Genomic DNA, 55206 nt, shown 5'->3' on the forward strand with positions numbered 1-55206 from the left:
TCAGCATGACGAAGGTGTCGGCCACGTTGGGCGGCATGGGGTCGCTGGCGATCTCGGCCGTGCCGAGTTTGGAGAACACGCGCGCCACCTCGGGCGCCTGCAGCAGCGTGCGCTCCAGCTCCTGCTGCATGTCGACCGACTGGCTCAGCGACGTGCCCGGGATGCGCAGCGCATGCACGGCGATGTCGCCTTCGTCCAGGCTGGGGATGAACTCGCTGCCCATGCGCGTGGCCATCAAGGCGCTCAGGGCTACGGCCACACCGGCCACGGTCAGCACCAGCGCGGGGCTGGCGAAGGCGCGCTCGAGCAGCGGCGCGTAGCCGCGCCTGGCCCAGCCCATCAGCCGGTTGTCCTTCTCGTCGACCTTGCCCGTCATCCACAGCGCCACGGCCGCGGGGATGAAGGTGACCGACAGCAGCATCGCGCCCAGCAGCGCCGCGACGACCGTGAAGGCCATCGGGTGGAACATCTTTCCCTCGACGCCGCCCAGCGCAAAGATGGGCAGGTAGACCACCATGATGATGAGCTGGCCGAACAGCAGCGGCCTGCGTGCCTCGCGGGCGGCGGCGAACACGGCGTCAAAACGCTCGGCGCGCGTCAACAGCCGGCCGGCAGCGGCCTGCTCGTGCGACAGGCGCCGCACGCAGTTCTCGACGATGACGACGGCACCGTCCACGATGATCCCGAAGTCCAGCGCGCCCAGGCTCATCAGGTTGGCGCTGACCTTGTTGGCCACCATGCCGCTGAAGGTGAACAGCATGGCCAGCGGGATCACCGCCGCCGTGATGACGGCCGCGCGCAGATTGCCCAGGAAGGCGAACAGCACGGCGACGACGAGCAGCGCGCCTTCGAGCAGGTTGGCGCGGACGGTCGCGATGGCTTTGTCGATCAGGGTCGTGCGGTCGTACACCGTCTGCGCGATGACGCCGGCGGGCAGGCTGCGGTTGATGGCTTCCAGCTGCCGGTCCACGGCCAGCGACACCTGGCGGCTGTTCTCGCCCATCAGCATGAAGACGGCGCCCAGCACCACCTCGCGGCCGTTCTCGGTCGCGGCGCCGCTGCGCAGCTCATGGCCGATGCCCACCTCGGCCACGTCGCGCACGCGCGCCGATCCGCGGACGACGATGTCGGCGATGTCGTCCACGCCCGCCACCTGGCCCGGCACGCGGATCAGCACCTGCTCGCCACGCCGCTCGATGTAGCCGGCGCCGACATTGGCGTTGTTGCGCTCCAGCGCCTGCACCAGTTCCGGCAGCGTGATGCCATGCGCCACCAGCTTGTCTGGCCATGGCGCCACTTGGTAGGCCTTGGCATCGCCGCCGATGGTATTGATCTCGGTCACGCCCGGTACGGTGCGCAGCTGCGGCTTGACGATCCAGTCCTGGATCTCGCGCAGGTCGGCGGGCGTGTAGGGCGTGCCGTCGGCCTTCAGCGCGCCGGGCTTGGCCTCGACGGTCCACATGTAGATCTCGCCTAGCCCCGTGGCAATGGGGCCGAGCGCCGGTGACAGGCCCGCGGGCAGGGCGGCACGCGCCTGCTGCATGCGCTCGCCGACGAGCTGGCGAGCGAAGTAGATGTCGGTGCCGTCCTTGAAAACGACGGTGACTTGCGACAGGCCGTAGCGCGACAGCGAGCGCGTCTGCTCCAGCCTCGGCAGGCCCGCCATCGCCGTCTCGATGGCGAAGCTGACGCGCTGCTCGGCCTCCAGCGGCGAATAGCCCGGCGCCTCGGTGTTGATCTGCACCTGCACATTGGTGATGTCGGGCACGGCGTCGATGGGCAAGCGCTGGTAGCTGAACACGCCTAACGCGGCCATGCCCAGCACGGCAAGCAGCACCAGCCAGCGCTGCTCGATGGCGAATCGGATGAGTTTTTCAAACATGATCAGTGTTGGTGTTCTGCGGCTGCCTTGCCGATGTCGGCCTTGACGAGGAAGCTGTTCCTCGCCGCGTAGCGTTCGCTGGCGTTCAGCCCCTTCACGACCTCCACATGGCGGCCATCGCTACGGCCGGTCTCCACACGACGCGCTTCGAACTGCTGGCCGTTGCGGACGAAGACGACGAGGCCTTCGTCCAGCGACTGGATGGCATCCGCGGCGACAGCCACGGCCACCTCGACCTCGCTCGCCTTCAGTGCCACCGTGACCGGCAACCCCGGCCGCCACAGGCCCTGGGGATTGGCCAGCACGAGGCGCGCGGTGGAGCTGCGGCTTTGCTCGCCGACCAGTGCGCCGATGTAGCTGAGCTTTGCCTCTCCTTTCGCGTCGAAGGCCGTCGCCTGGATCTGGGCCGTCATGCCCTCCGTCAGCTGGTTCAGGTCCTTCGCCGGCACGGTCAGCTCGACCCAGACGCTGGACAGGTCGGCCACCTGGAACACGGCAGCGTCCTCCTTCAGCGCCTCGCCGACGCTGAGCTTCTTGTCGACGACCACGCCGTCGATGGGCGAGCGGATCTCATGCCGCGCGAGCCCTTGCGCATTGCCCGCCGACGCGCCCAGTGCCGCCAGCCGCTGCCGCGCGTTCTCGACGGTGATCTCCGCCTCCTGCATGGCCTGGCGGGCGGCCAGGTAGTCCTGCTCGGCGGAGATCTTGTCCTCCCACAGCTTCTTCTCGCGGTCGTGCGTCGTGCGGGCCAGGGCGAAGCGCTTCTGCGCGGCCAGCAGCTCGCTGCGCTGGTCGGCCAGCGCCGGGCTTGAGATGACGGCCAGCACCTGGCCGCGCTTCACGCGGTCGCCGGCGTTGGCGCGCACGGCCTCGACGAGGCCGGCCAGGCGCGGCGTCACGATGACCGCACGGTCCTGGTTGAGCTTGACCTCACCGAGCAACTGCAGCGAGATGGCCAGCCGCGCGGGGCCGGCGGCGGCGAGGGTGATGCCGTTGTGCCGCAGCTGCTCGTCGCTGAAACGCGCACGCGGCGCGGCGGCTGGCGCCGCTTTCTCCTCGGTGTGGCCGTGCTCATGCTCGTCAGCACCATGCTTGCCGCTGCGCAGGATGAGCACGCCGAGCAGCAGGCCAACGGCGAGCACGGCGGCGATGGCGATTGCCTTCTTGTTCATGGATCAGTCCTCGCTGAGGTGGTGGGTGGGCCGGCCCAGCAGGCGGTCCAGGTCGGCGGCGGCGCGGTGGGTCTCGGCGCTGTGCTGCAGCAGCTGGCGGCGCAGCTGGAACAGCGTGCGCTGGGCGTCCAGCACGTCCAGGAAGGCGAACTTGCCCAGCTCGTAGCCCTTGAGGGCCGCGTCGTGCGCAGTCTGCGCGGTGGGCAGCGCGTCGTCGCGCAGCAGTGCCACCTGCTCACGGCCCAGGCGCAGCCGGGCGGTGGCTTCGGCCACGTCGGTGTGCAGCTTCAGCGTCGCGCTGGTGAGCGCTTCGCGTGCCTGGTCTTCGCGGCGCAGGGCTTCCAGCAGGCCGCCCTGGTTGCGGTCGTTGAAGGGCAGCGGCACCGAGAAGCCGAACACGGCCTGCGTGCGGCCCAGTTCGGCGTCGCGCTTGGCGCCCACCGTTACGGTCACGTCCGGCACGCGGCGCGCGCGTTCCACCTCCAGCAGTGCCTGCCGGCGGGTGATGTCCAGCCGCGCCAGTCGCAACGCCGGGGCGTCGGCCATCCATTCGCCCAGGCGCCGGTCGTCGGGCAGTGGGGGCAGGGCGGCGGAGTCGCCGTCGGCCTGGGTCACGGTCTGCAGCCCCTGGCCACACAACGCCGCCAGGCGGCCTCGGGCCAGCCGCCGCTCGCTCTGCGCCTGCGCAACGTCGGCTCGCGCGCCAGCCTCAGCGACGCGGGCCTTGGCCAGTTCCAGCGGTGGCACTTTGCCGGCCTGCAGCCGCTTGTCGGCCGCCGTCACTGCACTGCGGGCCAGGTCCAGGGACGACTCGGCCAGCCGCTGCTGCTCTTGCGCACCCAGCAGGTCGAAGAAGGCCGCGGCGACGGCTGCGCGCAGCTCGGCCTGCCTGGCCGCCAGCGCCACGGCGGCCTGCTCGCGTGATTGCGCCGCTGCAGCCTGGCGCGCGGCGCGCTTGCCGCCCAGCTCGATGGCTTGGCTCAGCTGCACCGTGCTCGTTCGCGTGGCGCTGCGCGTGTCTTCGAGCAGCACGCTGAGCTCGGGGTTGGGCCGTGCGCCGGCCTGCAGTTCAGCGCCTTGCTGCGCCTGCAGTTCCAGGCGTGCGTGGGCCAGATCGGGGTTGTGGGTGAGGGCCAGGCGTTGCGCCTCGGCCAGCGTCAGGGCATGGGATGCGCCGGGAATCAGCGCCATCCACAGAAGAAAGCCAACAGGGCTTCGCATCGAACTCTCCAGGGTTGTGGGAACAACGACGGACGGTTCGGCGCGGCCGGCACCCGCAGGTGCCGCGCTTCAGATCAACAGGGGGAAGCGGCGCGCCGAATCAGGCGCGCAGCCAATTGGGGCGTTCGAGCCCGGCAGGGATGTGGGATTTCAGCAGCGCAGCTTCGGCCAGCTCGGGCGCGAGTGCTTGCGCAGACGCCAGCCTGCTCGCCTCGGCCAGCGGCGTGGCGCAGCCGGCGTGGTGGCAGTGGCAATGGCCGGTCTCGCAGACCGGGTGGGCCTCGGCGGCCGGCACCGAGTGCGCCAGCTCGCCGCTCAACAGCGAGGTTTGCTGCCCGGGCTCGCCGGCCAGTTCATCCACGCAGCACAGCGCCGCGCCGGCCCAGGACAACTGGGCGGCAACAAGCAAGGTCAGCAGGGCGATGAACCAGCGGCGCATGGCGGCCATTCTAGAAGTGCCACCCGCGCGGCTTCAGCCCGTAGGGCCTTCCAGCAGCGCGTCGCGCAGTGCCGTGTCGGCCGGCGATTCGCCGAACCAGATGCGCAGCACCAGCGTGAAGAACTCGTCGTCGCCCACCGGCTCGCCCTGGGCCTGGCCCTGGATGTAGAACTGTGTGCCTTTGCCGGGTACGAAGTCCATCGCGAAGGTGTCGCCGGGCACCAGCTTGGGCTTGCCCGAGAAGATCTCGATGAGGCGCGTGGTGGCCAGCGTGTGGCGGGTCATCTGCTGGCTGGGCGTGTTGTCGCTGATGCCGCGCAGGAAGAGCCGGCCCAGGTCAGTGCCGGGCAGTTCACGCAAGGCGGTGAACTGCAGGCGCTTGGGCCCGGGCAGTGCGAACAGATCCGCCGCCGTGCTGACGCGCTTGGCCGTGTACAGGCCCATGTCGTAGGCCTTGAACACCAGGCGCACACGCGTGCCCTTGCCGTTGAGCTGCAGCGTGCTGCCACCCAGCTGGGTCGTCGGCTCGAACTTGTTCACCGTGGGCGCCGCCGTGGCCTGCAGGCACAGGGCGGTGCCCGCCAGCAGCGTTGCCATGCGGGCGCGCGAGGCCAGCAACTGAAATGGGGTCATGTCTCCTCCAAACGGAATGTCTTCTCGCAGCGGCGACAGCCGATGCGGCGCCGGCATTCTGCGTTTGGAACCGGCTGTACCTGTCACCGGTTGAGGTGTCAGGCGCCGGATTTCAGGCGTGAATCCTCACGACGCCCGCACGACGCGGATGGGCCGGCCCACGGCCTCGCGGGCGCGCAGCTGGCCACAGCCGCCTTCCACGTCCTGGCCGGCGGAGTCGCGCAGCTTGGTCAGCACGCCGCGGCTGCACAGCTCGGCGGCGATGGCGCGCGCGCGCTCCCAGCTCGGCCGCGTGAAGGGCAGGCCGGGCGCACTGTTGAAGGGGATCATGTTCAAGAGGCCATAGCGACCCTTGAGCAGGCGGGCAATGCCGTCCAGCTCCTCCGGCCCGTCGTTGACGCCGTCCAGCAGCGTCCACTGGTACTGGGTGGGGTAGCCGCTGGCGCGGGAGTAGGCGTCCGCCGCCTCCACCAGTTCCTCGGGCGTCAGCCGCGGTGCGCGTGGCAGCAGGCGCTCGCGCTTGGCGGCGTCGGTCGTGTGCAGGGACAGCGCCAGCGCCGGCTTCACGTCGGCCGCATGCAGGGCCTCGAAGGCGCGCGCGTCGCCCACCGTCGAGAACACCAGCTGCTTGTGCGCAAAGCCGCCCTCCTGGCCCAGCAGCGTGATCGCGTCCAGCACATTGGCCAGGTTGTGCGCGGGCTCGCCCATGCCCATGAAGACGACCTTCTTCAGCTTGGGGTTCTTGCGGCGTGCCATGACGACCTGGGCCACGATCTCGGCGCTGCCGACCTGGCGTATCAGCCCCTCGGTGCCTGTCATGCAGAACTGGCAGCCCACCGCGCAGCCCACCTGGCTGGACACGCAGACGCCGTCGCGCGGCAGCAGCACGGTCTCCACCGTCTGGCCGTCGTTCAAGCCCAGCAGCAACCGGGCCGACTGGCCGTCGCCGCCGGCGTGTTCGCTCCGCAGCGTGAGCAGCCCTTCCAACTCGGCCATCAGCCCCGGCAGCGCCTGCATGACGGCCTTGGGCAGAAAGCCTTGCAGCGGTCGCTTGCCGCCGTCCAGCGGCAGCGCACACACCCAATGCCGCAGCACGCGGCTTTCATGGGCAGGGTTGGCGCCCAGCGCGCGCAGGCGCTGGCGGAGGTCGGGGATCAGCATGGGAAACCGGATTGTCCCCGACCCGGTTGGCTAGGGCTTCTGCAGGAACCAGGCGAGATCGCCCTTGCCGTTCCTCATCTCCTGCAACGTTGCATCGCAACCGCCCTTTTTGGCTGTGCTGGTTGCGAGGTTGTTGCGGATGGTGTCGTCGTTGACGCGTCGGATTTGGGCCCAGACGTCGTCGCGCTCTTGCGCGTTCGGCGCCTTGGATTCAAGCTCGGCGCGGCATTGGCCTTCCAGCGTGGCGGCGTTACGGGCATTCCTTGCCGTCCAGTCGGCCACCAGGGTGGCATACCGGGTGCGCAGCGCGGGTTCGGCGGCAAGGCAGCCCTCCATGACGCCGCGAGCGACGCGGACGGGCTCGCACGTCAGCGCGGCCATCGCGATCAGGCCCTCGGACGCCTGCGCTGCACCGATGGCCAGTGTGGCACCCAGGCTGGCAAGAAGGGCTGCGGGCTTGAAGAGCATGACTCGGGTAGATGGGCGCAACGAAGGCGACATTCTGGGTGACCCGCGAGGACTATCCTGACACGCTCTCATGGCAAGGAGACAACATGGCCAAACCCGCACACATCAGCCCCGACGAATGGCAAGTCCGCTGCGACCTCGCCGCCCTCTACCGCCTTGCGGCGCTGCACGGCTGGGACGACCTGATATTCACCCACATCTCGGCGCGCGTGCCGGGGCCGGAGCACCATTTCCTCATCAACCCCTACGGGATGATGTTCGAGGAGATCACGGCCAGCAGCCTCGTCAAGGTGGACCAGGCGGGCGAGAAGGTGGCGCCCAGCGACTACAACGTCAACCCGGCCGGCTTCATCATCCACAGCGCCGTGCACGAGGCCCGCGAGGACGCGAAGTTCGTCATGCACCTGCACACGGTGGCCGGCGTGGCGGTCAGCACGCAGCGCGAGGGCTTGCTGCCGATCTCGCAGCACAGCCTGTTCCCGCTGGCTTCCCTCAGCTATCACGACTACGAAGGCGTGGCGCTGAATCCCGAGGAGAAGGTGCGGCTCGTCGCCGACCTCGGCCGCACCTCGCTGATGATGCTGCGCAACCATGGCCTGCTGACGCTGGGCCACAGTGCCGCCGACACCTTCCTGAAGATGTTCATGCTGCAGCGCGCCTGCGAGATCCAGATCGCCGCACAGGCCGGCGGCGGTGAATTGATCCGTATCCCCACGCAGATCCTCGCCGGCATTCGGGCGCAGAGCGACAAGGTCATGCGCGGCTCGGGCGCCGAGCTGGCCTGGCCCGGGCTGCTGCGGCGCCTCGCGCGCCAGAACCCCGGGCACGACGCCTGAGAAGATGCGGGGAATGACGACTCGCCGCTTCTTCGCCCTGGTTCCCGCCGCCGGTATCGGCGAACGCTCCGGCGCCGGCATGCCCAAGCAATACGTGCCCATCGCCGGCCAACCCATGCTGGGCCACACGCTCGCCGCCCTCGCGGCCGTGCCGCGCCTCGTGCAGACGCTGGTGGTGCTGTCACCCGCCGATGACCGTTTCGAGGCCGCGCTGCCGGGCTATGCCGGCTGGGTTGCCCGCGTCGGCGGCGCCAGCCGGGCCGAGAGCGTGCTTGGTGGCCTGGCCGAACTGCGCCAGCGCGGCGCACAGGACGAAGACTGGGTGCTGGTGCATGACGCTGCCCGCTGCCTGCTGCAGCCCGGGTGGGTCGACGCGCTGATCGACGCCTGCGAGCATGACGCCGTGGGCGGCTTGCTGGCCCAGCCCATCGCCGACACGCTGAAGGCCGGTGACGCCGATGCCCGCGTGACGGCCACCGTCGACCGCCGCGACAAGTGGGCGGCGCAGACGCCGCAGATGTTCCGGCTGGGCCTGGTCGAGCAGGCGCTGACGGCGATGGGCGCCGCGGCCACCGACGAGGCCAGCGCCGTCGAGGCGCTGGGGCTGGCGCCACTTCTCGTGCGGGCTTCGATGGCCAACTTCAAGGTGACGTGGCCAGAAGACTTCGAGCTTGCGGAACGGTGCCTGCGCTCATGAGCGAAACGAAGGACCCCAGCCGTTACTTCAGACGAATGATCCGTGAATGGGCGCAGCGACAGAAATCTAGGGTCAGGAAATTGGTAGGCCATCTGAGGAGTCCTCTGGTGGCTTTGCTGCTGTTGGGCTTGGCGCTTTACTTGCCAGCGCCAGCTTCGTGGGGATGGGGCCAGCGCGCTCCGTTGCTTCTGGCGACCGCTTGGGTGATCAGGCGCTTTCTGCAGTACGACAGCGACTACTTCTTTGGACTTTGGTTTGTTGGCATCCTGAAGCTAAGGAATTCGTTGTTCATGACCAGCACCACAGTGCTCCGGTTGATGGAACCGCGCCCACTCGACGCTTTGAGTGCCACTATCGACCTCACGCGCATCGAGGCGTCGATAGTGCGGATCGCCATCGGCAATCATTCGCCTTGGCCAGTCCAGCATCTGAGTGTGCTGAGTACGTCACTCGCGGATCTTCTTGCGCCGCAGTGCCTGGAGGCCGTGCGTGCCGGCCGGTTGGATCGGCAAGCCGTCGAAGCACGATTTCCTGATTTGCAGCGGCGCTGGCTATGGCCCTTCCGGTCAGTGACTTGGACTGTGGCTGTGGAGCCCCAGGAATTACCACATTCGTTTCAAGCGCAACTCGATGTGCTGCTGTGCATCTCTCGCTTCGCTTCCGGTGATCGACGGTCAGTGCGAAATACTTACCTGATTCCAATCCGGGTTCTCAAGCGATAGCCGGCCACGGGGTGCGCAGGTCAGCCAGCATGCTGCGTAGCCCTTTCACCACGTCGGCCCCAGCAGCAGATACGCCGATGTCTCCCCACCCCGCGTCGTCCCCAGTGCCAGGAAGAACGGCCCGAAGCGCGTGTCCACGCTCAGGAAGCCGCTGGCAGCCTGCTTCCAGCCGCTGCGAGGGACATTGGAGAACTTCAGCCCCTCGCCGGCGCCGACCGCGCCTGCCTCCAGCGAGAAGCCCACGCGCACCGCGCCGCCCAGGCCCACGGGCATCTGGCCGATGCGCCGCGCCATGACGATGCGGGTCAGCACCATGTTCTCTCCCAGCAGCGAGCCGTCCGGCGTGCCGGACAGGCGCAGATAGCCGCCGAGCGACCGCGCCTGGCCGCGTTCGGCGTGGGCGAACTCGCCGTAGAGCTGGCCGGCCCATTCGCCGAGGCGGAAGGCCGCCAGGCCCAGCAGCGACGCGTTGATGACGCTGGACTCGCCGCGCGGATGCAGCCATTCGATGCGCGCCGTCGTCCACTGGCCGCGGCTGGGGAAGGCCAGCGAGTCCAGCGAATCCGTGTGCAGTTCCAGGTATTGCTGGGCATAGCTCTGCGAGCGCCGGCCACCCTCGGGCACGACGGGCAGCACAACCTCGTCGCTGGCGCGCAGCCGGCCGATGCCGAGCCGCAGGTCGCCCAGGCCGGCGACGCGGTGGCCGAGTTCGAGCTGGGCGCTGGTCAGGCTGCTGGACAGGCGCAGTGCGCGCTGGCCCTGGTCGAAGACGTCGTTGCTGCCAGCCGTGTAAGCGAGCTTGGCGCTGGCGAACCAGCGTGAGCCCGGGCCCAGCGGCTGGTAGAACTCGGTGTTGAGGCCGCGCGTGGAGCCGATGCGGGCCACCGAGCGCAGCTCGGCGCCCCACGGGTTGAGCCAGTTGGCCACGTGCATGGCCACCAGCGAGTAGCTGCTGGCGTCGGCGAAGTTGCTGTAGAGCTCCAGGCCAAGGCGCAGGCGGCTGGCCGCCCAGTCCGCTTCGGTGAGCTTGAACTCGACGCTGCGTTTGCCGTCGCGATCGTCGACGTCGGTCTCGATGCGTTCGAAGTCGCCCAAGCCGTCGAGGCGCTCGACGGCGCGGTTCAGTTCAGCGCGGCCGATGGGGGCGCCAGGCTGCAGTGCCAGCTCGGCGCGCAGTGCCTCTGCGTTGATACGGCGGGGTCCGCTGAACTTCAGTTCAACCAGTGGCAGGGCGCCCTGTGCGGCTTCGGGCACGCCCAGCCGGCGTGCTTGCAGTGCGGCCGCGTCGCTGGGCGACGCCAGGGCGGCCAGGCGCTCGCCAGCGGCCAGTGCGGCACGCCGGCCGGTGGCCATGGCTTCGTCTGCACGGTAGAAGTCCATGAAGCCCATGCCGCCGAGGTCGGGGTCGATGACGACGTCCTGGGCCTTGAGCTCGCGCAGCGAGCGCTGCACGTTCTGCTCGGTCAGGATCTGCAGCATCTGGTTGGCCACCATGACCGCGCTGGTGATCTCGCGCTCTTCCAGCAGCGGCGTGCCGACGTTGACGGCGATGACGATGTCCGCACCGAGCTGGCGCGCGAGGTCGATGGGCAGGTTGCGCACCAGACCGCCGTCCACCCTTGGGCGGCCGTTGACGCGCAGCGGCGCGAACACGCCGGGCACGGCCATGGAGGCGCGCAGGGCCTCGAAGAGCGGCGTGTCGGCCTGGTCCAGCATGGCGCCTGACAGCAGGTCGGTTGCCACGGCGCGGAATGGGATGGGCAGCTTGCGCAGCGGGTCGTCGGTGCGGGTGGCGGGCAGCAGGGAGGACAGCGTCGCTTCCAACTGGCCATTGCCGGCGGCGCCGCCAGGCAGCATGGCGCCGCGCTCCAGCGTGAAGCCGAACTCGATGCGCGAAGGCAGGCGCTCGTCGTCCTCGCGGCGGCGGATGGCCAGGCGGTCGCGCGCCGGTCGGTCGGCCAGGATGGCGTTCCAGTTGGCACTCCTCACCAGCGTCTCCAGCTCATCGAGGCTGCGCCCGGAGGCGTAGGCCCCGCCAACGACGGCGCCCATGCTGGTGCCGACGATGAGGTCCACCGGCACCTGCATCTCCTCCAGCACGCGCAGCACGCCGATGTGCGCGAGGCCCCGGGCGCCGCCGCCAGAGAGGACAAGGCCGATCTTGGGGCGGGGCGCCTGGGCGACGGCGACTTGGGCGATGGCCAGCAGGCAGAGGAGGGCAAGGCGTTTCATGGCGGGCCGCACCATAGCAGGCGGCGACAATGTCGGCATGACTCTTCCCGCTCTCACCGCACTGAGGATTGGCGAAGGCTGGGACACCCACCAGCTCGTCACCGGCCGCCCGCTCATCCTTGGTGGCATCACCATCCCGCACACGCATGGGCTGCTCGGCCATTCGGACGCCGACGCGCTGGCGCACGCCATTACCGATGCGCTGCTCGGCGCCGCGGCCCTGGGCGACATCGGCAAGCTCTTTCCCGACACCGCCACCGAATTCAAGGGTGCGGACTCGATGGTGCTGCTGGCCGAGGCCTACCGGCGCGTGCGCGAGGCGGGCTGGCAGCTCGTCAACCTGGACACGACCATCGTGGCCCAGGCGCCCAAGATGGCGCCCCACATCCTGGCCATGCGCGCGCGCCTGGCCGAGGTGCTGGGCGTGGACGTGGGCCAGGTCAACGTGAAGGCCAAGACGGCCGAGAAGATGGGCCCGGTGGGTGAGGGCCGCGCCATCGAGGCGAGGGCGGTTTGCCTGCTGGCCGGAGCGGCCTGAGTCAGCGCACGCCGAACTCCGCCAGCTCGCCGTTGCGGCGCAACTGCTCGATGCCCTCATGCAGGCGTTCGACGACCGCCGCTGGCGTTGCCGCATGGCAGGCGATATGGAGGTCGAGCCGGCCGAAGCTGTAGAGCAGGCGCGGCACGGGCCCGTTGCTGGCCTTGATGATGAAACGGGTCGGCAGGTCGCTGCCCAGCCAGAAGTCGACGCGCCCGGCATGCAGGATGCGCAGGCCGGTGGTCACGTCGTTGACCTCGTAGCCCGCCAGCTCGTGTTCCTTGAGCCAAGTGGCCGGGATCGACTCGCGCAGCACGGCGGTGCTCGTGCCCCGCATGTCTTGCGGGCCGTCGACGCGGCGCGTCTCGTTGGCGCGCCCGTAAACCGCGAAGGTGCTGGTGGCCCAAGGCCCGGCCCAGCGGAACTGAGCCTCGCGCTCCGGTGTGCGCGGCATGGCGACGAGGCAGGTGCCGGGCTTTTGCGGCATGGTCTGCAGCGCTCGCGCGATCGGCATGACCTGCACGTTCAGCTGCACGCCGCTGGTTGCCCGCAGCCGTGTCAGCAAGACCGCACCGGCGCCACCGACACGGCCGTCGGTAATCTCGAAGATGCCGGAATTCGGGTAGATCAGCATGTCCACCGCTGGAGCCTGGGCCTGCGCTGCGGCGGCGAAGCTCAGCAGCAGTGGAAGCAGCTCGATGCGTGGCATGGCGGTAGATTAGGGCTTGTCGTGCCCCCGGGATAGGAACTTCTCGCCGGGTCAGGCTGCCTGCGGCCTTCGCACGCCATTCAGCCCACCGCCCCGGGGCCACGTATTGACGGGCCTTAGCGCACGCCGAAGGGCACCAGTTCGCCATCGCGGCGCATCTGCTCCGTCGCGGCACGCAGTTTGTCCAGCGTCGCGGGTGCGGTCTGGTGGTTGCAGGCGAGGTAGGCCTCGACTCGGCCGAAGTTCTGCAGCGCCCGCGCGGGCTCTTCGCCCAGGCCGCGGAAGGTGTGCTGAGCCAGCAATTCGTTGGCCAGCCAGTAGTCCACCCGCTTGGCCTGCAGCATGCGCAGGCCGGTGACCGAGTCGCGCACCTCCTGCACCTTCAGTTCGCGCGCGTGCAACCAGGCAGCGGGCAGTGACTCGCGCTGTGCGGCGATGACGGCGTCTTGCAGATCGGCGACGCCGGTGACGATGCGGGTCTCGTCGCGCCGGCCATAAAGCATCAGCGAGCTGCTGGCCAGCAGGCCGGCCCAGCGCGTCGTGGCCTCGCGTTCGGGTGAGCGTGGCACGCCGGCAGCGCAGCTGTCGGGCTGCTGTGACAGGGTTTGCAAGACGCGGACGACGGGCATCACGCGCACCCGCAACTCCACCCCGCTGACCTCGCCGATGCGTGCCACGAGCTTGCCGCCCGGGCCCGACACCTTGCCGTCTGGGCCGACCTCGAACAGGCCGGGATTGGGGAACACCAGCATGTCCACCGCCTGGGCCTGCACGGTGGTGCTGAGCACCAGCAGTAGCGAAAGCAGGGCGGCCCTGGACATGGCCGGCAGATTAGCTCAGGCCGCCTGCAGCTTCAGCACGGTGATGAGGCCGCCACCCTCGGCATTGCTGATGGACAGCGTGCCGCCCAGGCGCTGCACCGATTTCTCGACGATGGCCAGGCCCAGGCCGGCGCCGCTGGCTGCGGTGCGCGCGGCGTCGCCGCGGTAGAACGGCACGGTGAGGCGCTGCAGGCGGTCAGGCGGCACGCCGGGGCCGTGGTCGCGCACGCGCAGTTCCACCCAGGAGCCCTGGCGCCCGGCGCTCACGTCCACACGCGCTGGCTCGCCTTCCACGTGGCCGTAACGACGCGCGTTCTCGAACAGGTTGAGCAGCACGCGGCCCAACTCGGTGTCGTCGACGAAGACCTTGAGCGCCGAACTGACCTGCACGCGGAAGCGGATCTGGTCGGGGTCGCGGAAGCCCTGCACCTCGCGCTCGACGATGTCCACCAGCTTGGTCTCGCGCAGTTGGGTCTCGTTGGGCCGCGCGTAGTCCATGAACTTGCTGATGATGGCGTCGAGCTGGTCGATGTCCTGCGCCATGAAGTGACGTGCCTGTTCGTCATTGACGCTCATCTCGGTTTCCAGCCGCAACCGCGCCAGCGGTGTGCGCAGGTCGTGCGAGATGCCGGCGAGCATGACGGCGCGGTCCTCTTCCAGCTTGGCCAGTTCGCGTGCCATGCGGTTGAACCCCATGTTGACCTCGCGGATCTCGCTGGTCATCGTGTTCTCGTCCAGGCGCGAGTCGTACTCGCCATCGCGGATGCGGCCGGCCGCTTCGGCCAGCTCACGCAGCGGCTGGTTGATGAGGCTGGCGATGAGCGCCGAGCCCACGACGGTGGCCAGCAACGCGATCACCACCCACCACCAATTGCTGGCCAGCGAGATGGAGACCGGTGTTGCGCTGGTGCGCAGCCAGAAGGCGTCCTCGCCGACGATGTAGCGCACCCACAGGCCGGAAACGTCATTGACGCTACGCGCGATGACGGTGTCCGGCCCCAGCGTCTGGCTCAGTTCGGCAGCCAGCTTCTTGGCGAAGGGGTTGGTGTCGTAGGGCAGCCAGCGGTCGCTGGTTTCGGCCACGCGCACCTGCACCGTGTCGCCGCGTGACATCGAGCTGATGACGGCAACGCGGTTGATCGGATCGGTGTGCTCCAGCGCGATGCGGCTGAGCTTGACGAGGCCCGCCAACTGCTCGGCCGACTCCAATGCGCGCGGCTCGGCTTCCAGCAGCTTGAAGGTGTATTGCCAGGCCAGCACTGCGCCGGCCAGCAGCAGGGCCAGCCAGGCGAAGGTGCGCCAGAAGAGGTTGAGCGCGAGGTGAGGACGGGCCATGCCTGCCTAGTCAGTTGGGTACAGAACGCGTGCCGCGCTCGGGTGGTCTGCCCCGCAAAGTTATCAGCTTTTCCTAGGCGTTCTCATCGGGCACGAACACATAGCCCACGCCCCACACCGTCTGGATATACCGCGGCTGGGCCGGGTCGGCTTCCAGCATCTTGCGCAGGCGCGAGATCTGTACGTCCAGGCTGCGGTCGAAGGGCTCGAACTCGCGGCCGCGGGCCAGCTGGGCCAGCTTGTCTCGGCTGAGAGGCTGGCGCGGGTGGCGCACCAGGGTCTTGAGCATGGAGAACTCGCCGGTCGTCAGCGGCAGCTGCTCGCCGTTCTTGGTCAGGCGTCGCAGCGCCAGGTCGAACTCGAAGGGGCCGAAGGTCACCGTCATCGGCTCCTTGCTCGGCGCGCCCGGGGCTTCCGGCGGCGGGCGGCGGCGCAGCACGGCGTTGATGCGGGCCAGCAGTTCACGCGGGTTGAAGGGCTTGGCCAGATAGTCGTCCGCGCCCACCTCCAGGCCGACGATGCGGTCCACGTCCTCGACCTTGGCCGTCAGCATGATGATCGGCGTGCTGTCGTTGGCGGCGCGCAGGCGGCGGCAGATGGTCAGGCCGTCTTCGCCGGGCAGCATCAAGTCCAGCACGATCAGGTCGACCGTCTCGCGGGTCAGCTGCTTGTTCAGCGCGCGGCTGTCTTCTGCCAGCAGCACTTCAAAGCCTTCCTGGGTGAGGTAGCGCCGGAGCAGGTCTCGGATGCGGGCGTCGTCGTCGACAACGAGGATTCGGTTCTGGCGGGGTGTCGCGCTGCTGTTCATCGCGGTTCCTGAATTTGTAACAGCGCCATTGTGAGCAGGTTTGAAACCCGACTTTGTAGGACGAGACGCAGCAGTTACAGCTCGTTGCCAACTCCCCCGGGTAAGCTGGGCTTTCCCTCCTTGCAACGAGAGTTTCTTATGCGTGAAGTCCTTGTCCTGTCTGCTCTCGCCCTGGCGCTGTCTGCCCATGCCGCCGCCGACGTGCCGCGCGAACGCCTCAGCCTGTCGGCCAGCGCGAGCGCCGAGGTCGTGCGCGATGTGCTTGGCGTCAGCTTCTCGACGACGCGGGAGGGCCCGGAGGCGGCCGCCGTGCAAACGGCCCTGAAGCAGGCCCTGGATGCGGCGCTGGCCGAGGCGCGCAAGGTGGCCAAGCCGGGCCAGGTCGATGTGCAGACGGGCGGCTTCTCGCTCTACCCGCGTAATGACCCCAAGACCGGCAAGATCAATGGCTGGCAGGGTAGTGCGGAACTGCTGGTGGAAGGACGCGACGCTGCGGCCATCGCCCAGCTGACCGGGCGCATCAGCACGCTGACCATCGCCCGCGTGGGCTACAGCCTGTCGCGCGAGGCGCGCGAGAAGGCCGAGGCCGACATCACCGCCCAGGCCATCGCCCGCTACCGCGCCAAGGCGGCCGACTATGCGCGCCAGTTCGGCTACGGCAGCTATGTCGTCGGCGAGGTTGGCATCAACAGCGACGAGGCGGCACCGCGGCCGATGATGATGAAGGCGATGCGCATGGGCGTCGCCGGGGCGGACGAGTCCCTGCCGACCGAGGCCGGCAAGGCCACGGTGACGGTGAACGTCAGCGGCTCGGTTCAGCTCACGAAGTAGGGCCGTTCAAACCGCGGTCCAGCCGCCATCCATCGCCCAGGCCTGCCCGCGCACGTTGATGGCTGCGTCGGAGCACAGGAAGACGGTCAGTTCGCCGAGTTCGTCCGGCGTCGTGAACTGCAGCGAGGGTTGCTTCTCGGCCAGCAGGCGGCGTTTGGCTTCGTCGTTGCTGACGCCATCTTTCGCGGCCAGCGCGTCGACCTGCTTCTGCACCAGCGGCGTCAGCACCCAGCCTGGGCAGATGGCGTTGACGGTGACCGGCACCGTCGCCGTCTCGAGCGCAATGCTTTTCGTGAAGCCGACCAGGCCGTGCTTGGCGGCCACGTAGGCCGACTTCTGCGCCGACGCGACGAGGCCATGCGCCGATGCGACGTTGACAATGCGGCCCCAGTTCTTCTTGAGCATGCCGGGCAGGGCGAGGCGGGTCGTGTGGAAAGCCGAGCTGAGGTTGATGGCGATGATGGCGTCCCACTTCTCGACGGGGAAGTCCTGCACCGGCGCCACATGCTGGATGCCGGCGTTGTTGACCAGGATGTCGATGCCGCCGAACTCGGCCTCGGCATAGGCCACCATGGCCGCAATCTCGGCCGGCTTGCTCATGTCGGCACCGTGGTAGCCGACCTTCACGCCGAGGGCCGCGACCTCTGCCTTGGGTCCGTCGACGTCGCCGAAGCCGTTGAGGATGAGGTTGGCGCCCTGGCGTGCCAGCGCCAGCGCCACGCCCAGGCCGATGCCACTGGTGGAGCCGGTGACGAGGGCGGTCTTGCCTTTCAACATGGTGGGTCCTTCTTGGTTGCTAGGATGACTCAAAGGATTGCATCATGACCCAGCCCCGACTGAGCTTCGTCAATTGCCTGGACACGACCGGCCTGCACCGCATGGCTTACTGGGAGTGGGCCGGGCCGAGCGCGGACGCGCCGGTGCTGGTCTGCGTGCACGGCCTGTCGCGCCAGGGGCGGGACTTCGATGCGCTGGCCCGCGTGATGACCGAGCGATACCGGGTCATCTGCCCCGACGTCGTCGGCCGCGGCCGCTCCGACTGGCTGCGCCAGCCGGCCGGCTACCAGATCCCCGGCTATGTGTCCGACATGGTGGCGCTGCTGGCGCGGCTGGACGTGGAGCAGGTGGACTGGGTCGGCACGTCCATGGGCGGGCTCATCGGCCTGGGCCTGGCCTCGCTGCCGCGGCCCGACGGCGTGGCCAGCCCGATTCGCCGCCTCGTGCTGAACGACGTGGGCCCGGCGATCCGCTTCGAGGCCCTGCAGCGCATCGGCAGCTATCTCGGCAAGGCGCCGCGCTTTGCGTCGCCGGGGGAGGGCGCGGCGTATCTGCGCAGCATCTCCGAGGGCTTCGGCCCGCATACCGACGCGGAATGGCTGGCGTTGTCCGAGCCCTTGTTCCGCCAGGAAGGCGGCGAGTGGAAGTTGCACTACGACCCCGCCATCGCGCTGCCCTTTACGGCCGTGACGCCCGAGCTCGTCGCCGCCGGCGAGGCCGCGCTGTGGGCCGCCTATGACCAGCTGCGCTGCCCGACGCTGCTGATCCGCGGCGCGGAGTCCGACCTGCTGAGCGCCGAGACTGCACGCACCATGACCCAGCGAGGCCCGAATGCCCGCCTTGTCGAGCTGCCCGGCATTGGCCATGCGCCAACCTTGATCCACGACGACCAGATCTCCATCGTGAGGGACTTTCTCAGTTCATGAAGACCGGCTTGATGGCCGAGGGCGCGGCCACCGCGCCCATCGTCGCGCTGCTGGACGCCGGCGCGGGGCATTCCAACGTCGAGGTGGTTCGTGCCCGCGCCTTTGCCGAGCCCTTGTTGGGCGGCGAGTTGCTCGACACCGGCGAGAACGCGCTCGCCCATGCCGATGGCGTGGCCACCATCCTGCAGAGCGTTGGCGCCGCCCAGGAATTGCAGGCCGCGGCGTATCTCGTCTACGCGGCTGACTTCCTCAACAAGCCCGAGGAGGTGGTGGCCAAGGCCTTTGGTGACAGCTACGCCAGCCTCGTCACGCACACGCGCCGCCTCGTGCAGCTGCAGCGCGCTGCACGCGACGCCAAGGTCCAGACCGACCGGCGGGCAGACGTGCGTGCCGAGCAAGCCGAGCGCGTGCGCAAGATGCTGCTGGCCTTCTCGCGCGACCTGCGCGTTGTGCTGCTGCGCCTGGCTTCGCGGTTGCAGACGCTGCGCTGGTACGCCGCCAGCAAGCTGGCCTGCCCGGGCGAGCTGGCGGACGAATCCCAGACCGTGTTCGCGCCGCTGGCCAACCGGCTGGGCATCTGGCAGATCAAGTGGGAGCTGGAGGACCTGGCCTTTCGCTTCCGCGAACCCGAGACCTACAAGACGCTGGCCAAGGGCCTGCTGGAGACCCGCGTTGAGCGCGAGCAGCGCGTCGAGGCCGCACGCGCCGCGCTGCAGGCCGACCTCTATGGCCAGGGCCTCGCCGCCGAGGTGCAGGGCCGGCCCAAGCATCTCTACAGTATCCACAAGAAGATGCAGGGCAAGGACCTGTCGCTGGACCGCGTCTTCGACCTGCGCGCGCTGCGCGTCATCGTCGCCAGCGTGTCCGACTGCTATGCGGCGCTGGCGCGCCTGCACGAGATCTACACCCCGGTGCCGGGCGAGTTCGACGACTACATCGCCAAGCCCAAGCCCAACGGCTACCAGTCGTTGCACACCGTCGTGCTCGGGGCTGACGGCCGGGCGATGGAGGTGCAGATCCGCACCCGCGAAATGCACGAGCATGCCGAGCACGGCGTGGCTGCACACTGGGCCTACAAGGAGGCCGGCGCGCGCGGCTATGCCGGTGTCAGCGCGGCCGGGGAGTTCGAGGAGCAGGTGGCCCGCGCGCGCAAGGCCGTGCTCAACCAGCTGCTGGCCTGGGAGCGCGATACGACGCAAACGGCCGAAGGCGCCCCGGCTTTCGACGACCGCATCTACGTCTTCACGCCCCAGGCCACCATCGTCGAGCTGGCTGCCGGTGCAACGCCGGTGGACTTCGCCTACGCGGTGCACACCGACCTCGGCCACCGCTGCCGCGGCGCCCGCATCGACGGGCAGATGCTGCCGCTGAACACGCAGCTGCAAAGCGGCCAGACGGTGGAGATCATTGCGGCCAAGGAGGGTGGGCCGTCGCTCGATTGGCTCAACGCCGAACTTGGCTACCTGCAGAGCCAGCGTTCGCGCGCCAAGGTGCGTGCCTGGTTCAACGCGCTGCAGCAGGCGCAGACGATCGCCAAGGGTCGCGAACTGGTCGAGAAGCTGCTGCAGCGTGAAGGCCGGACTGCTCTCAAGCTCGACGAACTCGCCGCGCGTCTGGGCTTCAAGGGGGCTGACGCGCTGTTCGAGGTGGTGGGCAAGGACGAGTACTCGCTGCGCAATATCGAGCTGCTGCTGCGCCCGCCCGAGCCCGTTGCCGACGAGAACGAGTTGCTGGCGCAGCGACACACACGCAGCGCCAGCAGCGGCGCGCGCAGCGGCGTGCTGGTCGTGGGCATCGACTCGCTGCTGACGACGCTATCGCGCTGCTGCCGGCCCGCACCGCCGGACGCCATCTCGGGCTTCGTCACGCGCGGCAAGGGCGTGGCCATCCATCGCGTCGACTGCAGCAACCTTGGGGAGATGAAGCGCCGCTCTCCGGAGCGCGTCATCGCGGTCGAATGGGGCGGTGGCGACGCTGTCGGCAAGGGTGCGCCGGTCTATCCGGTCGACGTGCTCGTCGAGGCCGGCGACCGCCAGGGTCTGCTGCGCGATGTGCTGGAGGTGTTCGCCAAGGAGAAGATGAACGTCGTCGCGGTCAACACGCAGTCGATGAAGCCTGGCGCCGTGAAGCCCAGGGCAGGTGGCGGCGACACGGCCTGGATGAGCTTCACGCTGGAGCTGTCCGACGCGTCCAAGCTGGCCAAGGTGCTGCGCGACTTGTGCGCCATCTCCGGCGTGCGTTCGGCACGTCGCAAGTGAACTCTAGCCAGCGCCATAAAAACCATGCTATAGTGCGCAGCTCTTCAGGCGCGTAGCTCAGTTGGTTAGAGCACCACCTTGACATGGTGGGGGTCGTTGGTTCGAATCCAATCGCGCCTACCAAATTTCTGAAGATTGGAAGCCCCCGAATCGCGAGATTCGGGGGCTTTTTCTTTGGTGCTCGCGTGGGCCTAGCCGCGCTTGGCGGTACGCCAGCGCCACAGACGCGGCAACACCAGCACGGCGCCCAGCAGCACGAGCAGGCCCAGCGACAGCGGTCGCTCGACGAACACGCCCCAGTGGCCGCTACCGATGGACAGGGCATTGCGCCCCTGCGCCTCGGCCAGGGGGCCCAGGATCATGCCGACGACGACGGGTGCGGTCGGGAAGTCGAAGCGGCGCATGACGACGCCCATCAGGCCCAGGCCCAGCATCAGGAACAGGTCGAAGGCGCTCTGGCGCATGCCGTAGACGCCGACCGTCGCGAAGATCAAGATGCCGGCGTACAGCTGCGGCTTGGGAATCTTCAGCAGCTTCACCCACAGGCCCACCAGCGGCAGGTTCAGCACCAGCAGCATCACGTTGCCGATGTAGAGCGAGGCGATCAGCGCCCAGACCAGCGTCGACGAAGTCGTGAACAGTTGCGGGCCGGCCTGGATGCCGTAGTTCTGCAAGGCGCTGAGCAGGATGGCCGCGGTGACCGATGTCGGGATGCCCAGGGTCAGCAGGGGCACCAAGGTGGCTGTCACCGCGGCGTTGTTGGCGGCCTCGGGGCCGGCCACGCCCTCGATGGCACCCGTGGTGCCGAACTCTTCCGGGTGCTTGCTCAGCTTGCGTTCGGTGGCGTAGCTGAGGAAGGTCGGGATCTCGGAGCCGCCCGCAGGAATGGTGCCGAAGGGGAAGCCGATGAAGGTGCCGCGCAGCCAGGCGGGCCAGGAGCGTTTCCACTCGGTGCCCGTCATGTGCACGCTGCCGAGCTTGTTCAGATCCTGCGTGCTGCGGCCTTCGTAGAGCGCCATGTAGAGCGTCTCGCCCACGGCGAACAAGCCGACCGCGACGAGCACGGTCTCGATGCCGTCCATGAACTCTGGCACGCCGGCCGTGTAGCGCACCTGGCCGGTGATCTGGTCCAGCCCGATCAGACCGAGCGCCAGGCCGATGAAGAGCGATGTCATGCCGCGCAGCGTGCTCTTGCCCAGCACGGCGCTGACCGTCGTGAAGGCCAGCAGCATCAGCAGGAAGTACTCGGGGGGGCCGAGCGTGATGGCGAAGTCAGCGACGACCGGCGCGAACAGCGTGACCAGCACGGTCGCGATGGTGCCGGCCACGAACGAGCCGATGGCCGACGTGGCCAGCGCCGCACCGGCGCGCCCGTTCTTGGCCATCTTGAAGCCCTCCAGCGCGGTCACCATCGTGCCGGTTTCGCCCGGGGTGTTGAGCAGGATGGAGGTCGTCGAGCCGCCGTACATCGCACCGTAGTAGATGCCGGCGAAGAAGATCATCGACGCGGTGGGCTCCACCTGCGACGTGATGGGCAGCAGCATGGCCACCGTCACCGCGGGGCCCAGGCCCGGCAGCACGCCGATGCCCGTGCCGATCACGCAGCCCAGGAAGGCCCACATCAGGTTGATGGGCGTGCCGGCCGTGGCAAAGCCGCCCAGCAGTTGGTTCCAGAGATCCATCATGTTGAGCAGTCCTCTACAGCCAGCCGCTGGCTGTCAGCCCGGGCAGATTGATGGCCAGCAGCTTGGTGAACATCCAGAACACCGGGGCCGAGATGGCAACGCCCGTGGCGAGGTCGACCAGGCTGCGGTGCAGGCCACCGCCGGGCTTGCCTTCGGCAACGCGGAGCCCACGTACCGCCAGCGCGAAGCACAACCCGCAGGACAGGATGAAGCCGATTGTCATGATCAGGCTCGCGTTGGCGACGATGCCGGCGATAACCCAGGCGACCGCATGCCAGTCACCGCGCGCGGCGCCCGAGGGCTCGTCCATCTCGCGGTAGCCGCCACTGCGTGCCTCCCAGACCAGCCAGCCGCCGCAGACCACCAGCACCACCGACACCAGCCAGGGCAGGGCGTTGGGCCCCACGCCGGCATAGCCTGCCTCTGCCGAGATGAAGGTTGCGCCGTAGGCCATCACGGCGCCGACCAGCAGGACGCCGACGCCCGCCAGGGACTGGCCAGTCAAAGGAGAGTTGTCGCTCATGGAGACATACCTCATATCAGGTGTTCAAACGCACGGGCCGAGCGCCGGGCCGCTCCCAAGCCGGCCGGTGGGCGATGTGTTCGCGGCTCAATGCAGCGGACATCGCCGTCCCCTCGGGGGACCGGCCGGCCTCGCCCGCGTTCAGCGCGGCGAGGCCGGACGAGGGGCTCAAATCATTCCGGACTTCACCATGATGGCGCGCAGCGCCGCGAACTCGCGGTCGACGAATTCGTCGAACTCGGGGCCGGCCAGCAGTGCCGGCGTCCAGCCGTTCTTCTCGATGGACTCCGCCCAGCTCTTGCTCTTGGTGGCCTGCACGACCATGTCGGTCAGGGCCTTGCGCTGCTCGGCGCTGATGCCGGGCGGCGCGTAGACGCCGCGCCAATTGCCGATCTCGACATTGATGCCCAGCTCCTTCAGCGTGGGTGCGTTCAGGCCCTTGATGCGTGTGGGCGACGTGACGGCGATGGCGCGCATCTTGCCGCTCTCCAGATAAGGCTGGAATTCGCTGAAGCCGCTTCCACCGACGGTCACGTTGCCGCCCAGGATGGCCGCCGTGGCCTCGCCGCCGCCGCGGAAGGGCACGTAGTTGATCTTGGCTGCATCCACGCCCACGTCGCGGGCGATCATGGCTGCGGCGATGTGCTCGGTGGCGCCGCGCGAGCCGCCGCCCCACTTGACGCTGCCGGCGTCCTTCTTCAGCTGATCGACGACATCCTTCATCGTCTTCAGTGGCGAGGCCGCATGCACGACGAAGACGTTGTACTCGCTGATCAGTCGCGCGATCGGCGTGGCCTGCGACAGGCTCACCGGCGGCTTGCCGGTGATGATGCCGCCCAGCATGACGGCGCCCATGACCAGCAGCGCATGCGGGTCGCCCTTGCTCGCGTTGACGAACTGGGCCAGGCCCAGGGCACCAGCCGCGCCGCCCTTGTTCTCGTATTGCACGGAGGATGCGAGGCCCGCGTCCTGCAGCGCCTTGCCGAAGGCGCGGCCCGTTGTGTCCCAGCCGCCGCCGGGGTTGGCGGGGATCATCATCTTGATGGGAACACCCGCCGCATCGGCGGCCAGCGGCCATGCGCCGGTGGCGGCCAAAGCCGCCAGGGACTTGAGGAAGGTATCGCGACGCATGCTTGTCTCCGTTGTCTTTTTGAAGATCAGAACGAGTGGTAGATGCCGGCTTCGACGCCGCTCGAATCCTGCCCCGGCGTGATGGCCGAGCCGCCGGGGATCAGGAAGCGGCTTGTCTTGCTATTGTTGACCTGCGACGCCGTCGCGTAGAGCGATGTGCGTTTGGACAGGTTGTGCACATAGCCTACGGCAAACAGTTTGCCCGTGTAGTCCTCGCCATTGGCGCTGTTGCGTGAATGGGCATTGACGTAGCTGGCACGGATGACACCCGAGCCGATTGCGTAGTGGGCGCCGATGACGTAGTTCTTCTGCTCGCGTGTTGTCTGCTTGCTGTTGTGGATCAGGCCCAGCAGCTTGAGCGCGCCGATGCTGTAGCTGCCGCCCAGGTTGACGACCTTGAACTTGTCGCGGGCCACGGTGTTGGTCGTGTCCGAGATGCCCAGCGCCACGTCCAGCCCATTGCCGGCGTAGCCGATGCGCACGCCTGAGTAACGGCCCGTCGTGCCCTCGCCGGCGGCCACCATGGCCTGGCCATAGACGCCGCCCAGGCCATCGGGCAGGAAGTAGCCTACCGAGTTGTCCGAGCGGATCACCGTCTTGGAGGTGCCCGACACGCCGTCGAAGCCGTAGACCAGGTTGCTGGCTGCGCCCACGCCGTTGGTGCCGAAGGCGTTGAACTTGCTGATGTTCCAGAAGGTGGGCGTGTAGTCGCGGCCCAGGCGCAGTTCGCCGGCGGCTTTGCTCGCGAGGCTGACCGTCGCACGCCGCCGCCAGTCGCCGCCGGCGCCGACGTCGGGGCCGATGGCGCCTTCGAGGTGGAAGCTGGCGTTCAGGCCACTGCCGAGGTCTTCCTGGCCGCGAAAGCCGATGCGGCTGGTCTGCAGGCCGTCGATGCTCTCCATGTTGAGCGTCTTGCTGCCGTTCTTCAGGCGCTGCACGCCGACGTCGAGCACGCCGAAGATGGTCACGCTGGAGGATTGAGCGGCGGCCAGCGTCGATGCGCCCGCCAGTGCGGCTGCGGCAAGCAGCTTCACTTGGAAGTTCATGGTTGTCTCCTGTCTTATTGGGAGCCCCATGCTCAGCAGCGAGGCTGTCAATCTGCTGTCCATCGTGTCGGGGTAAACCTCAGCCCCTGCGAGGGCCCACCCCGGTGCTAGCCTGCCGGCCCATGAAGCTGCTGGTCATCGAAGACAACGCCGCGATGCAGACCACGCTGCAGCGCTCCTTCGAGCGCCGCGGCTTTCGTGTCGGCATCTGCGACGACGGCGCCAAGGCGCTGAACCGCTGGCGCGCCAGCGTGCCGGACGTCGTGCTGCTGGATCTGTCCATGCCGGGGCTCGACGGCCTCGACGTGCTGGCCCAGGCGCGCGCCGAAGGCCTGACGACGCCGGTCATCATCATCACGGCGCGCGGCACGCTGGGCGATCGCATCCTGGGCCTGAACACCGGCGCTGACGACTACCTGCCCAAGCCCTTCGACCTCGACGAGCTGGAAGCCCGCATCCGCGCGCTGGTGCGCCGCCAGGGGCAGGCCAGCGACGGCTTGCGGGTGGCGGAGGCGCCGAGCTTCTGTGGCCTGCGCGCCGATGCCGAAAGCGGCGCCGTCTACCACCAGGGCCAGCCGCTGGACCTGCCGCCGCGCGAGGCCGCGCTGCTGCGTGCGCTGCTGGTGCGGCCAGGCCAAGCCGTGGCCAAGGACAAGCTGTTCGAGCTGGTGTTTGCGGACGCTGCCGATGCCCAGCCCGACGCCATCGAGGTGGTGGCCTACCGCTTGCGCAAGCGCCTCTCGGCCACCGACGCAAAGCTGGTGACGCTGCGCGGCCTCGGTTACCTGCTGCAGGCCAATGACTGAGTTCGCCAAGCGTCTGGCCGGGCTGTCCATGCGCGCCCGGCTGCTCTGGGGCATCCTGCTGCCGGTGGGCTTGGTCGTGGCCATCAACACGGTGAGTCTGTACCGCGACTCGCTGCAGGCAGCGGACACGGCCTATGACCGCACGCTGCTGGCCTCTGCCAAGGCCATCGGCGAGCTGCTGGGCGTGGATGGCGCGGGCGAGCAGGCCCGGCTGGTGGCGGCGGTACCCTATGCGGCGCTGGAGGCCTTCGAGACCGACAGCCGCAGCCGGCTTTACTTCAAGGTCAGGGGCTTCAAGGGCGAGATGGTCTCGGGCTACGACGATCTGCCCGACTGGCAGGGCAAGCTGCCTGACCAGAGCGCTTACGCGGCGCTGGTGGACTTTTACGACGACAGCTTCCGTGGCGAACCGGTGCGCATGGCGGTGCTGCTGCAGCCGGTGTCCGGCCAGACGGGCATGGGCCTGGCCACCATCCAGGTGGCCGAGACGCTGGACCTGCGCCGCAGCCTGGCGCGCCAGGTGCTGCTGCACACGCTGTGGCGGCAGGCGGCGCTTCTGGGGGTCATCGCCATCGTCGTCTGGGCCGTGGTGCAGCGCGCGACCAAGCCGGTGCGGGAGCTCAGCGCCGCGCTGCAGGCCCGCGACGCCGACGATCTCAGCCCCTTGCAGGCCCCCGGCATGCCGGCCGAGCTGGCGCCGCTGATCGTTGCCACCAACGACGCGCTGGCCCGCCAGGCTCGGCTGCTGGAGCACCAGAAGCGCTTTGTGCGCGACGCCTCCCACCAGCTGCGCACACCACTGGCCGTGCTGAAGGTGCAGGTGCAGTCGGCCCGCCAGGGCGACGTGGAGCCGCAGCAGGCCCTGGCCGAGATCGACACCACGGTGGCCCGAGCCACCCAGCTGGCCACCCAGATGCTGGCCCTGGCCCGCGCCGAGCAGATGCGCCAGCAGGGCGAGGCCATGCCCACGCAGGACTGGGCCGAGCTGACGCGGGCCGTGGCGCTCGACCTGGCGCCGTTGATCGCCAAGCAGGAGCTGGATTTCGACATCCGTACCCAGCCCGCGGCCGTCGACAGCCATGAGTGGGCGCTGCGCGAGCTGACGCGCAACCTGCTGCACAACGCCATCCAGCACACGCCGGCTGGCGGCCGGTTGAGCATCGATCTCACGGTTGACGCAGGCTGGGCGCGCCTCGTCATCGCCGACGGCGGGCCCGGGCTCACGCCGCAGCAGCAGGACAGGCTCTTCCTGCCGTTCGCGGTCGGAGAATCCGGCAAGGGATCGGGCCTGGGTCTGGCCATCTGCCAGGCGCTGGTGCACTCGCTGGGCGGCCAGATCGAGCTGGGCAACCGCATGGACGGCACCCGTGTGGCCGGCCTGGACGCGTGCGTGCGGTTGCCGCTGTCGGGCACGGCCAGGGCACCCTCCGCAGGCCCCAGGTAAACCCGTCCGAAGAGACCGTCAGGGTCTGCCTAGAATTTGCTGCACTGCACAGGAGATTTCCGCATGGCGACTGCCCGCAAAAAAGCGGCACCGACGAACGAGCAAACCGGCGATGCCAAGCCGCCCGGCCTGCGCATTCTGAAGAAATACCCCAACCGCCGCCTCTACGACACGCAGACCAGCAGCTACATCACGCTGGCCGACGTCAAGCGCATGGTGCTGGAAGGCATCGCCTTCGAGGTGCACGATGCCAAGACGCAAGAAGATCTGACGCGCTCCATCCTGCTGCAGATCATTCTGGAGGAAGAGACCGGCGGCGTGCCGATGTTCTCGACCAACTCGCTGGCCCAGATCATCCGTTTCTACGGCCATGCGATGCAGGGCGTGATGGGTGGGCTGCTGGAGCGCCAGATGCAGGCTTTCACCGACCTGCAGTCGCGCTTCACCGAGCAGACGCCGGGCGGCATCCCCTTCACGCCCGACGCCTGGACCGGCCTGATGGGCGGCTATGCCGAGCAGTCCAAGTCGCTGATGAACCAGTGGCAGGAGCAGCTCAAGACGGCCGGGGCGTTGTTCCCGTTCACGCCCAAAAAGTAGGTCGGTCGCCACATCGCCGAAAATACGGCGATGAACGAACAGATCACCCCCGCCGCCATCCCGAAGATTGGCTTCGTTTCGCTGGGCTGCCCGAAGGCGCTCACCGATAGCGAGCTGATCCTCACCCAGCTCCGCGCCGAGGGCTACGAGACCTCCAAGACCTTTGCCGGGGCCGACCTGGTCATCGTCAACACCTGCGGTTTCATCGACGACGCCGTCAAGGAGAGCCTGGACACGATCGGCGAAGCCCTGGCCAAGAACGGCAAGGTCATCGTGACCGGTTGCCTGGGCGCCAAGGCCGGCGCCGGCAGCAGCGATGCCGGTAGCCTGGTGCGCGAGATCCACCCCAGCGTGCTGGCCGTCACCGGCCCGCACGCCACGCAGGAGGTCATGGACGCCGTGCACACCCATGTGCCCAAGCCGCATGACCCCTTCGTCGACCTGGTGCCCAGCTACGGCGTCAAGCTGACGCCCAAGCACTACGCCTACCTGAAGATCAGCGAGGGTTGCAACCACCGCTGCTCGTTCTGCATCATCCCGAGCATGCGCGGCGACCTGGTGTCCCGCCCCATCGGCGACGTGCTGAACGAGGCCCGCGCGCTGTTCGAGAGCGGCGTGAAGGAGCTGCTGGTCATCAGCCAGGACACCTCGGCCTACGGCGTGGACGTGAAGTACCGCATGGGTTTCTGGGACGGCAAGCCGGTCAAGACGCGCATGCTGGACCTGGTGGCCCAGCTCGGCGAGATCGCCAAGCCGTTTGGTGCCTGGGTGCGCCTGCACTACGTCTACCCGTACCCGCACGTCGACGCGGTGCTGCCGATGATGGCCGAGGGGCTGGTGCTGCCTTACCTGGACGTGCCCTTCCAGCATTCCCACCCCGACGTGCTCAAGCGCATGAAGCGCCCGGCCAACGGCGAGAAGAACATGGAGCGCATCCTGCGCTGGCGCGAGAGCTGCCCGGAGCTGGTGATCCGCTCGACCTTCATCGCCGGCTTCCCCGGCGAGACCGAAGCCGAGTTCCAGCATCTGCTGGACTTCATGCAGGAAGCCCGCATCGACCGTGCCGGCTGCTTCGCCTACTCGCCGGTCGATGGCGCTAGCGCCAACGACATCGAGGGCGCATTGCCCCAAGAGGTGCGCGAGGAGCGCCGCGCACGCTTCATGGCAGTGGCCGAACAGGTCTCGGCCGCCAAGCTGCAAAGCCGCGTCGGCCAGACGCTGCAAGTCCTCGTCGATTCCGCACCGGCCCTGGGCCGCAAGGGTGGGGTGGGGCGCTCGTACGCTGATGCGCCGGAGATCGACGGCACCGTGAAGATCCTGCCGCCCGAGAAGGCCAGCAAGACGATGAAGGTGGGCGATTTCGTGCGCGCCCGCGTCGTTGCGGCGGATGGCCATGACCTGGTGGCGAGCCTGGTTTGATGAGCAAGAAGGCGCCCAGCACCCAGCTTATCCACCATCCCTACCGCGCGCCGGAAGGCTGGGACGCGGTGCCCGTGCCGGTGGCCAAGGCATCGACCGTGCTGTTCAAGGACACGGCCGACCTGCACAAGCCCCGCCCGCGCGACGGCCTGTGCTACCGCTACGGGCTGCACGGCACGCCGACGAGCTACACGCTGGCCGCGCGCATCGCGACGCTGGAGCATGCCGAACATTGCCTGCTCGTGCCCAGCGGCCTGGCGGCCGTGACGCTGCCATCGCTGGCGGTGCTGAGGCCGGGTGACGAGGTGCTGGTGCCGGACAACGTCTACGGCCAAAACCGCTACCTGACCGAGTCCTGGCTGCCGCAGTGGGGCGTCACGCATCGCTTCTATGACCCGATGACGGTGCCCGAGCTGCGCGACAACACCAAGCTGGTCTGGCTTGAGGCTGCAGGGTCGATCACGCTGGAGTTCCCGGACCTGCTCGGCACGTTGGCCGTCTGCCGCGCGCGCGGCATCACCACCGCGCTGGACAACACCTGGGGTGCGGGCCTGGCCTTCAACGGCTTCGAGCCGGCACCGGCCACCCACCCGGGCCTGGGCGCCGACATCGTCATGCAGGCGTTGACCAAATACGCCAGCGGCGGCGCCGATGTGCTGATGGGCTCGGTCTGCACTCGTGACCGCAAGCTGCACGACCGGCTCAACCATGCGCACGAGCATCTGGGCTACGGCCTGGGCCAGAACGATGTCGAGCTGGTGCTGCGCGGCCTGCCGACGATGCCGCTGCGCTACGCGGCGCAGGACCGAGTGACGCGCCAGCTGGCAAGCTGGGTGGCCGGACGGCCCGAGGTTGCGCAGGTTTTCCATCCGGCGCTGCCGGGCTCGCCGGGGCATGAAAACTGGCTTGCGGTCGGCGGCGCGGGCGCGGCCTGCCTGTTCTCGGCCGTCTTCAAGCCCGAGTACAGCGCGCGCCGGGTGGATGCCTTCGTCGACGCGCTGCAGCTCTTCGGTATCGGCTACTCCTGGGCCGGCCCGATGAGCCTGGCCGTGCCCTACGACATGAGCCGCAGCCGCGACCTGCCGTTGCCGTTCGACGGCGGCACGCTGGTGCGATTTGCGGTTGGTCTGGAGGATGGTGCCGACCTCAGGGCCGACATCGAACAAGCGCTGTCAGCTCTTGTTTGAGACCTTGTGCCGCATCAACTGACCGCGCTCCCGTTCCCAGTCCCGCTGCTTCTCGGTGTTGCGCTTGTCATGCTCGGCCTTGCCCTTGGCCAGCGCGATGTCGGCCTTCACGCGGCCACCCTTGTAGTGCAGGTTCAGCGGCACGAGGGTGAAGCCGCGCTGCTCGACCTTGCCGACCAGGCGCTTGATCTCGGCCTTGTGCATCAGCAGCTTCTTCGTGCGGTCAGCCTCGGGCGTGACGTGGGTGGAAGCGCTGCGCAGCGCGTTGATGCGGCAGCCGATCAGGAACAGCTCGCCGTTCTTGATCAACACGTAGCCATCGGTCAACTGGACCTGGCCCGCACGGATGGCCTTGATCTCCCAGCCGGACAGCACGACGCCGGCCTCGAACTGCTCTTCGATGTGGTAGTCGTAACGGGCGCGGCGGTTCTCGGCGATGGACATGGGCTGGGATGTGGGGCTTGTGGCCCTTCTTACAATCCCGGCATTCTATGAAGCAGGTCAAAAAGTCCGTTCTGCTCTGGCACACGCCACGCGAGATGTATGAGCTGGTGACGCAGGTTGAGCGCTATCCCGAGTTCCTGCCCTGGTGCCACAAGGTCGAGGTGCTGGCGGTGGATACCGACACGGTCACCGCGCGCCTGCACCTGGCCTATGCCGGCGTGCGCCACGCCTTCACGACGCGCAATCGCAACGAGGATGGCCGCAGCGTGCGCATGGAGCTCGTCGACGGGCCCTTCTCGCGCCTGGATGGCCTGTGGCAGTTCTTGCCGCTGAACAAGCCCGGCGCCGACGGCGAGCCCACGGCCTGCAAGATTGCCTTCGAACTGAACTACGCGTTCAGCAGCGGCGCGCTGGAGGCCGTCGTCAGCCCGGTCTTCGACCGCATTGCCAACACTTTCGTCGACAGCTTCGTGCAGCGCGCGGAAAGCATCCATGGTGCGCGTTGAACTGGTCTGGAGCCCGAGCAGTGGCGATGTGCAGCACCGCTGGCTGGATGCAGAGGAGGGCGCGACGGTCGGGGCTGCGCTGCGCGCCTGTGCCGATTTCATGGCGGCGTACAGCCAGCCGCTGGAAACGCTGCGCATCGGGATTTGGGGCCGCGTGCGACCGCTGGAAACACCGCTGCGTGAGCGCGACCGCATCGAGGTCTACCGCCCTCTGACCGTCGACCCCAAGGAGGCGCGGCGGCTGCGCTACGCCAAGCGCGGCGAGCGCATCGTTTCGCGGCATCGACCGCAGGCCGGCGTCACCAACAAGCGCTGATCACGCCCGCCGGCTTGCAGGCCTCGTCTCAGCGGCACTCGCTGGTGATGACGTCGCGGGCGCGGTTGACCTCGGAGGCGAGCTGGGCCTGATCCATGAAGACGCGCTCGCCCTTGTCGTTGGTGCGGGTGATGCGTTGGCCGCTCTGCAGTTCGCGCAGATTGGCCTGGGCCCGCGAGCAGTTCTCGCGGCGCTGCTCGGCCAGCTTGCGCTCTTCTTCCTTCTGCTTGGCGGCTTCGCTCTCCTGCTCCTTCTTCTGGCGCGCTGCGGCGTCCAGCTCGGCCTTGGTCGGCCCGCTGGCGGCCCCCCGGGGCGCGGATGCCGCGCTGGCCTGAGAGCCCTGCGGCGCGACGAGGATGGTTGGCCGTACCGGGGCCGGCGGGCGCTGCAGGATGTCCTTGTCCGGCGTGCCGGACGGGGGCGGCAGGTCGCTGTACTGCACGTTGCCCTTGGCGTCGCGCCACTTCCACTGGGCCTGGGCCGCACCCGCCACAACGAGGCAGAGCAGGGCGACGAGATGAGCTTTGCGAAGGGCTTTGCGAGGCATGCGGTCAGTGTAGCGTTGCGACCCTCCGTATAATGCCGCTTTGCGTCTGGAGCTTTCCTCATGCGCCTTCTCGGCAAAGCGCTCACCTTCGACGATGTTCTGTTGGTGCCAGCGTTCTCCCAGGTGTTGCCCCGCGACACCAGCCTTGCGACCCGTCTGTCGCGCAATATCCCCCTGAACCTGCCTTTGGTGTCCGCCGCGATGGACACCGTGACCGAGGCCCGCCTGGCGATCGCGATCGCGCAGGAAGGTGGCATCGGCATCGTGCACAAGAACCTCAGTGCCGAGGCTCAGGCGCGCGAAGTGGCTCGCGTCAAGCGCTACGAAAGCGGCGTCGTCCGCGAACCGCTGACCGTCGGCCCGAACACCACCGTGCGCGAGGCGGTGGAGCTGACCCGCCAGCACGGCTTCTCGGGCTTCCCGGTCGTCGAAGGCAAGCGCGTCATCGGCATCGTCACCGGGCGCGACCTGCGCTTCGAGACCCGCATGGACGCCCGCGTCAGCGAGATCATGACGCCGGCCGAGAAGCTCATCACCGTCAAGGACGGCGCGTCTACCGACGAGGCCAAGGCGCTGATGCACAAGCACAAGCTGGAGCGTGTCGTCGTCGTCAACGACGCGTTCGAGCTGCGCGGCCTGATGACCACCAAGGACATCACCAAGCAGACCAGCTTCCCGAACGCCGCGCGTGACAGCCACGGCAAGCTGCGCGTCGGTGCGGCGGTCGGCTTCGGCGACGACACCGAGCAGCGCGTTGAACTGCTGGTGCGTGCCGGCGTCGATGCTCTCATCGTCGACACGGCCCACGGCCACAGTGCTGGCGTGCTGGAGCGCGTGCGCTGGGTCAAGAGCAACTATCCGAACGTCGACGTCATCGGCGGCAACATCGCCACGGGCGCTGCGGCGCTGGCGCTGGTGGAAGCCGGCGCTGACGGCGTCAAGGTCGGCATCGGCCCCGGCTCCATCTGCACCACCCGCATCGTCGCGGGTGTCGGCGTGCCGCAGATCACCGCCATCGACAACGTCGTGACGGCGCTCAAGGGCACCGGCGTGCCGGTCATTGCCGACGGCGGCGTGCGTTACTCGGGCGACCTGGCCAAGGCCATCGCCGCGGGCGCCGACTGCGTGATGATGGGCGGCGCCTTCGCCGGCACCGAGGAAGCCCCGGGCGAGGTCATCCTCTACCAGGGCCGCACCTTCAAGAGCTACCGCGGCATGGGTTCCATGGGCGCGATGGCCAAGGGCAGTGCAGACCGCTACTTCCAGGACACGTCGGCCAACAACCCGAACACGTCCAAGCTGGTGCCGGAAGGCATCGAGGGCCAGGTGCCTTACAAGGGCTCGGTCGTGCAGGTCATCTTCCAGATGGCCGGTGGCCTGAAGGCGTCGATGCACTACTGCGGCTGCGGCTCGATTGCCGACATGCAAGACAAGGCCGAGTTCGTCGAGATCACGACAGCGGGCATGCGCGAGAGCCATGTCCACGATGTGCAGATCACGAAGGAAGCTCCGAACTACCGCAGCGAGTGAGCTGCTGACAGTGACAACGGGGCGACTGCAGTTCGCCCCGTTTCGCTTTTCAGGAACACGATGAGCCAATCCCCGCAACGCGCTCCAGCCATGGGTTTCATCATGGCGGCGGTGCTGATCGACATGATCTCCATCGGCCTCATCGTGCCGGTGCTGCCCCACATCGTGGGCGTGTTCACGCACAGCAACGACGAGCAGACGCTGGGCTTCCTGATGCTGACGCTGGCCTTCGGTGTCGCCAACTTTTTCGGCTCGCCCATCCTCGGCGCGCTGTCTGACCGCTATGGCCGCCGGCCGGTGCTGCTGATCGGCTTTGCCGGCCTGGGCCTGAGCTTCTTCGTGACCGCAACTGCCCCGGCGTTGTGGGTGCTGGTCGTCGTGCGACTGTTCTCGGGCGCGATGCAGGCCAACATCGCCATTGCCAACGCCTACGTCGCCGACATCACCGCTGGCGAAGACCGTGCCAGGCGTTTCGGCCAGCTCGGTGCGATGTTCGGCCTGGGCTTCATGCTCGGCCCGGTCATCGGCGGCATCCTGGGCGACATCAACGTGCGCCTGCCGTTCTACGCGGCCGGCACGCTGGCGGTCGTCAACTGGTGCTACGGCTTCTTCGTGCTGCCGGAGTCGCTGCCGCTGGAAAAACGCCGTGCGCTGGACTGGCGCAAGATGAACCCGATCGCATCGCTGCAAGGCCTGTCCAGCCTCAAGGGCGTCGGGCCACTGGTGCTGGTGTTGGCGTTGTCGTCACTCGCGCAGTTCATGCTGCACACCAGCTGGGTGCTGTACACCAAGTTCAAGTTCGGCTGGGGGCCGGGGCAGGTCGGCTGGTCACTGCTGGCGGTCGGCATCGTGTCGGTGCTGAGCCAGGGCGTGCTGCTCAAACCCATGCTCAAGCGCTTCTCGCCGCAGAGGCTCGCGGTCATCGGCATGACGTCGGCCTCGCTGGCCTATCTCGGCTTCGGCCTGGCGAGCGAGGGCTGGATGATGTACGTCGTCATCGCGCTGAACCTGTTCGGCGGCGTGGCCGCAGCCTCGATGCAGAGCATCATTTCCAACGCCGCCGACTCAACACAGCAGGGCCGCACGATGGGTGCCGTGTCATCGCTGAACAGCCTGATGGCCGTCTGCGCGCCAGTGGTGGCGCTGGAGCTGTTGCGCTGGGTGTCGTCGCGCCCGCCCGGCGATGTCGTCATCGGCCTGCCCTTCTTCACCTGCGCCGCGCTGCAAGCCACGGCCATGTTGGTCACCCTCCGTTTCTTCCGAAGCCACCCGCCGGTTCAACCCGTCCAGCCGGCCTGAAAGCCCCGCCATGCAACACGACAAGGTCCTCATCCTCGACTTCGGCTCCCAGGTCACCCAACTGATTGCGCGCCGCGTGCGCGAGGCGGCGGTGTACTGCGAGATCCATCCGAACGACGTGTCGGACGAATTCATCAAGAGCTTCGCGCCCAAGGCCATCATCCTCAGCGGCAGCCACGCCTCCACCTACGAAGACCACGAGCTGCGCGCGCCGCAGGCCGTGTGGGACGCCGGCGTGCCGGTGCTGGGCATCTGCTACGGCATGTTCACGATGACCGTGCAGTTGGGCGGCCAGGTCGAGGCCGCCGATCACCGCGAGTTCGGCTACGCCGAGGTGCGCGCGCACGGCCACACCAAGCTGCTGGAGGGCATCCAGGACTTCGCCGCGCCCGAGGGCCACGGCATGCTCAAGGTCTGGATGAGCCATGGCGACAAGGTCACCGCGATGCCACCGGGCTTCAAGCTGATGGCGTCCACGCCCAGCTGCCCCATCGCCGGCATGGCCAACGAAGAGAAACGCTACTACGCCGTGCAGTTCCACCCCGAGGTGACGCACACGGTGCAGGGCGAAGCGCTGCTGCGCCGCTTCGTGCGCGACATCGCCGGCTGCAAGGGCGACTGGCAGATGGGCAGCTACATCGACGAGGCCATCGCGAAGATCCGCGAGCAGGTCGGCGACGAGGAGGTCATCCTCGGCCTGTCCGGTGGCGTCGATTCATCGGTGGCTGCGGCCCTCATCCATCGCGCCATCGGCGACCAGCTCACCTGCGTCTTCGTCGACCACGGCCTGCTGCGCCTGAACGAGGGCGACATGGTCATGGACATGTTCGCCGGCAAGCTGCACGCCAAGGTCATCCGCGTCGATGCGAGCGAGCTCTTCCTCGGCGAACTGGCGGGCGTCAGCGACCCCGAGCAGAAGCGCAAGGTCATCGGCCGCCTGTTCGTGGATGTGTTCAAGGCTGAGGCCGCCAAGCTCAAGGCCGGCGACGGCGGCCACAAGGGAGCGAGCTTCCTAGCCCAGGGCACCATCTATCCCGACGTGGTGGAGAGCGGCGGCACCAAGACCAAGAAGGCCACGACGATCAAGAGCCACCACAACGTGGGCGGCCTGCCGGAGCAACTCGGCCTGAAGCTGCTGGAGCCGCTGCGCGAACTTTTCAAGGACGAGGTCCGCGCACTCGGCGTTGCGCTGGGCCTGCCGGCGGACATGGTCTACCGCCATCCCTTCCCCGGCCCGGGCCTGGGCGTGCGCATCCTCGGCGAGGTGAAGAAGGACTTCGCCGACCTGCTGCGCCGTGCCGATGCGATCTTCATCGAGGAGCTGCGCAACACCATCGACCCGGCCACGGGCAAGAGCTGGTACGCGCTGACCTCGCAGGCCTTCGCCGTGTTCCTGCCGGTCAAGAGCGTCGGTGTCATGGGTGACGGCCGCACCTACGACTACGTCGTGGCCCTGCGTGCCGTGCAGACCAGCGACTTCATGACGGCCGACTGGGCCGAGCTGCCGTACTCGCTGCTCAAGCGCACGAGCGGCCGCATCATCAACGAAGTGCGCGGCATCAACCGCGTGACCTACGACGTGAGCAGCAAGCCGCCTGCGACCATCGAGTGGGAATGATTCAAAGTTATGCCGGGTCGTCCAAGGCGATCCGGCGACTCTGAATAAGCCTAACGGCGACAGGGACTTAGATGTCCCCCAAGGCCCCAGCGCTTCCGCTAAGAGCTGGACGAGCTTGACGGCACTGAAGACTTCATCAGAACGCTGGTTCCTGGCGATCCGAGTTGATACCGTCAGGTCTTCTGACGGTATCAAACAGGGGCCAGGATGCTCACTGACATGGAATTGAGAGCGCTCAAGCCCGCTGGGAAGATCTACAAAGTCGCAGATGGGTAGGGGCTGCACGCCGCGGTCGAGGTCTGGCGCCAGGCCAACCGCGAAGGGGTTACGGTGGCCCGCTGCACTGCCGAGCCGTTCGAAGACGTATCCGACCTGATCGGTTCTAACGTGGTCGACCTCAGTGAGTTGCTGCGGCAAAGCCTGGGCGCCAAGGCCGGCAAAGCGGCCAAACCGGCGCCCGCTGCCAAGAAGGCCAGTGCCGACGCTGCGGTGAAAAAGGCGGCCGCCAGTGCGAAAACGGAGGAGGCCGCGTAGCAGCGTCACTTGGAACAGCGCGGGGTTGGCATGGCCGCTGCCTGAAGATTTGCGACCCACAAGCCAGCCGCGCTGTCGAGCTAACCGGAGGGTTCGGGTTTGTTTCTTGCTTGCAGCTAGCCCATGAGCAAGACCTCCACAAAGCCTGTCGCCAAGCTGGGTCTCGACGCTATTGAAGTCCGAGCGAGCGACGTTCACGGGCTGGGCGTCTTTGCGCGCTCAACGCTGAGAAGCGGTCAGCTCGTCGGCGACTACGACGGGCGGCGCTACAGCGGTGATCACGTCGAGATGCATCGCGAGGATGGCGTGACGTATCTGTTTTGCCTCTCGGAGGGCGGCTTCATCGACGGCAGCGAAGGGGGCAATGCCACGCGCCACATCAATCATTCCTGCGAGCCCAACTGTCGTGCCGAGGAGTACTGGCGCGCCGGCAGGAAACTGCACGTACGGATCAAGACGCTGCGTGCCATTGCAGAGGGGGAAGAGCTCTTCCTTGACTACTCGCTGGTCGTGGATGCAACGGATAGCCCGTCAACCTACCCCTGCTATTGCGGCGCGTCGTCGTGTCGTCAGACCTTGGTCGGCCCGGACGCTGGTTGAATCGGACTGCATGTCTGCGGCTGATGCTCGAGTGTCCCGGTGGCGCGCACCGCGCCTTGGACTCAGACCAGCTTGGCTGTGAGCGCGTCGACCACCCTTGTCCCGCAAAGTGGTGGTGCCAGAGGCGCATCTGGCCGGCGCCCTTGGCAGGCTCACTCGCCGAGTCGGCGCTGAAGTCCTATGCGCGCCTCCTGGCAGCTGGGTACGGCGCTCTGACAACGGCGAGATGTGCGCACCGTCGTGCGGTACGCCCCACCCCTACGGCCATCAAAGTGTCTGACAGAGGTACTTTGTTTGCATGTAGTCGTCGAGCCCGTAGCGAGAGCCCTCGCGGCCGTAGCCTGACTCCTTGACGCCGCCGAAAGGTGCGGCTTCGGCGGCCAGGGCGCCTTCATTGATGCCGACGATGCCGGTTTCCAGGGCCTCGGCGACGCGCCAGATGCGCTGCACGTCGCGGGAGAAGAAATAGGCTGCCAGCCCGAAGGGCGTGTCGTTCGCCGCGGCGACGACCTCGGCCTCATCGGCGAAGCGGGTGATCGGCACGACGGGCCCGAAAGTCTCTTCCTGGCTGCACTCCATGCTGGCGTCGACGTCGATCAGCACCGTCGGCGCGAAGTAGTTGGGTCCGGCGCTCAGGCGCCCGCCGCCGACGACGATGCGCGCGCCGCGGGCGACGGCGTTCTGCACGTGGCGCTCGATCTTGTCGACGGCGCGCCGGTTGATCATCGGGCCGATCTGCGAGCCGGGCTCGCTGGCGGGGCCTACCTTCAGCGCGCCGACACGGGCGGCCAGCTTTTCGACGAAGGCATCGTGCACGCGCTGGTGCACGAAGACGCGATTGGGACAGACGCAGGTCTGGCCGCCGTTGCGGAACTTGGCGGCCATCAGGCCATCGACGGCGGCGTCGAGGTCGGCATCGTCGAAGACGATGAAGGGCGCGTTGCCGCCCAGTTCCAGCGACAGCTTCTTCAGCGTGCCGGCCGACTCGCGGGCCAGATGCTTGCCGACCGGCGTCGAGCCGGTGAAGGTGATCTTGCGCACGCGGCCGTCGGCCAGCCAGACGTCCACGACCTCGGCCGCCCGCTCGCGCGAGGCGACGACGATGTTCAGCACGCCTGCCGGCACGCCTGCCTCCTCGGCGAGCCTGGCCAGGGCCAGCGAGGTCAGCGGCGTGTCCTCAGCCGGCTTGGCGACGACGGTGCAGCCGGCTGCCAGCGCCGGTGCGATCTTGCGAGCGATCATCGCGGCCGGGAAGTTCCACGGCGTGATCGCCGCGACGACGCCGACCGGCTCCTTCAGCACCATCATGCGGCGCCCGCTCACCGGCGCCGGGATGATGTCGCCATAGGCGCGCACGGCCTCCTCGGCGAACCATTCGACATAGCTGGCGGCATAGGCCACCTCGCCGCGGCCTTCGGCCAGCGGCTTGCCCTGCTCGCGCGATATCAAGCGGCCCAGGTCCTCCTGGTGGGCCAGGATCAGCGCGTTCCAGCGCTTCAGGATCTGGGCGCGCTGCTTGGCCGGCAAGGCTCGCCAGGCCGGGCCGGCGGCGAAGGCCGCATCCACCGCGGCGCGCGCGTCGGCGGCGCCGCTGTCAGGCACGCTGGCGATGGCGATATCCAGCGCCGGGTCGCTCACTGGCAGCGTGCGGCCATCCTGGCCGTCGCACCACTGTGCATTGATGAAGTTCTGCGTGCGCAGCAGGTCGGGGCGGCTGAGGCTCAAGGGCATGGCAGTCTTTCGGGGTTCAGGCCTGGGCCACCAGGCGGGCGATGGCTTCGCCCATCTCGGTCGTCGATGCCGTGCCGCCAAGGTCGCGGGTGCGCGGCCCTTCTCGCAGCACCGTCTCGATGGCGCCAAGCATCGCGTCGTGGGCCTCGGCCGCGCCGAGGAACTGCAACATCAGCGCGGCCGACCAGATCATCGCGACCGGGTTGGCGATGTTCTGGCCGTAGATGTCGGGGGCCGAGCCGTGAACGGGCTCGAACAGCGACGGGAAGCTGCGCTCCGGGTTCAGGTTGGCGGAGGGCGCCAGGCCGATCGTGCCGGTCGTCGCCGGGCCGAGGTCGGACAGGATGTCGCCGAACAGGTTGGACGCGACGACGACGTCGAAGCGGCCCGGCTGCAGCACGAAGCGCGCGCTGAGGATGTCGATGTGCTGCTTGTCGACCGTGATGGCCGGATAGTCCGCGCCGACCGCGTCCGCGCGGCCGTCCCACCAGGGCATGCTGATCGCGATGCCGTTGCTCTTGGTCGCCACGGTCAGGTGCTTGCGCTCGCGCGCCTGGGCCAGCTCGAAGGCGTAGCGCAGCACGCGGTCGGCGCCGAAGCGCGAGAAGACCGATTCCTGGATGACGATTTCGCGCTCGGTGCCGGCGTACATGATGCCGCCGAGGTTGGTGTACTCGCCCTCGGTGTTCTCGCGCACGACGAGGTAGTCGATGTCGCCGGGCTTGCGACCCGCCAGCGGGCAGGGCACGCCTTCGAACAGGCGCACCGGGCGCAGGTTGATGTACTGGTCGAACTGGCGGCGGAATTTCAGCAGCGAGCCCCACAGCGAGACGTGGTCGGGCACGGTCGCAGGCCAGCCGACGGCGCCAAACAGCAGCGCGTCGTGGCCTTGCAATTGCGCCTTCCAGTCGTCCGGCATCATTTGGCCGTGGGCGAGGTAGTAGTCGCAGCTGGCCCATTCGATGTGGGTCAGCTGCAGCTCGATGTCGAAGCGCGCCGCCGCCGCGCGCAGCACACGCAGCCCCTCGGGTATCACTTCCTTGCCGATGCCGTCGCCGGGAATCACGGCGATCTTGAATGTCTTGCGGGTCATGGTGATGTGTGGGTTGGATCAGGCCGCCGCGGCCTGTTCGTCGAGCCAGCCCTGGCGAAGTTCGGGCACCGAACGGGCCAGCAGCTCGTAGTAGGGGTGGTGGGGGCCGCGTTCGTAGTCGGCACGTGCGACCTGGGCCAGCTTGCGGCCGTGCTGCATGACGACGATCTCGTCGCATACCGAGCGCACCGTGTGCAGGTCGTGGCTGATGAAGAGATAGGACAGGCCCAGCCCGCGCCGCAGCTCGGCGATCAGGTCCAGCACGGCCGCGCCGACGACGGTGTCCAGCGCGGAAGTGACCTCGTCGCACAGGATGAGCTCTGGCTCTGCGGCGAGCGCCCGCGCCAGGTTGACGCGCTGCTTCTGCCCGCCCGACAGGCCGCCAGGCAGCCGCCCGGCCACCGCGGCGGGCAGCTTGACCAGGTCCAGCAGCTCGCTGATGCGACGCTGCAACGGCTCGCCCGACAGGCCGCGGTAGAACTGCAGCGGCCGCGCCAGGATGCGCTCGATGGTCTGGGAAGGATTGAGCGCCGTGTCCGCCATTTGGAAGACGATCTGCACGCGCCGCAGCTCTTCTTTGCCGCGTTGCTCCAGCGTCGGCGGCATCGGGCGGCCTTCGAACAGCATCTCGCCCCGGCAGGGCGCGATCAGGCCGGCGATGGCGCGGGCCAGCGTCGTCTTGCCCGAGCCGGACTCGCCGATGACACCGATGGCCTGGCCGCGGTAGAGCTTGAGGTTGATGTCCTCCAGGATCAGCGCCTTGGGCTGGCCCTGCTTGTCGCGCGGGCCGTAGCCGGCCGACAGCTGGCGCACCTCCAGCAGCGGCGTCTCGGCCGTCGCGGCGCTGGCAATGCCCGCCTCGCGTGCCTTGGGCCGAGCCGCGGCCAGCAGGCTCTGCGTGTAGTCGTGTGCAGGCGCGGCCAGGATCTGTGCAGTGGCGCCCAGCTCGCGCATCTGGCCGTCGCGCAGCACGAGGATGTGGTCGGCCATCTGCGCGACGACGGCGAGGTCGTGGCTGACGTAGACGGCCGTCGTGCGACGCTCGCGCACGACGCGGCGGAACGCGCGCAGCACCTCGATCTGCGTCGTCACGTCCAGCGCCGTCGTGGGCTCGTCCAGGATGACGAGCTCGGGGTCGGTGATCAGCGCCATGGCCGCCATCAGGCGCTGCAACTGGCCGCCCGAGACCTGGTGCGGGTAGCGTGCACCGATGGTGTCGGGGTTGGGCAGAGCCAGCTCGCGGAACAGCACGATGGCCTTGGCCTCGGCATCGGGCCGGGTTGATGTGCCGTGTATCAGGGCTGGCTCGACGACCTGGTCCATGATCGTGCGCGAGGGGTTGAACGAGGCCGCCGCGCTCTGTGCGATGTACGACACGCGGCGACCACGCAGCGCGCGCTGGCCGGCCGCGTCGAGTTCCAGCACCTCGGTGTCGCCGATGCGTACGCTGCCGCCGGCGATGCGGCAACCCGTACGCGCATAGCCCATCATGGCCAGCGCAGTGGTCGTCTTGCCGGAGCCGGACTCGCCGATCAGGGCCAGCACCTCGCCAGGGGCGATGGTGAAGCTCAGGCCGTCGACGATGGTCTGCTCGGCATCGCGCGCGCCGGCGACGATGCGCAGGCTTTGGACTTGGACCTGGGCGCCCATCAGTGGTCTCCGCGGGCGGCGCGGCCCGGCAGGTTGTCAATCAACAGGTTCACAGCGATGGTCAGGCTGGCGATGGCCAGCGCCGGTGCGACGATGGCGGCGCTGCCATTGGCCAGTGCGCCAATGTTCTCGCGCACCAGCGAACCCCAATCGGCGTCCGGCGGCTGCACGCCCAGCCCCAGGAAGCTCAGCGACGCCAGCAGCAGCACGACGTAGACGAAGCGCAGGCCCAGGTCGGCCAGCATGGGGTTGACGATGTTGGGCAGGATCTCGTGCAGCATGATGTAGAGCCGGCCCTCGCCGCGGGTGCGTGCCACGGTGACGTAGTCCATCGCGTTGATGTTGACGGCCAGAGAGCGCGCAATGCGGAAGGCGCCGGGCACGTAGATCAGTGCGGCCGTCGGGATCAACATGGGCAGCGTGGAGCCGAAGGCGGCCACCATGATCAGCGCCAGCATCTTGGATGGAATGGACGTCAGCGTGTCGATGCCGCGGCTCAGCACCGCGTCCACCCAAGGCGGGCTGGCTGCGGCCAGCAGCGCCAGCAACGTGCCGGTGCTGCTGGCCATCAGCGTGGCCAGCAGCGCGATGCCGACCGTGTAGCGCGCGCCCTGGATGACGCGGGCCAGCATGTCACGGCCCAGGTAGTCCGTGCCCAGCCAGTGGTGTGCGCTCATCGGCGAGAACACGTCGGCATTGCCCATGTCTGAGCCGTCCTGGCCCAGCAGCGCCGGGCCAAACGCGGCTGCCAGCAGCCAGGCGATCAAGATGGCCAGGCCGAGCAGGCCCGGCCAAGGCATCGCGAGCCGGCGGCGACGCGGGGAAGGAGCGAAGGAAGCAGAGCTGGTCATGGGCGTCTCGATCAGCGATGGCGCAGCCGCGGGTTGGCGACGATGCTGCACAGGTCGGCCAGCGTGACCAGCAGCAGGTAGACGGCGCAGAACAGCATGGCGCAGGTCTGCACGAGAGGCATGTCGCGCTGCGACACGCCGTCGACCATCAGGCTCGCAATGCCGGGGTAGTTGAAGATGGTCTCGACGATGATGACGCCGCCCAGCAGATAGGACAGCGACAGCGCCACTGCGTTGGCGATGGGGCCGATGGCGTTGGGCAGCGCGTGCGCGAGCACCATGCGGGTGGGCGAAGCGCCCTTGAGCTGCACCATCTCGATGTAAGGCGCCTTGAGCTGGTCGACGATGGCCGCGCGGGTCATGCGCATCATCTGGGCAACGGTCACGCAGCACAGCGTCAGCACAGGCATCGCGAACACACGCAGCATCTGTCCCGCAGACTCGATGCTGCTGGTCGATGACAGCGCCGGCAGCCAGCGCAGCTGCACCGCGAAGATCAGCACGGCCAGCGTCGCGACGAGGAACTCCGGCACCGAAACGACGGCCACGGCGCCCGAGCTGGCCATGCGGTCGAACCAGCTGCCGCGCCACATCGCTGATGCGATGCCCAGCGCAAGCGCAACCGGCACCGAGATCGCGGCCGTGATGCTGGCCAGCAGCAGCGAGTTGGGCAGGCGGCTGGCGATCATGTCGGCCACCGGCGCACCGCTGACGATGGACATGCCCGGTTGACCGGTCAGCAGGCCGCTCAGCCAGCGCCAGTAGCGCACCGGCGCCGATAGGTCCAGACCCATCTGCTGGCGCAGCGCGGCCAGCGACTCGGCCGTGGCCTCCTGGCCCAGCTGGGCCTCGGCGGCGTCGCCGGGCAGCACGGCCGTGATCGCGAACACGACCGCCGACACCACGAGCAGCGAGACCGCTGCCAACGCGATGCGGCTGACCAGCAGGCGCAGGATCAGGAGGTTCACGGCTTCAGGCTTCCAGCCAGACGTTCTCGGCGAAGGAGTAGCCCATCAGGCCGCCCAGCGGGATGGGTCGCAGACCCTTCAGCTTGCTCGTATGGCCGTCGATGCTCTCGAGGAACATCGGGATGCCGACGCCGGCCTCCTCGTGGATCAGTACCTGCATGTCGGCATACATCTGCTTGCGCTTGGCCTGGTCGGTCTCGGCGCGGGCGGCGATCAGCAGCTGGTCGAACTTGTCGCTCTTCCAGCGCGAGCCGTTCCAGGTGGCGTCGGACTTGAAGAACTGCGTCAGCAGCGTGTCGGCGCTCGGGCGCGGGTTGACGTTGCCGAAGCCCACGGGGCTGTTGAGCCAGTGGTTGGACCAGTAGCCGTCGGCGGGCATGCGCTTGACGTCCAGATTCAGGCCGATGCGCTGCGCCGACTGCTGCAGCACCAGCGCCATCTCGACCGAGTACAGCGCCACCGGCGAGGTCACGACCGGGATGCGTGCGCTGCCCACATTGGCCTTGGCCAGGTGGAACTTGGCCTTCTCCGGGTCATAGGGGCGCTTGGGCAGGCCGGCGAAGAAGAAGCGGTTGCTCGGGTCGATGGGCTGGTCGTTGGCGACGACGGCATGGCCCAGCGCGATGGACTTGCGCATCTGCTCGCGGTCGAACAGGTACTTCATGGCCAGCACGAAGTCCGGATTGGCGCCGGGGCCCATGTCCTTGCGCATGATCAGGTCGGAGTACTGGCCCGCCTGCGTGCCGAAAATCGCATAGCCCGGCGTGGCGCGTACACGTTCGACGGAGCGCGGATTGATGGCAGCCACGAGGTCCAGGTCGCCCGACAGCAGTGCATTGACACGCGCGCCTTCATCGCCGATGCCGACGAACTCGATCTCGTCGAGGTAGGGCTGGCCGGGTTTCCAGTAGGCGTCGTTGCGCACGACGATGGAGCGCACGCCGGGCTTGAACTCCTTGAGCTTGAAGGGCCCGGTGCCGATGCCGGTCGAGAAGTCGGTCGTGCCTTCCTTGACGATCAGGAAGTTGAAGGTGCCGAGGACGACCGGCAGGTCGGCATTGGGCTGCACGAGAGTGACCGTGATCTCGTTGGCGCCGCTGGCCTTGACGCTGTCGATCTGGTCGGCCAGCGCCTTGGCCTTGGAGGCCGTCGCGGCATCCTTGTGGCGCAGCAGCGAGAACACCACGTCGGCGGGCTGCAAGGCCTTGCCGTCGTGGAAGACGACGCCCTTGCGCAGCTTGAAGACCCAGGTCTTGGCGTCCTTGGTGGTGAACGATTCGGCCAGCGCCGGCTGCGGGGTCAAGCTGCCGTCCAGCGCGGTCAGCCCGTTGTAGAGCATGGTGCCGCGGGAGTAGTCCGTCTGGTTGGCCATCTTGGCCGGGTCCAGCGTGTCGCTGATGGCGGCCGTGGCACCGGCCACGCGGATGCGGCCGCCGCGCCGCGGCGTCTGCGCATGGGCCGATAGCGCCGTGCCGGCCACGCCCGTGGCCAGCGCCAACTGCATGCCGCCGCCGGCGAGCATCGAAAGCAGGTCGCGCCGTGTGGCGCCGCGCTTGAGCGCGCTGAGAAGCTCGACGCTCTCCTGCGGGCCGACCATGTCTTGCAGCTTGCTATGTCCGTTCATGTGAGTCTCCTGACGCAAGGTCTGTTCTCAGGACAACCTGTCCTTGAGGCGGTAGTAGAGGCCGACGGCCGGTAGGAACCAGGGCGGGCCGACGTGACCCGGGATGGCGGGCCAGGGGCGGTCGCGCCAGGGGTTGGCGGCCGCGTTGCCGAGCAGGGTCTCGGCCATGCGCTGGCCCATGTGCACCGACATCTGTGTGCCGTGGCCGCTGTAGCCCATCGAATAGAAAACGCCGTCGCGCTCGCCGGCATGGGGTAGGCGGTCGCGGCTCATGTCGACGAGGCCGCCCCAGCAGTAGTCAATGCCGATGCCCTTGAGCTGCGGGAAGGTCTGCTCCAGGCCTTCGCGCAGGATGTCGCCGCTCTTCTGGTCCGACGTCGGGCTGGAGATCGCGAAGCGCGCCCGCCCGCCCCAGACCAGGCGGTGGTCCGGCGTCAGGCGGAAGTAGTGGTGGATGTTGGCGATGGTGACGTAGGTGCGTCGGCCGGCCAGCAGGGCCTGGGCCCGTTCGGCACCGAGGGGCTCGGTGACGATGATGAAACTGCCGATGCCGACGATGCGCCGGCGCAGCCAGCCGAAGCTGCCGTAGCCACCGTGCAGGCTGGCACCGGTGGCCAGCAGCACCTGGCGGGCGCGGATGGCGCCGCGCGGCGTGTGCACGATGTGCTCATGGCCCGTCCCCACGCGCTGCAGGCGCAGCACCGGCGTGTTCAGGTGGATCTGCGCGCCGCGCTTCTCGGCGGCGGCCCCAAGGCCGGTGGCGAAACGGCCCATGTGCATCTGCGCGCTCTTGCGCTGCAGCAGGCCGCCGACGAAGCGGTCGCTACCGATCTCGTCGCGTACGGCGCGGGCGTCCAGCAGGTCGACGTCGCGGTCCACCTCGCGCCGCATGCGCTCATGGCTGCGTGCCAGCGCCTCGTAGTGGGCGGGGCGAGTGGCCAGCTTGAGCTTGCCGTTGCGTTGGAAGTCGCAGTCAATGCGCTCGTCGCGCACCAGGGCCTCGACCGAATCGACGGCGGCGTCGAACTCGTGGTACCAGGCGCGAGCCTGCTCGATGCCGTACTGCTCGGCTGCGGCGACGTAGTCCACCGCCAGGCCGTTGTTGACGTGGCCGCCGTTGCGTCCCGAGGCTTCCTTGGCCACGCGGTCGCAGGCTTCCAGCACGACGACATGCCGGCCCCGCTGCGCCAGCGTGCGCGCCGCGGACAGGCCGGTGAAGCCGGCGCCGACGATGACCACGTCGGCCTGCGCCGGCAGGTCGGCGGCTTTTGGCTGGAAGGCCTGGGCTGAGTCGGTCCAGTAGGAGTCGAGTTTCACGGCAGGTTTACCTGGGTCACGGGGCACGTTAGAAGGATTTCATTGAAGCATGTGAGGCCAACGCAAATGCGGGCTTGTGGGCGCTGGCGGCACATGAAACTGTCTTTTTGACCCCTTGCTTCGGCATAGGCTGCGGCCCGCACCGCGGCGAGGCGACCATGCACCTCAAGCCGGCTTGGCGAAGGCGATCAGCACGCTTTTGACGCGTTGATTGGCTTGGGCCGTCGAAGGGCTGCTGCACGTCGAGCGCGGCGTCATGACTGCCGCTCAGCAGCCGGCCGTGGCTGAATTGCCTGCTGGGCATCTGGAGTTGATCGGAGTCAAGAGCTTGCACGGAGGGGTCCTGCTGTCACGGTCGCAACGCTGGGTTGGATGCTAGAGACGGCACCCCGGAATTTGGCTCCGTTGGCGGGCCTCGGAGCGCAGATCATTGCGACTTGGGCGGCGGTCGCAGTGCAAGCTGCGGTTCTTTGCAAACAGCAAGATCGTCCTAGCGTTGGCCCTCCTGGATGGCCAGGATGGCGTCGAGAATTCCTCTCCGGAGCCCATCTTGAATACCGTGACCCCCGCCCCGACGCCGTCGACCGACGGCATTGTTTTGCGCGCCCTGCAGGAAGCCGACCTCGACGCCGCCCTGAGCCTGTCGCAGGCCGCGCACTGGCCGCACCGGCTGGCGGACTGGCAGCTCGCGTTCCGCTTCGGTAGCGGCGTGGTGGCCGAACGCGATGGTGAGCTGGTGGGCTGCGCGATGAGCTGGCCCTGGGGGCCATCGCATGCGACGCTGGGCCTGGTCATCGTCGACCCGAAGTGCCAGGGCCGGCGCATCGGTTTCAGGCTCGTGCAGGCACTGCTGGCCGACCTCGAGGATCGCAGTGTGCTGCTGCATGCGACGGCCGAGGGGCGAGGCCTGTACGAGCGCCTGGGCTTTGTGCGCACCGGCGAGGTCAGGCAGCACCAGGGCCCTGCGCAGTCCGCGCCGCTGGTGGCGCTGGACCCCGGCTGGCGACTGCGCCCGTCGGACCAAGCCGACGCGTCGGTGCTGATCGAACTGGATGCCGCGGCACGCGGCATGCCGCGCGAGGCGCTGATGCGCGAGCTGCTGGCCGCGTCGGACACCGTCGTGCTGGACCAGGAGGGCGTGTGCCGCGGCTTTGCGATGCTGCGCCGCTTCGGCCGTGGCCTCATCATCGGTCCGGTCGTCGCGCCGGATGCGCAGGGCGCCAAGGCGCTGATCGCCCACCTCGCCGGCATCAGCGCGGGTAAGTTCGTGCGCATCGACATCGACTTCGACAGCGGTCTGACCGAGTGGCTGGAGAGCCTGGGCCTGATGCGCGTCGACGGCCCGACCGAGATGGTGCGCGGCCCGGTGCCGGCGCCCGTGCCGGGCGTGCGCCGCTACGCGCTGGTGACGCAAGCGCTGGGCTGACGCCAGCAACGCATGGCCGCGTGGCCGGCCGCGCCGATTCACGATTTCATCCCGCCGCGAGGGGCGACAAGCACAGATCATTCTGCGGGTCGCTCACTACACTTTTTCGCAAGTTCAAGGCTCCAGGAAAGGCCCACCGTGTCCATCGTCTTCCGACCCAAGTACATCAGCTTCGACTGCTACGGCACCCTGATCTATTTCCAGATGGCGCCCTGGGCGCGGCGGCTGTTTGCCGACCGCATCGCGCCGGAGCAGATGGACGCCTTCTGTGAGGACTTCTCGGCCTACCGGCTCGACGAGGTGCTGGGCGACTGGAAGCCTTATTACGACGTCGTCTACAACGCGGTGCTGCGCACGGCCAACAAATGGCGCGTGCCCTTCCGCGAGGCCGACGTGGCCGAGATCTACGCCGCCGTGCCGACCTGGGGGCCGCATCCCGACACCGTCGCAGGGCTGAAGAAGATTGCCGGCAAGATCCCCCTCGTGATCCTGTCCAACGCGATGGATCACCAGCTGGTGCACAACGTCGCCAAGCTGGAAGTGCCCTTCCACCGCGTCTACTCCGCCCAGCAGGCCAAGGCCTACAAGCCGCGGCTGCGCGCCTTCGAGTACATGGTGCAGCAGCTGGATGCCATGCCCGAAGACTTCCTGCATGTGTCGTCCAGCATGCGCTACGACCTGATGTCGGCGCGGGACATGGGCATCAAGGACAAGGCCTTCGTCAACCGCAAGCATGAGCCGGGCGCGCCGGGCTATGAATACGCCGAGATTTCCGACATCGGCGGCCTGGCCGGTCTGGTGGGGCTGTGAGCTTCGCGTCGGCTGCTGACTGATGGCGCTGCTGCTGCTCTCCACGGCGGAGCGCGGCGAGGTCTGGCCGCGCGTGTTCGCCGAAGCGGGTGAGTCCATCGTCGTCGGCGAGGCGTCGGTGGGCGACCCCGCCGCCATCGACCACATCGCCTGCTGGGTGCCGCCGCAGGACTTGTCGGCCTACACCGGACTCAAGACCCTGATCTCGGTCGGTGCTGGCGTCGACCACCTGCCGCCGCTGCCCGCCGGCATCGCGCTGTCGCGCACGATCGCGCCGGGCATCGAGGCCATGGTGCGCGACTGGGTCGTGATGGCGACGCTGATGGCCCACCGGGACATGCCCACCTACCTGGCGCAGGCTCGCAATCGCGTGTGGAAGGCGGGCAAGGTCATGGCAGCCAGTGCTCGTACGGTCGGCATCCTGGGCATGGGTCGGATCGGACGGCTGGCCGCCGCCAGCCTCGGCAGCTTGGGCTTTTGCGTGCGCGGCTGGAGCTTGTCGGGAACTCAGGTCGATGGCATCGAGATGTTTGCTGCCGCCGAACTCGACGGTTTCCTTGGCGGCACCGACATCCTCGTCTGCCTGCTGCCGCTCACCGGGTCCACGCGCGGCATCCTCGGCGAGGCTTTGTTCGCGAAGCTGCCGCAGGGCGCGCGCCTGGTGCACGCCGGTCGTGGCGCGCACCTCGACATGGCGGCGCTGTCGTGTGCGCTCGACGCGGGCCAACTCGCGTCGGCCATCCTCGACGTGACCGACCCGGAGCCGCTTCCCGCGGAGCACCCGCTCTGGAGCGATCCGCGCGTGATCGTCACGCCACACGTCGCCGCGCAGACGGATGCCCGCGAAGGGGCGTTGCACGCACTGGCCGTGATCCGCGCGGTGCGTGAAGGGCAGCCCATCCCCGGCCTCGTCGCGCGCGAGCGCGGCTACTGAGCGCACTGGGCCTGCTCGGCGTTGACTGCCGCAGGTTCTGCCGTGGCAGGCCCGAACAACGCGGCGTCGGCACTGTCGCCCGGGGGGCTTTTGGCACCACCCGCCGTGACGCTGAGCCTAAGCTGACTGCGTGTCCACGAAGCCTGTTCCGCACGCCATGCAGCACCCCGCCAACCCCCATCTCGACCAACTCCTCGCGCTGGACCGCGAGCATCTGATCCACCCGGTCGCGCCCTGGCGCAAGCATGAGCAGCGTGGCGCCACGGTGCTGGAGTCGGGGCAGGGCGTCTGGCTGCGCGATGCCAGCGGCCACGAGCTGCTCGATGCCTTCGCGGGCCTGTGGTGCGTCAACGTCGGCTACGGCCACGAGAGCATCGTGGCAGCCGCCGCCGAGCAGATGAGGAAGCTCCCCTATGCGACCGGCTACTTCCACTTCGGCAGCGAACCGGCCATCCGCCTGGCGGCCAAGCTGGTGGACATCACGCCGGCCTCGCTGACGCGCGTCTATCTGACGCTGGGTGGCTCGGAGGCCGTCGACGCGGCCATCCGCCTGATCACGCAGTACTACAACAACACCGGCCGGCCGGCGAAGAAGCATTTCATCTCGCTGCAGCGCGGCTATCACGGCTCCTCGTCGATGGGCTCGGGCCTGACCGCGCTGCCGGTGTTCCACCGCGGCTTCGACATGCCGCTGCCCAACCAGCACTACATCCCCTCGCCCTATCCCTACCGCAACGCGGAGGGCGGCGACGACCAGGCCGTCATCGCGGCCTCGGTCGCGGCGCTGCGCGCCAAGGTGGCCGAGCTGGGTGCCGAGCGCGTGGCGGCCTTCTTCTGCGAACCCATCCAGGGCTCCGGCGGCGTCATCGTGCCGCCCAAGGGCTGGCTGAAGGCGATGCGCGATGCGGCGCGCGAACTCGACATCCTCTTTGTCGTCGACGAGGTCATCACCGGCTTCGGCCGCACCGGGCCGATGTTCGCCTGCGAGGCGGAGGGCGTGGAGCCCGACCTGATGACGCTGGCCAAGGGCCTGACGGCGGGCTATGCGCCGATGGGCGCGACGCTGCTGTCCGAGCAGGTCTATGCCGGCATCGCCGACGGCGCTCCCGCCGGTGTGGCCATCGGCCATGGCGCCACCTACTCGGCCCACCCGGTCAGCGCCGCGGTGGCGCTGGAGGTGCTGCGGCTTTACGAGGAGGGCGGCATCCTGGCCAACGGCCAGCAGGTGGCGCCGCATTTCGCGGCCGTGCTGGACGGCCTGGCCGACCACCCGCTGGTGGGCGACGTGCGCTACCGCGGCCTGCTCGGCGCGCTGGAGCTGGTCAGCGACAAGGCCACCAAGCGCGGCTTCGACGCCAGCCTCGGCCTGGCCGACCGGATCTTTGACACCGGCTACCGCAACGGCCTGGTGTTCCGCTCCTTCGGCGACCACATCCTGGGCTTCGCGCCGGCGCTGTGCTTCAGCGCGGACGAGTTCGCGCAGATGGGCCAGCGCCTGAAGAAGACGCTGGACGAAGTGTTGGCGGCACCCGACGTGCGCGCCGCACTCAAGTGACGCCAGTGCGCTGAGAATCGGAACTTCAGCGTTCAACAGTCCAAGCATTGTGGTAGCCCCTCTCAAGCTCGACCGCCTCGACCTGCGCATCCTCAGCCAGCTGCAGAAGAACGGGCGCATCACGAATGTCGACCTGGCCGATGCCGTCGGCCTGTCGCCAAGCCCTTGCCTGATTCGGGTCAAGCGCCTGGAGCAGGCGGGCTACATCTCCGGTTACGGCGCGCAGCTGCGGCTTGAGAAGCTCGGTGACACGCTGACCGTCTTCACCGAGGTCACGCTGTCCGACCACCACCGCGAGGACTTCGCGCGCTTCGAGGCCGCCATCCGCGAGGTCGACGAGATCCTCGAATGCCATCTGGTCAGCGGCGGCTACGACTATCTGCTGCGCTTCATGACGCGCGGCGTCAACCACTACCAGTCCATCATCGAAGGCCTTCTCGAGCGCAATATCGGCATCGAGAAGTACTTCAGCTTCATCGTCATCAAGTCGCCCTTCATCAAGACGCATTACCCGATCGAGCGCCTGTTCCCGCAGGAACCCTGAGCCGCGGTTCAACGCGCTTTTCCTCGATCGGCCTTCGCAGCTTCCTCCTTCGGGGCCTGCCGTAAACGGCAGATTCAACTCCGCGTTCTGGCCAACACTTGTCGCTGTTCGTTGGACTTTTCGCCCCCGTTTTCAAGGAGCATTGATGAAGGCATTCGGCAAGGTTTTGACATCGGCAGCCCTCGCGGCCGGTCTTCTGTCCGCCAGTGGCGCCCAGGCCCACGGCTTCTGGTTCGCGCAGCGCGCCAACTCCCTCGCGATGGTCTTCGGCGTCGGCGCCGACGATCTCGACGTGGTGAAGCGCCTGCCCAAGATCACCAGCTTCGGCGGCTATGACGATGACGGCCAGGAAGTGCCGACCAAGCTCGTCACCAACGGCGCGCTCGTCACGGTCGACGTCGACAACCAGCCCGCCTTCGTCGCCGCCGTCATGGACTACGGCATGTGGAGCAAGACGCCCGACGGCAAGTGGCACAACAAGGGCAAGGACGAGGTGCCCGGCGCCATCATCAGCGAGAAGAACTACAAGTACGGCGTGCACCTGCGCCGCGAGCTGAACGGGCCGGTGCCTCTGCTGCCCGGGCAGACGCTGCAGATCGTGCCGGTGAAGACGCCGCTACCCGTGAAGGCCGGGCAGCTGCTGAAGCTGCGCGTGCTCTACAACGGCAAACCTGCGGCCGGCGCGCGCGTGCTGTCGGACTTCGTGAACGACCCGGACGAGAAGGGCGCCAGCACGGCCAAGGACGGTACGGTCACGGTCAAGGTGCGCAACCAGGGCCTCAATGTCATCGTCGCGGTCTTCAAGTCGGCGCCCGAGGATGCGGCGAAGACCAACGCTGTCGAGAACCTGGCGACGCTCTCCTTCGTCCTCGCCCATGAACCTGAATGATGTCGTTCCGTCCCTGCCAAAAGGTGCTGCCATGAAGAAACTGTCCACCCTCCTCATGCTTGCCGCCGCGCTGACGGCCGGCACCGCCTGGGCCCATGGCGACGGGGTCGCCCGCCATGGCGGCATCGTGCAGATGGCTGGCGAGCTCAAGTTCGAACTCGTCGCCAAGGGCGATGCGGCCGAGCTCTACCTCGACGACCACGGCGAGGCCGTGCCGACGGCCAAGCTCACCGGCAAGCTCACCGTGTTGAGCGCCGGCAACAAGTCCGAAGCGAAGCTTGAGCCCGCGGGCGACAAGCTCGTCGCCAAGGGCGTGAAGCTCGTCAAGGGCGACAAGGTCATCGCCATCGTGACCACGGAAGACAAGCAGAACAACAGCGCGCGCTTCGTGATCAAGTGAGTCTGTGCGGCCGGCTAGCCGGCCTGAGGCTGTTCACGCCGCCTCTTGTCGTGGCGTGGACACGCCTTAGAAGTCTGACACCTTGCCCCACTGCGCCTTGGCGAAGCGCGCCAGCCGGTACTGCGCAATCTCCGCGAGCGGCGGACGGCCGAGCAGGATGTCGGCCACCAGGTGGCCGGCGCCGGGGCCGATGCCGAAGCCATGGCCGGAGAAGCCGGCGGCCAGCAGCAGGCCAGGCACACCGATGTCGCCGTCGATGACGGGTACGCCGTCCGGCGTCGAGTCGATGTAGCCGGCCCACTCCGCCTGCACCTGCACCTGCTGCAGCGCGGGCAGCAGCGCGCGGGCGCGCTGCAGCGTCCGGTCCAGTGTGGCGCGCGCCGGCTTCGGGTCGAGCACGCGCACAGCCTCCATCGGCGTCGGCCGGTCCATGGCCCAGCGGCTGCGGGTTTCGAAGCCGGCCTGCCAGGCCTGCAGGCCGCCCGGCGACAGCATGCGCCAGCGCTTGGCGAACATCGGCACGAAGTGCTTGGCGCCGTACAGCATGCCGGGCGTGGGGTCGACCTTGCCGAAGCCCGAGATGGCGAGCGTGTAGCCGCCATCGCCGCGGCGCGTGACCGAGGCGCCGGCCGTGTGCAGTGCCGCAGGCAGGCCCTGGGCCCCGGGGGCGACGGACAGGATGGAGCTGCGGATGGCGGCCTGCGGGAAGGCGATGCCCAGCTGATGCAGGAAGCTCGCCGCCCAGGCGCCGCCGGCCAGCACGACCTGGCGCGTGCGGATGACACCGCGCTCGGTGATGACGCCGCTGATGGCGCCGCCTTCACGCTCGATGCCGCGCGCCGCGCAGCCCTGCACGACGATGCCGCCATGCTTGAGCACGCCCTGGGCGATGGCAGGTGCCGCGCGTGCAGGGTCGGCGATGCCATCGGTGGGCGACCACACGCCGCCCTTCCAGGCCTGGCCAGTCGCCGCGCCGCGCTCGGCAGCCTCGGCAGCGTTCAGCATGCGGGTGTCGACGCCGACGCCGCGGGCGAACCGGCCCCAGGTCGCCCAGGTGTCGAGTTCCTTGTCGTCGTTGGACAGATAGAGCAGGCCGCAGCGCGAAAAGCCCATGTCGTCGCCGATGTCGGCGGCCATGTCCTCCCACAGCGCGAGGCTCTTGGTGGACAGTGGCAGCTCGCGCGCATCGCGGTTCTGCTGGCGGCACCAGCCCCAGTTGCGGCTGGACTGCTCCGCGCCGACGCGGCCCTTCTCGAGCAGCACGACGCGCTGGCCGGCGCGCGCCAGCCAGTAGGCGGCGCTGACGCCGACGATGCCGGCGCCGATGACGACGCAGTCGGCGTGGGCGGGCAGGGTGTCGGATGTGGCGATGGACTTCAGAGGTGCGGGCATCGGGTCTTTTTGGTCGGGGAGCCGGGCGCCTGCCTCCGTCGGAGGCGCCGCAGTGCGGATTCAGTCTAGGAGTGAACCCGCGGCATAGGGCTGCGCATCACGTGTCGCAGGCGACATTCCCGACTCCGCAGGCGGGTTCGGGCCGCAGGATGTGCCGCTGGCTTCCCGTCCCCATTGGTGCAAACGCGCACCAAGCCATGTGCTCGGCGCACCAGCCCTCGGCATGCAGCAGACTGTGCTGTGCCGGGCCTGCCAAATCGACATGAGATTGCGTGCACAGGGGCCTAAACAACAGGGGGCTTGGAGGGCAACTTACATAATTGC

53 protein-coding genes and 1 tRNA gene (1 of these 54 cut by a window edge) are annotated in these 55206 nt (G+C 68.3%); 27 read left to right on the plus strand and 27 right to left on the minus strand.

Features of this window, described 5'->3' with window-relative positions; translation table 11 throughout:
* From AC07V5_RS15415 to AC07V5_RS15445, 7 genes are all read right to left on the minus strand, one after another.
* Window positions 1-1882: the 5' portion of an efflux RND transporter permease subunit gene (locus AC07V5_RS15415; protein ID WP_495116554.1), read on the minus strand. It extends 1250 nt beyond the left edge of the window; 1882 of the gene's 3132 nt are visible here — the first part of the coding sequence; it begins with the start codon at window positions 1880-1882; its stop codon lies beyond the left edge, outside the window.
* A 2-nt stretch (window positions 1883-1884) separates the two neighbouring features.
* Window positions 1885-3054, minus strand: coding sequence for an efflux RND transporter periplasmic adaptor subunit (locus AC07V5_RS15420; protein WP_495116555.1), 1170 nt, complete (start codon window positions 3052-3054; stop codon window positions 1885-1887).
* A gap of 3 nt (window positions 3055-3057) precedes the next feature.
* Complete coding sequence (locus AC07V5_RS15425) at window positions 3058-4275, minus strand: TolC family protein (protein WP_495116556.1); 1218 nt, start codon at window positions 4273-4275, stop codon at window positions 3058-3060.
* Between the two features lie 100 nt (window positions 4276-4375).
* Window positions 4376-4714: a hypothetical protein gene (locus tag AC07V5_RS15430; RefSeq protein ID WP_495116557.1), complete on the minus strand. Its 339-nt coding sequence runs from the start codon at window positions 4712-4714 to the stop codon at window positions 4376-4378.
* 33 nt (window positions 4715-4747) lie between these two features.
* Entirely contained in the window at window positions 4748-5347 is a 600-nt protein-coding gene (locus AC07V5_RS15435; RefSeq protein ID WP_495116558.1) for a chalcone isomerase family protein, read from the minus strand.
* A 126-nt stretch (window positions 5348-5473) separates the two neighbouring features.
* Complete coding sequence (locus AC07V5_RS15440; RefSeq protein ID WP_495116559.1) at window positions 5474-6508, minus strand: RNA methyltransferase; 1035 nt, start codon at window positions 6506-6508, stop codon at window positions 5474-5476.
* 30 nt (window positions 6509-6538) lie between these two features.
* A complete protein-coding gene (locus AC07V5_RS15445) occupies window positions 6539-6976 on the minus strand; it encodes a hypothetical protein (protein WP_495116560.1) in 438 nt (145 codons plus the stop codon).
* Window positions 6977-7062: 86 nt separating this feature from the next.
* Between AC07V5_RS15445 and AC07V5_RS15450 the strand changes: the two genes are divergently transcribed.
* The 3 genes from AC07V5_RS15450 to AC07V5_RS15460 all read left to right on the plus strand — a co-directional run bounded on the left by AC07V5_RS15450 (window position 7063) and on the right by AC07V5_RS15460 (window position 9231).
* Window positions 7063-7812 (plus strand): class II aldolase/adducin family protein, encoded by a 750-nt coding sequence (locus tag AC07V5_RS15450; RefSeq protein ID WP_495116561.1) that lies wholly within the window; start codon window positions 7063-7065, stop codon window positions 7810-7812.
* 13 nt (window positions 7813-7825) lie between these two features.
* On the plus strand, window positions 7826-8509 hold the full coding sequence (gene ispD / locus AC07V5_RS15455) for a 2-C-methyl-D-erythritol 4-phosphate cytidylyltransferase (protein ID WP_495116562.1): 684 nt from the start codon (window positions 7826-7828) through the stop codon (window positions 8507-8509).
* A 107-nt stretch (window positions 8510-8616) separates the two neighbouring features.
* Window positions 8617-9231, plus strand: a complete 615-nt coding sequence (locus tag AC07V5_RS15460) for a hypothetical protein (RefSeq protein WP_495116563.1) — start codon at window positions 8617-8619, stop codon at window positions 9229-9231.
* A gap of 45 nt (window positions 9232-9276) precedes the next feature.
* On the opposite strand, the gene AC07V5_RS15465 is transcribed toward AC07V5_RS15460, so the two are convergent.
* Window positions 9277-11463 carry a patatin-like phospholipase family protein gene (locus AC07V5_RS15465; RefSeq protein WP_495116564.1) on the minus strand — a complete coding sequence of 729 codons (2187 nt, stop codon included), beginning with the start codon at window positions 11461-11463 and terminating at the stop codon, window positions 9277-9279.
* Between the two features lie 37 nt (window positions 11464-11500).
* Between AC07V5_RS15465 and ispF the strand changes: the two genes are divergently transcribed.
* A complete protein-coding gene (ispF, locus tag AC07V5_RS15470; RefSeq protein ID WP_495116565.1) occupies window positions 11501-12001 on the plus strand; it encodes a 2-C-methyl-D-erythritol 2,4-cyclodiphosphate synthase in 501 nt (166 codons plus the stop codon).
* A gap of 1 nt (window position 12002) precedes the next feature.
* Here ispF and AC07V5_RS15475 read toward each other — a convergent pair whose 3' ends face one another.
* The 4 genes from AC07V5_RS15475 to ompR form a co-directional block, all read right to left on the minus strand.
* Window positions 12003-12710: a substrate-binding periplasmic protein gene (locus AC07V5_RS15475; RefSeq protein ID WP_495116566.1), complete on the minus strand. Its 708-nt coding sequence runs from the start codon at window positions 12708-12710 to the stop codon at window positions 12003-12005.
* Window positions 12711-12826: 116 nt separating this feature from the next.
* Window positions 12827-13531, minus strand: coding sequence for a substrate-binding periplasmic protein (locus tag AC07V5_RS15480; RefSeq protein WP_495116567.1), 705 nt, complete (start codon window positions 13529-13531; stop codon window positions 12827-12829).
* 15 nt (window positions 13532-13546) lie between these two features.
* On the minus strand, window positions 13547-14866 hold the full coding sequence (locus tag AC07V5_RS15485; RefSeq protein ID WP_495116568.1) for an ATP-binding protein: 1320 nt from the start codon (window positions 14864-14866) through the stop codon (window positions 13547-13549).
* A 73-nt stretch (window positions 14867-14939) separates the two neighbouring features.
* Window positions 14940-15674 (minus strand): osmolarity response regulator transcription factor OmpR, encoded by a 735-nt coding sequence (gene ompR, locus AC07V5_RS15490; protein WP_495116569.1) that lies wholly within the window; start codon window positions 15672-15674, stop codon window positions 14940-14942.
* A 138-nt stretch (window positions 15675-15812) separates the two neighbouring features.
* On the opposite strand from ompR, the gene AC07V5_RS15495 reads away from it, so the two are divergent.
* The gene (locus AC07V5_RS15495) at window positions 15813-16505 is read left to right on the plus strand and encodes an SIMPL domain-containing protein (RefSeq protein WP_495116570.1); all 693 of its coding nucleotides are present in this window, start codon (window positions 15813-15815) and stop codon (window positions 16503-16505) included.
* Between the two features lie 6 nt (window positions 16506-16511).
* On the opposite strand, the gene AC07V5_RS15500 is transcribed toward AC07V5_RS15495, so the two are convergent.
* Window positions 16512-17282: a 3-hydroxybutyrate dehydrogenase gene (locus AC07V5_RS15500; protein WP_495116571.1), complete on the minus strand. Its 771-nt coding sequence runs from the start codon at window positions 17280-17282 to the stop codon at window positions 16512-16514.
* 44 nt (window positions 17283-17326) lie between these two features.
* On the opposite strand from AC07V5_RS15500, the gene AC07V5_RS15505 reads away from it, so the two are divergent.
* From AC07V5_RS15505 to AC07V5_RS15515, 3 genes are all read left to right on the plus strand, one after another.
* Window positions 17327-18208: an alpha/beta fold hydrolase gene (locus AC07V5_RS15505; RefSeq protein WP_495116572.1), complete on the plus strand. Its 882-nt coding sequence runs from the start codon at window positions 17327-17329 to the stop codon at window positions 18206-18208.
* Entirely contained in the window at window positions 18205-20466 is a 2262-nt protein-coding gene (locus tag AC07V5_RS15510) for a RelA/SpoT family protein (RefSeq protein ID WP_495116573.1), read from the plus strand. Before AC07V5_RS15505 ends, AC07V5_RS15510 begins: the two co-directional genes overlap by 4 nt.
* A 46-nt stretch (window positions 20467-20512) precedes the next feature.
* Window positions 20513-20589, plus strand: a tRNA-Val gene (locus AC07V5_RS15515).
* A 68-nt stretch (window positions 20590-20657) separates the two neighbouring features.
* On the opposite strand, the gene AC07V5_RS15520 is transcribed toward AC07V5_RS15515, so the two are convergent.
* The 4 genes from AC07V5_RS15520 to AC07V5_RS15535 form a co-directional block, all read right to left on the minus strand.
* Entirely contained in the window at window positions 20658-22151 is a 1494-nt protein-coding gene (locus AC07V5_RS15520) for a tripartite tricarboxylate transporter permease (RefSeq protein WP_495116574.1), read from the minus strand.
* Window positions 22152-22164: 13 nt separating this feature from the next.
* On the minus strand, window positions 22165-22674 hold the full coding sequence (locus tag AC07V5_RS15525; RefSeq protein WP_495116575.1) for a tripartite tricarboxylate transporter TctB family protein: 510 nt from the start codon (window positions 22672-22674) through the stop codon (window positions 22165-22167).
* A gap of 168 nt (window positions 22675-22842) precedes the next feature.
* The gene (locus tag AC07V5_RS15530; protein ID WP_495116576.1) at window positions 22843-23805 is read right to left on the minus strand and encodes a Bug family tripartite tricarboxylate transporter substrate binding protein; all 963 of its coding nucleotides are present in this window, start codon (window positions 23803-23805) and stop codon (window positions 22843-22845) included.
* Between the two features lie 26 nt (window positions 23806-23831).
* A complete protein-coding gene (locus tag AC07V5_RS15535) occupies window positions 23832-24851 on the minus strand; it encodes a porin (RefSeq protein ID WP_495116577.1) in 1020 nt (339 codons plus the stop codon).
* Window positions 24852-24973: 122 nt separating this feature from the next.
* On the opposite strand from AC07V5_RS15535, the gene AC07V5_RS15540 reads away from it, so the two are divergent.
* The 5 genes from AC07V5_RS15540 to AC07V5_RS15560 all read left to right on the plus strand — a co-directional run bounded on the left by AC07V5_RS15540 (window position 24974) and on the right by AC07V5_RS15560 (window position 30304).
* Entirely contained in the window at window positions 24974-25657 is a 684-nt protein-coding gene (locus tag AC07V5_RS15540) for a response regulator (protein ID WP_495116578.1), read from the plus strand.
* Window positions 25650-27101, plus strand: a complete 1452-nt coding sequence (locus AC07V5_RS15545; protein WP_495116579.1) for a sensor histidine kinase — start codon at window positions 25650-25652, stop codon at window positions 27099-27101. The genes AC07V5_RS15540 and AC07V5_RS15545 overlap by 8 nt, the downstream gene beginning before the upstream one ends.
* Window positions 27102-27164: 63 nt before the next feature.
* Window positions 27165-27698: a polyhydroxyalkanoate synthesis repressor PhaR gene (phaR, locus tag AC07V5_RS15550; RefSeq protein WP_495116580.1), complete on the plus strand. Its 534-nt coding sequence runs from the start codon at window positions 27165-27167 to the stop codon at window positions 27696-27698.
* Between the two features lie 30 nt (window positions 27699-27728).
* On the plus strand, window positions 27729-29117 hold the full coding sequence (gene rimO, locus AC07V5_RS15555; RefSeq protein ID WP_495116581.1) for a 30S ribosomal protein S12 methylthiotransferase RimO: 1389 nt from the start codon (window positions 27729-27731) through the stop codon (window positions 29115-29117).
* Window positions 29117-30304 carry a PLP-dependent transferase gene (locus AC07V5_RS15560; RefSeq protein ID WP_495116582.1) on the plus strand — a complete coding sequence of 396 codons (1188 nt, stop codon included), beginning with the start codon at window positions 29117-29119 and terminating at the stop codon, window positions 30302-30304. The genes rimO and AC07V5_RS15560 overlap by 1 nt, the downstream gene beginning before the upstream one ends.
* Here the strand turns inward: AC07V5_RS15560 and smpB are convergent.
* Window positions 30290-30748 carry an SsrA-binding protein SmpB gene (smpB, locus tag AC07V5_RS15565; RefSeq protein ID WP_495116583.1) on the minus strand — a complete coding sequence of 153 codons (459 nt, stop codon included), beginning with the start codon at window positions 30746-30748 and terminating at the stop codon, window positions 30290-30292. The two genes, AC07V5_RS15560 and smpB, sit on opposite strands and share 15 nt — an antisense overlap.
* Window positions 30749-30795: 47 nt before the next feature.
* Here smpB and AC07V5_RS15570 point away from each other — a divergent pair, with 47 nt between their 5' ends.
* Both AC07V5_RS15570 and AC07V5_RS15575 read left to right on the plus strand, forming a co-directional pair.
* Window positions 30796-31254, plus strand: a complete 459-nt coding sequence (locus tag AC07V5_RS15570) for a type II toxin-antitoxin system RatA family toxin (RefSeq protein ID WP_495116584.1) — start codon at window positions 30796-30798, stop codon at window positions 31252-31254.
* Window positions 31241-31570, plus strand: coding sequence for an RnfH family protein (locus AC07V5_RS15575; protein ID WP_495116585.1), 330 nt, complete (start codon window positions 31241-31243; stop codon window positions 31568-31570). The genes AC07V5_RS15570 and AC07V5_RS15575 overlap by 14 nt, the downstream gene beginning before the upstream one ends.
* Window positions 31571-31598: 28 nt before the next feature.
* Here AC07V5_RS15575 and AC07V5_RS15580 read toward each other — a convergent pair whose 3' ends face one another.
* Window positions 31599-32117: a DUF4124 domain-containing protein gene (locus tag AC07V5_RS15580; RefSeq protein WP_495116586.1), complete on the minus strand. Its 519-nt coding sequence runs from the start codon at window positions 32115-32117 to the stop codon at window positions 31599-31601.
* Window positions 32118-32177: 60 nt separating this feature from the next.
* On the opposite strand from AC07V5_RS15580, the gene guaB reads away from it, so the two are divergent.
* The 5 genes from guaB to AC07V5_RS15605 all read left to right on the plus strand — a co-directional run bounded on the left by guaB (window position 32178) and on the right by AC07V5_RS15605 (window position 37698).
* Window positions 32178-33647, plus strand: a complete 1470-nt coding sequence (gene guaB / locus AC07V5_RS15585; protein WP_495116587.1) for an IMP dehydrogenase — start codon at window positions 32178-32180, stop codon at window positions 33645-33647.
* A gap of 60 nt (window positions 33648-33707) precedes the next feature.
* The gene (locus tag AC07V5_RS15590) at window positions 33708-34946 is read left to right on the plus strand and encodes an MFS transporter (protein WP_495116588.1); all 1239 of its coding nucleotides are present in this window, start codon (window positions 33708-33710) and stop codon (window positions 34944-34946) included.
* Window positions 34947-34956: 10 nt separating this feature from the next.
* Window positions 34957-36564: a glutamine-hydrolyzing GMP synthase gene (gene guaA / locus AC07V5_RS15595; RefSeq protein ID WP_495116589.1), complete on the plus strand. Its 1608-nt coding sequence runs from the start codon at window positions 34957-34959 to the stop codon at window positions 36562-36564.
* A 330-nt stretch (window positions 36565-36894) separates the two neighbouring features.
* On the plus strand, window positions 36895-37098 hold the full coding sequence (locus AC07V5_RS15600) for a hypothetical protein (RefSeq protein ID WP_495116590.1): 204 nt from the start codon (window positions 36895-36897) through the stop codon (window positions 37096-37098).
* A gap of 123 nt (window positions 37099-37221) precedes the next feature.
* Window positions 37222-37698, plus strand: a complete 477-nt coding sequence (locus AC07V5_RS15605; protein WP_495116591.1) for an SET domain-containing protein — start codon at window positions 37222-37224, stop codon at window positions 37696-37698.
* Between the two features lie 267 nt (window positions 37699-37965).
* Here AC07V5_RS15605 and AC07V5_RS15610 read toward each other — a convergent pair whose 3' ends face one another.
* Genes AC07V5_RS15610 through AC07V5_RS15640 form a run of 7 tightly spaced genes read right to left on the minus strand, consistent with a single transcriptional unit; the run spans window position 37966 to window position 46932 of the window.
* Window positions 37966-39429, minus strand: a complete 1464-nt coding sequence (locus tag AC07V5_RS15610) for an NAD-dependent succinate-semialdehyde dehydrogenase (RefSeq protein ID WP_495116592.1) — start codon at window positions 39427-39429, stop codon at window positions 37966-37968.
* Between the two features lie 16 nt (window positions 39430-39445).
* Window positions 39446-40522: a tartrate dehydrogenase gene (locus AC07V5_RS15615; protein ID WP_495116593.1), complete on the minus strand. Its 1077-nt coding sequence runs from the start codon at window positions 40520-40522 to the stop codon at window positions 39446-39448.
* 18 nt (window positions 40523-40540) lie between these two features.
* The gene (locus tag AC07V5_RS15620; RefSeq protein WP_495116594.1) at window positions 40541-42172 is read right to left on the minus strand and encodes an ABC transporter ATP-binding protein; all 1632 of its coding nucleotides are present in this window, start codon (window positions 42170-42172) and stop codon (window positions 40541-40543) included.
* Window positions 42172-43023, minus strand: coding sequence for an ABC transporter permease (locus AC07V5_RS15625; RefSeq protein WP_495116595.1), 852 nt, complete (start codon window positions 43021-43023; stop codon window positions 42172-42174). Before AC07V5_RS15625 ends, AC07V5_RS15620 begins: the two co-directional genes overlap by 1 nt.
* A gap of 11 nt (window positions 43024-43034) precedes the next feature.
* A complete protein-coding gene (locus AC07V5_RS15630) occupies window positions 43035-43991 on the minus strand; it encodes an ABC transporter permease (RefSeq protein WP_495116596.1) in 957 nt (318 codons plus the stop codon).
* A gap of 4 nt (window positions 43992-43995) precedes the next feature.
* A complete protein-coding gene (locus AC07V5_RS15635) occupies window positions 43996-45615 on the minus strand; it encodes an ABC transporter substrate-binding protein (protein WP_495116597.1) in 1620 nt (539 codons plus the stop codon).
* 27 nt (window positions 45616-45642) lie between these two features.
* Window positions 45643-46932, minus strand: coding sequence for an NAD(P)/FAD-dependent oxidoreductase (locus tag AC07V5_RS15640; RefSeq protein WP_495116598.1), 1290 nt, complete (start codon window positions 46930-46932; stop codon window positions 45643-45645).
* A gap of 547 nt (window positions 46933-47479) precedes the next feature.
* Here AC07V5_RS15640 and AC07V5_RS15645 point away from each other — a divergent pair.
* The 7 genes from AC07V5_RS15645 (at window position 47480) to AC07V5_RS15675 (ending at window position 53490) form a co-directional block, all read left to right on the plus strand.
* Window positions 47480-48358 (plus strand): GNAT family N-acetyltransferase, encoded by an 879-nt coding sequence (locus tag AC07V5_RS15645; RefSeq protein WP_495117070.1) that lies wholly within the window; start codon window positions 47480-47482, stop codon window positions 48356-48358.
* Between the two features lie 144 nt (window positions 48359-48502).
* Window positions 48503-49168, plus strand: a complete 666-nt coding sequence (locus AC07V5_RS15650) for a haloacid dehalogenase type II (RefSeq protein ID WP_495117071.1) — start codon at window positions 48503-48505, stop codon at window positions 49166-49168.
* Window positions 49169-49190: 22 nt separating this feature from the next.
* Window positions 49191-50102: a 2-hydroxyacid dehydrogenase gene (locus AC07V5_RS15655; protein WP_495116599.1), complete on the plus strand. Its 912-nt coding sequence runs from the start codon at window positions 49191-49193 to the stop codon at window positions 50100-50102.
* A 157-nt stretch (window positions 50103-50259) separates the two neighbouring features.
* A complete protein-coding gene (locus AC07V5_RS15660; protein WP_495117072.1) occupies window positions 50260-51657 on the plus strand; it encodes an aspartate aminotransferase family protein in 1398 nt (465 codons plus the stop codon).
* A gap of 49 nt (window positions 51658-51706) precedes the next feature.
* Complete coding sequence (locus tag AC07V5_RS15665; protein ID WP_477900032.1) at window positions 51707-52201, plus strand: Lrp/AsnC family transcriptional regulator; 495 nt, start codon at window positions 51707-51709, stop codon at window positions 52199-52201.
* 145 nt (window positions 52202-52346) lie between these two features.
* Window positions 52347-53090, plus strand: coding sequence for a DUF4198 domain-containing protein (locus tag AC07V5_RS15670; RefSeq protein ID WP_495116600.1), 744 nt, complete (start codon window positions 52347-52349; stop codon window positions 53088-53090).
* A 31-nt stretch (window positions 53091-53121) separates the two neighbouring features.
* A complete protein-coding gene (locus AC07V5_RS15675) occupies window positions 53122-53490 on the plus strand; it encodes a hypothetical protein (RefSeq protein ID WP_495116601.1) in 369 nt (122 codons plus the stop codon).
* 66 nt (window positions 53491-53556) lie between these two features.
* Here the strand turns inward: AC07V5_RS15675 and AC07V5_RS15680 are convergent, their stop codons facing one another.
* Window positions 53557-54882, minus strand: coding sequence for an NAD(P)/FAD-dependent oxidoreductase (locus AC07V5_RS15680; RefSeq protein ID WP_495116602.1), 1326 nt, complete (start codon window positions 54880-54882; stop codon window positions 53557-53559).
* Window positions 54883-55206 lie beyond the last annotated feature (324 nt).

Source organism: Roseateles sp. GW821-FHT02E12 (genome assembly GCF_059421665.1).

What these genes read in the sequence shown, in the direction of transcription:
- AC07V5_RS15420 (WP_495116555.1), bottom strand. Translation starts at nt 3,054, where the DNA reads ATGAACAAGAAGGCAATCGCCATCGCCGCCGTGCTCGCCGTTGGCCTG.
- AC07V5_RS15425 (WP_495116556.1), bottom strand. Translation starts at nt 4,275, where the DNA reads ATGCGAAGCCCTGTTGGCTTTCTTCTGTGGATGGCGCTGATTCCCGGC.
- AC07V5_RS15430 (WP_495116557.1), bottom strand. Translation starts at nt 4,714, where the DNA reads ATGCGCCGCTGGTTCATCGCCCTGCTGACCTTGCTTGTTGCCGCCCAG.
- AC07V5_RS15435 (WP_495116558.1), bottom strand. Translation starts at nt 5,347, where the DNA reads ATGACCCCATTTCAGTTGCTGGCCTCGCGCGCCCGCATGGCAACGCTG.
- AC07V5_RS15440 (WP_495116559.1), bottom strand. Translation starts at nt 6,508, where the DNA reads ATGCTGATCCCCGACCTCCGCCAGCGCCTGCGCGCGCTGGGCGCCAAC.
- AC07V5_RS15445 (WP_495116560.1), bottom strand. Translation starts at nt 6,976, where the DNA reads ATGCTCTTCAAGCCCGCAGCCCTTCTTGCCAGCCTGGGTGCCACACTG.
- AC07V5_RS15450 (WP_495116561.1), top strand. Translation starts at nt 7,063, where the DNA reads ATGGCCAAACCCGCACACATCAGCCCCGACGAATGGCAAGTCCGCTGC.
- ispD (WP_495116562.1), top strand. Translation starts at nt 7,826, where the DNA reads ATGACGACTCGCCGCTTCTTCGCCCTGGTTCCCGCCGCCGGTATCGGC.
- AC07V5_RS15465 (WP_495116564.1), bottom strand. Translation starts at nt 11,463, where the DNA reads ATGAAACGCCTTGCCCTCCTCTGCCTGCTGGCCATCGCCCAAGTCGCC.
- ispF (WP_495116565.1), top strand. Translation starts at nt 11,501, where the DNA reads ATGACTCTTCCCGCTCTCACCGCACTGAGGATTGGCGAAGGCTGGGAC.
- AC07V5_RS15475 (WP_495116566.1), bottom strand. Translation starts at nt 12,710, where the DNA reads ATGCCACGCATCGAGCTGCTTCCACTGCTGCTGAGCTTCGCCGCCGCA.
- AC07V5_RS15480 (WP_495116567.1), bottom strand. Translation starts at nt 13,531, where the DNA reads ATGTCCAGGGCCGCCCTGCTTTCGCTACTGCTGGTGCTCAGCACCACC.
- AC07V5_RS15485 (WP_495116568.1), bottom strand. Translation starts at nt 14,866, where the DNA reads ATGGCCCGTCCTCACCTCGCGCTCAACCTCTTCTGGCGCACCTTCGCC.
- ompR (WP_495116569.1), bottom strand. Translation starts at nt 15,674, where the DNA reads ATGAACAGCAGCGCGACACCCCGCCAGAACCGAATCCTCGTTGTCGAC.
- AC07V5_RS15495 (WP_495116570.1), top strand. Translation starts at nt 15,813, where the DNA reads ATGCGTGAAGTCCTTGTCCTGTCTGCTCTCGCCCTGGCGCTGTCTGCC.
- AC07V5_RS15500 (WP_495116571.1), bottom strand. Translation starts at nt 17,282, where the DNA reads ATGTTGAAAGGCAAGACCGCCCTCGTCACCGGCTCCACCAGTGGCATC.
- AC07V5_RS15505 (WP_495116572.1), top strand. Translation starts at nt 17,327, where the DNA reads ATGACCCAGCCCCGACTGAGCTTCGTCAATTGCCTGGACACGACCGGC.
- AC07V5_RS15510 (WP_495116573.1), top strand. Translation starts at nt 18,205, where the DNA reads ATGAAGACCGGCTTGATGGCCGAGGGCGCGGCCACCGCGCCCATCGTC.
- AC07V5_RS15520 (WP_495116574.1), bottom strand. Translation starts at nt 22,151, where the DNA reads ATGATGGATCTCTGGAACCAACTGCTGGGCGGCTTTGCCACGGCCGGC.
- AC07V5_RS15525 (WP_495116575.1), bottom strand. Translation starts at nt 22,674, where the DNA reads ATGAGCGACAACTCTCCTTTGACTGGCCAGTCCCTGGCGGGCGTCGGC.
- AC07V5_RS15530 (WP_495116576.1), bottom strand. Translation starts at nt 23,805, where the DNA reads ATGCGTCGCGATACCTTCCTCAAGTCCCTGGCGGCTTTGGCCGCCACC.
- AC07V5_RS15535 (WP_495116577.1), bottom strand. Translation starts at nt 24,851, where the DNA reads ATGAACTTCCAAGTGAAGCTGCTTGCCGCAGCCGCACTGGCGGGCGCA.
- AC07V5_RS15540 (WP_495116578.1), top strand. Translation starts at nt 24,974, where the DNA reads ATGAAGCTGCTGGTCATCGAAGACAACGCCGCGATGCAGACCACGCTG.
- AC07V5_RS15545 (WP_495116579.1), top strand. Translation starts at nt 25,650, where the DNA reads ATGACTGAGTTCGCCAAGCGTCTGGCCGGGCTGTCCATGCGCGCCCGG.
- phaR (WP_495116580.1), top strand. Translation starts at nt 27,165, where the DNA reads ATGGCGACTGCCCGCAAAAAAGCGGCACCGACGAACGAGCAAACCGGC.
- rimO (WP_495116581.1), top strand. Translation starts at nt 27,729, where the DNA reads ATGAACGAACAGATCACCCCCGCCGCCATCCCGAAGATTGGCTTCGTT.
- AC07V5_RS15560 (WP_495116582.1), top strand. Translation starts at nt 29,117, where the DNA reads ATGAGCAAGAAGGCGCCCAGCACCCAGCTTATCCACCATCCCTACCGC.
- smpB (WP_495116583.1), bottom strand. Translation starts at nt 30,748, where the DNA reads ATGTCCATCGCCGAGAACCGCCGCGCCCGTTACGACTACCACATCGAA.
- AC07V5_RS15570 (WP_495116584.1), top strand. Translation starts at nt 30,796, where the DNA reads ATGAAGCAGGTCAAAAAGTCCGTTCTGCTCTGGCACACGCCACGCGAG.
- AC07V5_RS15575 (WP_495116585.1), top strand. Translation starts at nt 31,241, where the DNA reads ATGGTGCGCGTTGAACTGGTCTGGAGCCCGAGCAGTGGCGATGTGCAG.
- AC07V5_RS15580 (WP_495116586.1), bottom strand. Translation starts at nt 32,117, where the DNA reads ATGCCTCGCAAAGCCCTTCGCAAAGCTCATCTCGTCGCCCTGCTCTGC.
- guaB (WP_495116587.1), top strand. Translation starts at nt 32,178, where the DNA reads ATGCGCCTTCTCGGCAAAGCGCTCACCTTCGACGATGTTCTGTTGGTG.
- AC07V5_RS15590 (WP_495116588.1), top strand. Translation starts at nt 33,708, where the DNA reads ATGAGCCAATCCCCGCAACGCGCTCCAGCCATGGGTTTCATCATGGCG.
- guaA (WP_495116589.1), top strand. Translation starts at nt 34,957, where the DNA reads ATGCAACACGACAAGGTCCTCATCCTCGACTTCGGCTCCCAGGTCACC.
- AC07V5_RS15605 (WP_495116591.1), top strand. Translation starts at nt 37,222, where the DNA reads ATGAGCAAGACCTCCACAAAGCCTGTCGCCAAGCTGGGTCTCGACGCT.
- AC07V5_RS15610 (WP_495116592.1), bottom strand. Translation starts at nt 39,429, where the DNA reads ATGCCCTTGAGCCTCAGCCGCCCCGACCTGCTGCGCACGCAGAACTTC.
- AC07V5_RS15615 (WP_495116593.1), bottom strand. Translation starts at nt 40,522, where the DNA reads ATGACCCGCAAGACATTCAAGATCGCCGTGATTCCCGGCGACGGCATC.
- AC07V5_RS15620 (WP_495116594.1), bottom strand. Translation starts at nt 42,172, where the DNA reads ATGGGCGCCCAGGTCCAAGTCCAAAGCCTGCGCATCGTCGCCGGCGCG.
- AC07V5_RS15625 (WP_495116595.1), bottom strand. Translation starts at nt 43,023, where the DNA reads ATGACCAGCTCTGCTTCCTTCGCTCCTTCCCCGCGTCGCCGCCGGCTC.
- AC07V5_RS15635 (WP_495116597.1), bottom strand. Translation starts at nt 45,615, where the DNA reads ATGAACGGACATAGCAAGCTGCAAGACATGGTCGGCCCGCAGGAGAGC.
- AC07V5_RS15655 (WP_495116599.1), top strand. Translation starts at nt 49,191, where the DNA reads ATGGCGCTGCTGCTGCTCTCCACGGCGGAGCGCGGCGAGGTCTGGCCG.
- AC07V5_RS15660 (WP_495117072.1), top strand. Translation starts at nt 50,260, where the DNA reads ATGCAGCACCCCGCCAACCCCCATCTCGACCAACTCCTCGCGCTGGAC.
- AC07V5_RS15670 (WP_495116600.1), top strand. Translation starts at nt 52,347, where the DNA reads ATGAAGGCATTCGGCAAGGTTTTGACATCGGCAGCCCTCGCGGCCGGT.
- AC07V5_RS15675 (WP_495116601.1), top strand. Translation starts at nt 53,122, where the DNA reads ATGAAGAAACTGTCCACCCTCCTCATGCTTGCCGCCGCGCTGACGGCC.
- AC07V5_RS15680 (WP_495116602.1), bottom strand. Translation starts at nt 54,882, where the DNA reads ATGCCCGCACCTCTGAAGTCCATCGCCACATCCGACACCCTGCCCGCC.